This is a genomic window from Pseudomonas gozinkensis (assembly GCF_014863585.1).
GTDB lineage: Bacteria > Pseudomonadota > Gammaproteobacteria > Pseudomonadales > Pseudomonadaceae > Aquipseudomonas > Aquipseudomonas gozinkensis.
On sequence record NZ_CP062253.1, the window covers coordinates 1,512,580 to 1,567,416 of the forward strand.

Here is a 54,837-nt window from a genome sequence, read left to right on the forward strand (position 1 = left end):
GCTTCTTCTTTGAGCGGCTCGTTCTGCGCGGTCTGCGCATTCCAGCCACCGCCCAGGGCCTTGTACAGGTTGACCGCACTGGTCAGCTGCGCGAGGCGGTCGGTGATCAGCGATTGTTGCGCGCTGAACAGCTGACGCTGGGCATCGAGGAAGGTCAGGTTGCTGTCGACGCCGATGCGATAGCGACGCTCGGCCAGGCGGTAGTAGTCCTGGTTGGCGGCGACGAAATCACGCTGGGCCTGCAACTGCTCGGTGTAGGTCTGGCGGGCGGCCAGGCCGTCGGCGACTTCCTGGAAGGCTGTTTGAATGGACTTCTCGTAGTTCGCCACGCCGATGTCCTTCTGGATCTTGGCGTAGTCGAGGCTGGCGCGCAGGCTGCCGGCGTTGAAGATCGGCAGGTTGATCTGCGGCTGGAACAGCCACGTGCCCGAACCGCCCTTGAACAGGCCGGACAGGTCCGGGCTCAGGCTGCCCGCGTTGGCGGTCAGGCTGATGCTCGGGAAGAACGCTGCGCGGGCCGCGCCGATGTTGGCGTTGGCCGCCTTCAGGTTGTACTCGGCCTGAAGGATGTCCGGACGACGTTGCAGCAGATCCGACGGCAGGCCGGCCGGCACATCGGCCAGCAGGTCATCCGACAGCGGTTTGGCCGCTTGCAGATTGGCCGGCACGCCGGTGCCGAGCAGCAGGGTCAGGCTGTTTTCGTCCTGTGCGACCTGGCGGGTGTAACGCGCCAGTTGTGCACGAGCGTTCTCGACCGAGGTGCGCGACTGCGCCAGGTCCAGCGCCGAAGCCACACCGACTTCGTTGCTGCGGCTGGTCAGCTTGTAGCTTTCCTCGAAGGCACCGAGGGTGTCCTGCGTCAGCTTGAGCAGTTCCTTGTCGGCCTGCCAGGTCAGGTAGGCGTTGGCCACGCTGGCGACCAGGCTGATCTGGGTGCTGCGGCGCGCTTCTTCGGTGGCGAAGTATTGTTGCAGCGCTTGTTCGCTCAGGCTGCGAACCCGACCGAACAGGTCGAGCTCGTAGGCGCTGATGCCGACGGTGGCGGAGTAGGAACTGGTGATCGTCGAATCACCGGTCTGCGACGCACGGGCCGGAACCCGCTGACGGCTGCCGCTGGCATTGGCCGACACGGCCGGGAACAGGTCGGCGCGCTGGATGCGGTATTGAGCCGCATAGGCGTCGATGTTCAGCGCCGCGACACGCAGGTCGCGGTTGTTTTCCAGGGCGACCTGGATCAGCTGCTGCAGGGCAGGGTCATGGAAAAACTGCTTCCAGCCCTGTTCGGCAGCGGCCTGCGCCGGTGCCTGGGCCGGCGAGTACGCCGGGCCCTGCGGGAACTGCGCGGCCACCGGTGCTTCAGGCTGCTGATAATCCGGTATCAGCGAGCAACCACTTAGCACGAACGCGGCGACTGCGATGGAGAGTAGCGACTTGCTCATTGGCCAGCCTCTTTAGGAGTTTCTATGGCGTCATCCTTGCCGGCGTTTTTGCGCTGACCCATGGACGACACAGTGACGAAGAACAGTGGAACCCAGAAGATCGCCAGGATCGTTGCAGTGAGCATACCGCCAATCACGCCGGTACCGATCGCGTGTTGACTGCCCGAACCTGCGCCAGTGGAGATAGCCAACGGTACAACACCGAGGACGAACGCCAGCGACGTCATGATGATCGGTCGCAGACGCATACGGCAGGCTTCAATGGCCGCATCACGCAGGCTGCGCCCCTGCTCGTGCAGCTCCTTGGCGAACTCGACGATCAGAATGGCGTTTTTAGCCGCCAGACCAATGGTCGTCAACAGCCCCACCTGGAAGTACACGTCGTTCGACAGGCCGCGCAGGCTGGTGGCCATCAGCGCACCGATGATCCCCAGCGGTACCACGAGCATGACCGCGATCGGAATCGACCAGCTTTCATACAACGCCGCCAGACACAGGAACACCATCAGCAGCGACAGGGCGTACAGCGCCGGAGCCTGCGAGCCGGACAGTCGTTCTTCGTACGACAGACCGGTCCACGAGATACCGACACCGGCCGGCAGTTTCTTGGCAATCGCTTCGACTTCGGCCATCGCTTCACCGGTGGAGTAACCCGGCGCCGGAGAACCGAGGATCTCCATCGCTTCTACACCGTTGTAACGCGCCAGTTTCGGCGAACCGTAGATCCACTCGCCCTTGGCGAACGCGGAGAACGGAACCATGGTGCCGGCGCTGTTGCGCACGTACCACTTCTTCAGGTCTTCAGGGCTCATGCGAGCGCCGGCCTGACCTTGCACGTAAACCTTCTTCACACGACCGCGGTCGATGAAGTCGTTGACGTAGCTACTACCGAAGGAGATCGACAGGGTGCTGTTGATGTCGGAAAGGCTCAAGCCCAGGGCTCGGGCCTTCTCGTCGTCGATTTCCAGGTGGTATTGCGGCTCGTCGTTCAGACCGTTCGGACGTACCTGGTAGAGCACCTTGCTCTGCGCAGCCATGCCGAGGAACTGGTTACGGGCTTCCATCAACTTGTCGTGACCGATACCGGCGCGGTCCTGCAGGAACACGTCGAAACCGGTGGCGTTACCCAGCTCCAGAACTGCCGGCGGGGCGAAGGCAAACACCATCGCATCGCGGAAGCTGAAGAAGTGCTGCTGGGCGCGTTGAGCCAGGGCGAACACGCTGTTGCTCGCGTCACGCTCGTCCCATGGCTTGAGCATGATGAACGCCAGACCCGAACTCTGGCCGCGACCGGCGAAGTTGAAGCCGTTCACGGTGAACACCGAGGCTACCGAACTGGATTCTTTGTCCAGCAAGTAGGTACGCATTTCATCGATTACCACCTGCGTGCGCTCGGCACTGGAACCGGCCGGGGTCTGCACCTGGGCGAACAGTACGCCCTGGTCTTCTTCCGGCAGGAACGCCGTTGGAATGCGGGTGAACAGCCAGATCATGCCGACCACGATCAGCAGGTAGGCCAGCAGATACGGCGCCTTGCGCTGCAGGATGTTGCCGACACCGCGCTCGTAGCTGCGCACGCTGCGGTCGAAGTTGCGGTTGAACCAGCCGAAGAAGCCGCGTTTCGGTGTGCCGTGCTCGCCTTTCGGAATCGCCTTGAGCATGGTGGCGCAGAGCGCCGGGGTAAAGATCAGCGCGACCAGAACCGACAGGCCCATGGCCGACACGATGGTGATCGAGAACTGACGGTAGATCACACCGGTGGAGCCGCTGAAGAATGCCATCGGCAGCAATACCGCCGACAGAACGAGCGCGATACCGACCAGTGCGCCCTGGATCTGGCCCATGGACTTCTTGGTCGCTTCCTTCGGTGACAGGCCTTCTTCGGCCATCACCCGCTCGACGTTCTCCACCACGACGATGGCGTCGTCCACCAGCAAGCCGATGGCCAATACCATGCCGAACATGGTCAGGGTGTTGATGCTGAAACCGGCGGCCGCGAGGATGCCGAACGTACCGAGCAATACCACCGGCACGGTCATCGTGGTGATGACGGTGGCGCGGAAGTTCTGCAGGAACAGGAACATCACCAGGAACACCAGCACGATCGCTTCTACCAGGGTTTCAACCACACCCTTGATCGACTCGGTCACCACCGGGGTGGTGTCGTACGGGAACACTACTTCCATGCCTTGCGGGAAGAACGGCTTGAGGTCGTCAATCGTCTTGCGCAGGGCTTTTGCGGTGTCGAGGGCGTTGGCACCGTTGGCCAGTTTTACCGCCAGACCGGAAGCCGGCTTGCCGTTGAACTGCGCCGCGATACTGGAGTTTTCACCGCCCAGACCGACATCGGCGACGTCACCGATACGGACTTGCGAGCCATCCTGGTTGACCTTCAGCAGAATCGCCTTGAACTGCTCGGCCGTCTGCAGACGGGTCTTGCCGATGATCGTGGCGTTCAGTTGCTGACCTGGCAGCGCCGGCAGACCGCCGAGCTGACCGGAGGAGATCTGAACGTTCTGCGCCGAGATCGCGGCGCTGACATCGGCCGGGGTCAGGTTGTACTTGTTCAGTTTGGCCGGGTCGAGCCAGATGCGCATCGCGTACTGGGCACCGAAGACCTGGAAGTCACCGACACCGGCGGTCCGCGAGATCGGGTCCTGCATGTTCGACACGATGTAGTTGGACAGGTCGTCCTTGGTCATGCTGCCGTCACGCGATACCACGCCGATCACCAGCAGGAAGTTCTTCACTGCCTTGGTCACGCGGATACCTTGTTGCTGCACTTCCTGCGGCAACAGCGGGGTGGCCAGGTTCAGCTTGTTCTGGACCTGGACCTGCGCGGTGTCGGAGTTGGTGCCTTGCTCGAAGGTCGCGGTGATGGTCATGCTGCCGTCGGAGTTACTTTCCGAGGACACATAACGCAGGTTGTCGATACCGTTGAGCTGTTGCTCGATCACCTGGACCACGGTGTCCTGAACCGTCTGTGCCGAAGCACCCGGGTAGGTCACGGAAATTGCAATGGCCGGTGGCGCAATGCTCGGGTACTGGTTGATCGGCAACTTGAGGATCGATAGAGCCCCGACCAGCATGATCACCAGGGCAATTACCCAGGCGAAAATCGGACGGTCGATAAAAAATTTCGACATGAGTTACTCCCCTTTGCCGCCGTAGGCTTTGTCAGCTGCCTTGGCGGGTGCCGGGTTCTTGGCTACGTTGGTCGCTTCGGTCGGGTTGACCTGGACACCTGGACGCACGAATTGCAGCCCTTCGGTGATCAGGCGATCGCCGGCTTTCAGGCCGTCTTCGATCAGCCACTGGCTGCCGACGGTACGGCTGGCCTTGAGCTGACGCAGTTCGACCTTGTTGTCCGCACCGACCACCAGCGCGGTCGGTGTACCCTTGAGGTCACGGGTCACGCCCTGTTGCGGCGCCAGAATGGCGGCGGCGTTGACACCGGCCTGCAGCTGGGCGCGAACGAACATGCCCGGCAACAGGGTGTGATCCGGGTTCGGGAATACGGCGCGCAGGGTCACGGAACCAGTGGTCGGGTCGACCGACACTTCGGAGAATTCCAGCTTACCGTCGAGCTTGTATTGGCTGCCGTCTTCCAGGGTCAGCTTGACCGCAGCGGCGTTGTCGCCGGCCTTCTGCAGGCGGCCACTTTCCAGTTCGCGACGCAGCTCCAGCAATTCGACCGAAGACTGAGTGACGTCGACGTAGATCGGGTCCAGTTGCTGGATGGTCGCCATCGCATCGGCCTGGCCGCTGCTGACCAGCGCGCCTTCGGTCACCGAAGAGCGGCCGATACGACCGGAGATCGGTGCGTAGACCTTGGTGTAGCGCACGTTGATCTGTGCGGTCTGCAACGACGCTTCCGATTGCAGGCGGTTGGCCACGGCGGTGTCGTATTCCTGACGGCTGACGGCCTGCTCGTCCACCAACTGCTTGTAGCGGTCGGAGATCGATTTGGTCGAACGCAGGCTGGCTTCGGCGCTTTTCAGGGTCGCTTCATAGACCGACGGATCGATCTGATACAGCTGCTGGCCGGCTTTGACATCGCCGCCTTCCTTGAACAGACGCTTGAGAATGATGCCGTTGACCTGCGGGCGAACTTCAGCGATGCGGAACGCACTGGTGCGGCCCGGCAGTTCGGAAGTCAGGGTAAAGGCTTGTGGTTGCAGGGTGACGACGCCGACCTGAGGAGGTGGTGCGGCGGGAGCCGCCTCTTCCTTTTTACATCCGCTGAGCAGCGATGCCAGGGCGACGGCAGTGACCAGAGCGGTAACAGCTGGCTTGAATTGCATGAAGATCCTCGGGTCAGGCGCGCGAAAAGCGCACAAGAAGTGTGGAAGGGTAAAAAAAGGTTACCGGGTGGATAAGTAGCTTGCTAAGGAATATACTTACGTTCATGGTTGTTTGTAAACACCTTGGCGTCGTATCCACCCTGTTACAAAAGTCGTCGCAAGGTCTGAAATTGTAGGCCGGGGAGCCGATCCGCGAGAGATCAACCCTTTTTTATTCAGCGGATATTCAGCCATCCCTGAAACATCCTGTTTGAGGTTTTACTGCCATGGTTCGTCGTACCAAAGAGGAAGCTCAGGAAACGCGCAGCCAGATTCTCGAAGCGGCCGAGAAAGCCTTCTATGAGCGGGGCGTGGCCCGCACGACCCTGTCGGATATCGCCACCCTGGCCGGGGTGACGCGCGGTGCCATCTACTGGCACTTCAGCAACAAGGCCGACCTGTTGCAAGCGATGCTCGATACCCTGCATGAGCCGCTGGACGAACTGGCCAAGGCCAGCGAAAGCGAGGATGAACCCGATCCGCTTGGCTGCATGCGCCAATTGCTGATTCATTTGTTTCATCAAGTTGCACTGGACCCGAAGACCCGGCGTATCAACGAAATTCTGTTTCATAAGTGCGAGTTCACCGATGAAATGTGCGATCTGCGCCAGCAGCGCCGGACCGCCAGCCTCGATTGCAATGTGCGGATCGCGCTGACATTGAGTAATGCGGTCAATCGCGGGCAGTTGCCGGCAGACCTCGACACTGCCCGGGCAGCCATCAGCATTCACGCCTATATCGATGGCCTCCTTTATGGATGGCTCCTGGCGCCGGACAGCTTCGAGCTGTACGCAGAGGCCGAGCGCTGGGTCGATACCGGGCTGGATATGCTGCGCTGGAGCCCCAGCCTGCGCAAATGAAACAAAATTCGTTATTGGATCAGTTTGTGTCAATGACGGAGGAGGGTGAAGATCCCTCACTCGCCCCGCTGCAATGGGATGCTTTTATATACCTCTGCGGCGCGGGTTGAAACGTAGCGAGCTACGTATTTTGTAGGGATTTTGTGTCGAGCCTGTGAACGAATGTGAGCGGCTCGCCCACCCGGCGCCCAATAAAAAGCCCCCGACTCTCGCGAGTCGGGGGCTTTTGTATTTCTGCTGTGTGGCTTACAGCGTCGGGTAGTCGAGGTAGCCGACCGCGCCTTTGCCGTAGAAGGTTTCCGGGTGCGGTTCGTTCAGCGGCGCATCGGCCTTCAAACGGGCCGGCAGGTCCGGGTTGGCAATGAACGGGATGCCGAATGCCACGGCGTCAGCCTTGCCCTCGGCCAGCCACGCGTTGGCGCTGTCCTTGGTGAAGCGCTCGTTGGCGATGTACGCGCCGCCGAAGGCTTCTTTCAGTTGTGGGCCGAGGCTGTCGGCGCCTTCTTTCTCGCGGGAGCAGATGAAGGCGATGCCACGCTTGCCCAGTTCACGGGCGACGTAGGTGAAGGTTTCGGCCAGGTTGTCGTCGCCCATGTCATGGGAGTCGGCGCGCGGTGCCAGGTGCACACCGATACGACCGGCGCCCCAGACTTCGATCGCAGCGTCGGTCACTTCCAGCAGCAGACGGGCACGGTTTTCCAGGGAGCCGCCGTAGATGTCGGTGCGCTGGTTGGTGCTGCTTTGCAGGAACTGGTCGAGCAGGTAGCCGTTGGCGCCGTGGATTTCCACGCCGTCGAAACCGGCAGCCTTGGCGTTTTCCGCACCGACGCGGTAAGCGTCGACGATGTCGGCGATTTCAGCGGTTTCCAGTGCACGTGGCGTCGGATAGTCGGCCAGTGGGCGAACCAGGCTGACGTGACCTTTTGGCTGGATGGCGCTCGGTGCCACCGGCGCTTCGCCGTTCAGGTACGACGGGTGGGAGACCCGGCCGACGTGCCACAGTTGCAGGACGATCTTGCCACCAGCGGCGTGAACGGCCTTGGTCACGTTGGTCCAGCCGCGCACCTGGTCGTTGGACCAGATGCCGGGGGTGTCCGGGTAGCCGACGCCCATCGGGGTCACCGAGGTGGCTTCGCTGAGGATCAGGCCGGCCGAGGCGCGTTGTACGTAGTACTCGGCCATCAGCGCGTTCGGTACGCGGCCTTCGTCGGCGCGGCAGCGGGTCAGCGGCGCCATGATGATGCGGTTGGACAGCTCGAGGTCGCCCAGTTTGATCGGATCGAAAATTGTTGCCATGAGATACAACCCTCGTGAGGTAAGTGAGTGAATCAGTTAGCGGTGGCCAGCTCGGGATTGCCGTTCTGGCGGAATGTGATCAGGGTCACCAGCAGTGCGAGGACTGCCAGCGCAGCGGCAGCAAGAGGCACGCTGGTCAGGCCGTAGCCGTGGGCAATGACGCTGCCGCCGACCCAGGCGCCGAGGGCGTTGCCGACGTTGAAGGCGCCGATGTTCAGGGTCGACACCAGATTCGGTGCGGCCTGGCCGTAGGTCACGACGTTCACTTGCAGGGCAGGCACGGCGGCGAAACACGCGGTGGCCCAGAGGAACAGGGTGATTTCGGTGGGGATCAGCGCGATGCTGGTCCAGGTCAGTACGGTAGAGGTCACGGCCATGGCGATGAACACGCCGATCAGGGTCGCGGCCAGGCCCTTGTCGGCCAGTTTTCCGCCGAGGATGTTGCCGACGGTCAGGCCCAGGCCGATGAGCATCAGGGTCCAGGTCACGCCACGAGGCGAGACGCCGGTGACATCGCCCAGCAACGGTGCGACGTAAGTGAACAGGGTGAACACCGAGGCGGCGAACAGTGCGGTCATGCTCAGCGACAGCCAGATACCGGCGCCTTTGAGTGCGGCCAGTTCGGCACGCATGTCGAGTTTTTCTTCGTCACGCTTGGCCGGCAGGAAGCGGATCAGGCCGATCAGCGCGATCACACCGATCACGGTCACTGCCCAGAAGGTCGAACGCCAGCCGGCTTCCTGACCGAGGGCGGTGCCCAGCGGTACGCCGAGTACGTTGGCCAGGGTCAGGCCGGTGAACATCAGGGCTACGGCCGAGGCGCGTTTGTTCGGCGCCACCAGGTTGGCCGCGACCACCGAACCGATGCCGAAGAACGCGCCGTGGCAGAGGGCGGTGACGACGCGAGCGAACATCAGCACGTTGTAGTCACTGGCGATGGCACAGAGCAGGTTGCCGATAATGAAGATGCCCATCAGCGTTACCAGTGCAGCCTTGCGCGGCAGTTTTGCAGTGGCCATTGCCATGAACGGTGCACCAATCGCCACGCCCAGGGCGTAGCCGGTCACCAGCCAGCCGGCGCCGGGAATCGACACACCGAGGTCGGCCGCCACATTGGGCAGCAGGCCCATGATGACGAACTCGGTGGTGCCGATGGCGAAGGCGCTCAAGGCGAGTATGAGTAGCGAGAGGGGCATCGTTGGGTCCTTTTGGCTGGCTGACGTTAAGGGTCAGAGCTCTTTGCTGAGGGTGCTGAGGAACGCCTGGATCACGTCCTCGTTGCGTTTGAAAAAGTGCCACTGGCCGGCTTTCTGGCTGCTGATCAGCCCGGCCCGTTGCAGGGTGGCCAGGTGGGCGGAGACGGTCGATTGCGACAGGCCGCAGCGTTGATCGATCTGCCCGGCGCAGATGCCGTACTCGTGGTTGTGGATCTGTTCCGGAAACTGGGCTTTCGGGTCTTTCAGCCAGTTGAGGATGTCTCGCCGTACTGGGTGTGCCAGGGCTTTTATTATTTCGTCGAGGTCAATGTTCATGGCTGGGTGCTCGTGATGTGTGTAGCGCTATATCGCGATGAGGCGAACTTTATATCGGTACTTCGCGATACACCAATATGAATTTGATCTGACGACCGTATAAATCGGTATATCGGGTTATAACGATATGTGAGGTGTAAACAAACGCGGGCGCGGTGCTAAGCTGCGCCCATGAACTATCTCGCACATTTACACCTCGGTGGCCAGCGCCCCGGTCAACTGCTCGGCAGTCTGTATGGCGATTTCGTCAAAGGGCGGCTGCAAGGCCAGTTTGATCCGGAGATCGAAGCGGCGATTGCCCTGCATCGGCAGATCGACGTGTTCACTGATCGCCATCCATTGGTGGACGCCTCACTGGCGCGGTTTTCCACGACTCGCCGCCGTTACGCGGGCATCGTTCTCGACGTGTTTTTCGACCATTGCCTGGCCCGGGACTGGACGCTGTACGCCGACCGACCGCTCAACCAATTCACCACCGACGTTTACCGCGTACTGTCCAGCGAGCGGCAATTGCCCGAGCGTCTGGCGAAGATCGCCCCGCACATGGTGGCCAATGACTGGTTGGGTTCGTATCAGGAATTCGAAGTGCTGGACCAGGTGCTGCGGGGGATTTCCCGGCGCCTGACCCGACCTGAGGAATTGGCCGGGGCGATGCAGGAGTTGCGGCGTCTGTATGAGCCGCTCAGTGATGACTTTCGTTTGTTCTACCCACAACTCCAAGAGTTCTCCCGACGCTCTCAGGCAAACTGAATCCCTGTGGGAGCTGGCTTGCCAGCGATGGCTTCGGCCCTTCCAGCATTGATGCTGACTGGTCTATCGCTATCGCGGGCAAGCCCGCTTCCACAGGGGCACCGGGTGATTTCAGAAATTGCGTATCAGGCAGCGATTGCCGGGCGCATCGGGGCTTGATGTTTGTCGGGAATTGCGCCGAACAATGCTTTCTGCACTGCTTGCTGCGATTCGAATGCCAGTGCCGCGCGTTCCCGGCCCTGGCAGGCAATCGGCTTGAGCAGATGAATCTCGACATCGCCGCAGTCGTTGCTGAACAGGCGCATCAGGTGCGACAGCAGATCATCGTCACCAATGAACGGCGCCAGCGAATCGATCTTGCCGTCGCGCAGATAACGGATCGCCACCGGTTGCAGCTTCACCTCGGAATCGATTGCCGCCGACAGCAGGCGACCGTGAAAGGTGCGCAGCGAACGGCCATCGGTGGTGGTGCCTTCCGGGAACATCAGCAGCGGATGATCGGTTTGCAGGTGACGGGTCATCTGTTTGCGGATCAACTGGCTGTCGCCCGAGCCGCGACGGATGAACAGGCTGCCGGCCTTCGCCGCCAGCCAGCCGGCCACCGGCCAGGTGCGCACTTCGGCCTTGGACAGAAACGACAGCGGCGTGAGCATGCCGAGCAGCGGAATGTCGGTCCACGACACATGGTTGCTGACCCACAGCATCGGCTGTTTCGGCAGCTCGCCATGTACGGTCACGCGAAAGGGCAGGGCATTGCTCAGACGCGCCATGAAAAACCGCGACCAGCGCTGCCGACGCTCCATCGAATGGGCCAGCCCCAGACGTTCGAAAACCCCGAAGACACTGGCCATGCTCAGGCCCAGTGTCACCACCAGCAGCACTCGCGCAATTCGCGCGTACACCCGCAGCCGGCTCATTACACAGCCGCCTTGAAGTGCTTGGCGTAGCGCGGGCAGAGCTCGTCGCGCTTGAGCAGGATGAACACGTCGGCGACCTGGAAGTCTTCGTCCCAGCACGGCTCGCCGCAGATCTTCGCGCCCAGACGCATGTAGGCCTTGAGCAGCGGTGGCATTTCGGCGATCACGTTTGATGGAATGTCGAGGCTCGGCAGTGGATTCTTCGGTTCGGCGCGCAGGTGTTCGGTGCACAGATAACGTTCGCGCAGACGCTGCATGATCGCGTGGGCCTGTACGCCGCCGTCCTGCATCGGGATGCTCGCGCAGCCCATCAGGTAGCTATAGCCGCCCTGATTGAGGACTTCGGCCAGTTCGCCCCAGAGCACGGCGATGGTGCCGCCGTTGCGGTAGGCCGGGTCGACGCAGGTGCGACCGATTTCCAGGATCGGGCCTTGCAGGCCGGCGAGGCCGTGCAGGCTGAATTCTTCTTCGCTGTAGAACTTGCCCAGGCTGCTGGCGGCGGTGTGATCGAGCAAACGGGTGGTCGCCACCAGGCGGCCGGTGTTCAGGTCACGCACGCCGATGTGGCTGCAGTGAACATCATAGTCATCCATGTCCAGACCCAGCTCCGCGCCGTTCAGCTTGGCGTTGAACTCGCCGCTGAACACGTTGAAGCGCAAGGCCTGGGCTTGCTGCAAGGCCTCGGCGCCGATCAGGCGTTCGGCTTGCAGGCGGCGTTCATTGCCGGTGTCGCTGATGCGGGCGATCTGAGTCATGTGAATCTCCGTACGGGCCTTGAACCCGTCATGGGTTGCAGCCGATCGACTTTCTTTATGCAGCCGTGTTGTGCAAAGTCAGGCTATGTAGCCCCGGTGTCATCGCCATGAATGTTTGGTGATGCTTATATGACAGCCCACGAGGAGCCTCTGATGACCTGGTCGACCCTGCTTGAATGCCGCGAACGCCTGCCCGCTGTTGCCGATCTGGCGGAGGGCTTCGCCACGTTGCTGCATCAACTGGGCAGCGTGACGCCGTTCGAACTGGCGGTGGCGGGAGGGCGGCGGATGGCGACGCCGGGGCTGGCGTTTCTGGTGGGTTATCAGGCGGCGCTGCGCATGCTCTGGCCGAGCGCGCCGCCGAGCCTCGGCGCGTTGTGTGCGACCGAGCAGCGCAGCCTGCGCCCGGCGGACATGCAGACCCGGCTCACGGATCTGCGCCTCACCGGACAAAAGGATTTCGTCACCGCCGGCGATGCGGCGGACTGGCTGCTGATCGCCGCGCGCAGTGAACAACCCGGCGAATCACCGCGCCTGAGTCTGGCGGTGGTGTATCCCGGCGAGACCGGCGTGCGGGTGGAAAAACTCCCGGCGCTGCCGTTGATGCCGGACATCAGCCATGGCCGGCTGCATCTCGACGATGCGTTGTGTGAATTGCTCGCCGGGGACGGTTGGGATGCTTACGTCAAACCGTTCCGCACCCTTGAAGATGTCTATGTGCTCAGCGCAATGACGGCGTGGCTGTACGGCGTCAGTCAGGACAGCGGCTGGCCGCAGCCGCTGCAATTGCGCTTGCTGGCGCTGTTGGCCGGTTGCGCGGAAGTCAGTCGCCAGCCGCCGAACAATCCGGCCGGGCATGTGTTGCTCGGCGGATTGTTTGCGCAGTTCGACGGGCTTAAAGCCGAAGTTGATCAGGCGCTGCGCGACAGCAATCCTGAGTGGGCGGCGATGTGGCAGCGCGATCAATCGGTCATGCAACTGGCCGCAGGTGCGCGGGCCAAGCGTCTGGCCAAGGCCTTAGCGGTGAATTGACCGGCCCCATCGCGGGCAAGCCCGCTCCCACAGGGTTAGAGGATTGCCACAAGTTGTCAACATGCCACGGATCCTGTGGGAGCTGGCTTGCCAGCGATGGCGGTCTATTGGGCAGCCGAAATCTCAAATTTGTCATCAATCCTGACTACCCTCAGCAGGTTCATCCCCAGAGCCCTCACCATGTTCAAAGGCCTGTCCCTGTTTCTGCTGCTGATCAGCTTCACGGTTCAGGCCGAACAATGGCCGGGCGAGCAATGGCCGACCGGCCCGAAAATTACCGCTCCCGCCGTCGAAGCTTTGGAGACCTACGCCTTCCCGACCCGCGATGACAGCACCCGCAAAGGCATTCGCACCGACGCCTTGCTGGTGATCCGCGACGGCCAGGTCATCTACGAACGCTACGCCGCCGCGACCACCGCCGACACTCCGCACCTGACCTGGTCGATCAGCAAAAGCCTGATGGCCACGGTGTTCGGCGTGGCGTACGGCGAAGGCTTGTTCAAGCTCGATGACCCGGCCGCGCAATATTACCCGGCGCTGGAAAAACACCCGGCCATCACGATCAAGGATCTGCTGCACTGGGCGTCGGGCATCGACTGGCAGGAAGACTACGAATACGCCCCGTTGAAATCCTCGGTGGTGGCGATGCTCTACACCCGTGGTCACCGCGACATGGCCGCCTTCACCGCCGACCACGACAGTTACGCGCCAGCAGGCCAGGCGTTCCGCTACTCCAGCGGCGACAGCAATCTGTTGTCCGCGGCACTGAAAACCATCGTCGGCCCGCAACGTTATCCGGACTATCCGTGGACAGCGCTTTTCGATCCCCTGGGCATCCGCCATGCCACGTGGGAAACCGACGCCACGGGCACCTTCGTCGCCTCCTCCTACGCTTATATGACCGCCCGGGACCTGGCGCGAATCGGTCTGTTGATGGAACGGGACGGACGCTGGAACGACCGGCAGTTGCTGCCCAAAGATTGGGTCGCCTTCAATCGCCAACCCTTCGCCGGCTACAAGGCTAATCAGGACGAAGCCGTGCCCGGTGCCCAGTGGTGGCTCAATCGCCCGGCAGATGGCGCGCCTTCGCCGTGGCCCGACGCACCGCCCGACACCTTCGCCGCCCTCGGCCACTGGGGCCAGGCGCTGTACGTAATCCCGAGCGAAAAACTGGTGATCGTCCGCTACGCCGATGACCGCGACGGCAGCTATCGCCACAACGAATTGCTCAAGCGCGTGCTGGGGGCGTTGCGGCCATGAAACTGTTCAGACGAATCCTGCTGGTGCTGTTGGTCGTGCTGCTGGGCTGGGGCTGGCACGAACGCGAAAACCTGTGGGCCTTCCCGGACATCATCAGCGCCTACACCGCCAAGGAATATTGTTCGTGCCGCTATGTGATGAACAACGACGCCGAGTATTGCAGGGGCTACGTGAAGCAGTGGTTGCCCAGCGAACTGACCGATGACCGCACGCAAAAAATCGTCACCGCCAGCGGCCTGGGGCGCAGCAACAGCGCCCGGTGGCAAGGCGAACGCCAGGGCTGTCGCCTCAATCCATGATTCAGACCCGTTTTGCAAACCACTGAAAAACTCTGTGGGAGCGGGCTTGCCCGCGATGGCGGTGTATCAGGCGCCGAAAATGTCACTTCTGCCGGCGCAGTCGCTGGCAAGCCAGCTCCCACAGGATGGGTGTTGATCTCAAGAACTTCGCCTGACCCTAAAGCTTGCGGTTCCACCCTGTGGAACCACATTCGATTGTCCTCTCGCGTGTCTCGCGGTTATCTGGCGGTGAGCACGACCTGCCGTTCACGTGTCGTGAAACAACACCGAACAACAAGACCGGGAACACCCGCGCGAGGAGAACCGTCATGCCCCGACATCAGCACATTCTGGCCTGGCTCAACGATGTGGCCGCCGACCTGCACGCCACCCGCCAGGACATTCACGCTCACCCTGAACTCGGTTTCGAGGAAAGCCGCACCTCGGCGCTGGTCGCCAGGTCACTCGAAGCGTGGGGCTATGAAGTCCACACCGGCGTCGGCAAGACCGGCGTGGTCGGCGTACTGCGCAACGGCAGCAGCACACGCAGACTCGGGCTGCGCGCCGACATGGATGCACTGCCGATCATCGAGAACACCGGCGTCGCCTACAGCAGCCGCCATCAGGGCTGCATGCACGCCTGCGGTCATGACGGGCACACCGCGATGCTGCTCGGTGCGGCGCGTTATCTGGCCGCGACCCGCCAGTTCGACGGCACGCTGACGCTGATTTTCCAGCCCGCCGAAGAGGGGCAGGGCGGGGCTGAAGCGATGCTTGCCGACGGCCTGCTCGAACGCTTCCCGTGCGATGCGCTGTTCGGCATGCACAACATGCCGGGCCTGCCGGCGGGGCATCTTGGGTTTCGCGAAGGGCCGATGATGGCCTCGCAGGATCTGCTCACGGTGACCATCGAAGGCGTCGGCGGCCACGGCTCGATGCCGCATCTGGCGGTGGATCCGCTGGTCGCTGCTGCCAGTGTGGTGATGGCTTTGCAAACCGTGGTCGCGCGCAACATCGATGCGCAGCAGGCGGCGGTGGTGACGGTCGGCGCGTTGCAGGCCGGCGAGGCGGCCAACGTGATTCCGCAACAGGCGATCCTGCGCCTGAGCCTGCGTGCGCTGAATGCCGAGGTTCGCGAACAGACCCTGAACCGCGTGCGCTCGATCATCGAAGCCCAGGCCGAAAGCTTCGGCTGCACCTCAACCATCGAACACCGCCCGGCCTACCCGGTACTGGTCAACCACGCCGCCGAAACCGAGTTCGCCCGTCAGGTCGGCGTCGAACTGGTCGGTGCCGACGCCGTGGATGGCAACACACCGAAACTGATGGGCAGCGAAGACTTCGCCTGGATGCTCCAGCGCTGCCCCGGCGCCTACCTGTTCATCGGCAACGGCGTGACGCGGCCGATGGTGCATAACCCGGCCTACGACTTCAACGACGACATTCTGCTGACCGGCGCGGCGTATTGGGGCGCGCTCACCGAGAGCTGGCTCAAGCCGGCCTGATTTCTTCACTTTTTGCTGCCGCTGGAACGCAGGTGCGCACGCGCCTGCGTGGTCTACCAACAGCTTCTGGAGAATCCCCATGCAGACTTCCAACGCAGGCGTTTCGCGCACCCGGCAAGTGGTCGCCGCTGTCATCGGCAACGCCCTGGAATGGTACGACTTCATCGTTTACGGCTTTCTGGCGAGCATCATCGCCCGGCAATTTTTCCCGTCCGACGACGACTACGCCTCGCTGCTGATGGCGCTGGCGACCTTCGGCGTCGGCTTTTTCATGCGCCCGGTGGGCGGCATCCTGCTCGGCATCTACTCCGACCGCAAAGGTCGTAAAGCCGCGATGCAGATGATCATCCGCCTGATGACCGTGTCCATCGCCCTGATCGCGTTCGCGCCGAACTACGCCGCCATCGGCATGGGCGCGCCGCTGCTGATTGTGGTGGCGCGGATGCTTCAGGGCTTTGCCACGGGCGGTGAATATGCGAGCGCCACGGCGTTTCTGGTGGAGAGCGCGCCGGCCCATCGCAAGGGTTTGTACGGTTCGTGGCAACTGGTCGGGCAATGCCTGGCGGTGTTCAGCGGCGCAGCGATGGTAGCGCTGGTCACGCACCTGTTTTCTCCCGAAGCGCTGGACAGTTGGGGCTGGCGGATTCCGTTCGTGCTCGGCCTGTTGATCGGCCCGGTGGGGTTGTGGATCCGCAAGCACATGGAAGAGCCGGAGGAATTTCTCGAAGCGCGCAAGAAAGCCAAAGGCGCCGCGCCGGGCCTGTGGCAGGTACTGCGTGAACATCGCCGCAGTCTGCTGGTGTCGATGGGCCTGGCCTGCGGGGCGACAGTGTCGTTCTACGTGGTGCTGGTGAACATGCCGACCTTCGCCCACAAGAACCTTGGCCTGCCGCTGGATCAGGTGTTGCTGGTGCAGATGCTTGCGGTGGGGCTGATGACCGTGGTGATTCCGTTCTCCGGCGCACTGTCGGATCGCCTCGGCCGGCGGCCGGTGCTGATGGCCTTCACCCTGGCGTTTTTCGTCATGGTCTATCCGCTGTATGTGTGGGTCGCGGCGGCGCCGTCGATCGAGCGCCTGCTGGTGATGCAACTGCTGCTGTGCACGGCGATTGGCGGGTTCTTCGGCCCGGCCCCGACGGCTCTGGCTGAGCAGTTCCCGATAGAAGTGCGCTCCACCGGCGTGTCGGTGGCCTACAACGTGGCGGTGATGGTGTTCGGTGGTTTTGCGCCGCTGATCGTCACCTGGCTGAGTAAAGTTCTGAACACCCCGGTGGCGCCGTCGTTCTATGTCTTGTTCGCTTGCCTGCTGACCCTGCTCGGTACTTACTGTTTGCAGGAGGCACCACGCGCAAAGAAATCCGTTGCGCTCAACCTGGGAGTGAAACCGTGAGTCCGTTAGCCATTGATCCGATTGTCACCCTCGATGCCGATGCGCTGTCCCGGGCGATCCACGCTCGCAAGGTTTCGTGCCGCGAGGTGATGCAGGCGTACCTGACGCACATCGATCGCTTCAATCCGGCGGTCAACGCGCTGGTCTCGCTGCGCCCTCAGGACGTGCTGTTGCGCGAGGCCGATGAGTGTGACCGGCAACTGGATCGCGGCGAGTCCCGGGGCTGGATGCACGGCATGCCCCAGGCGATCAAGGACCTGGCGGCCACTGCCGGGTTGCGTACGACCCTCGGCTCGCCGCTGTTCGCCGAGCAAGTGCCGCCGCACGATGCGATCAGCGTGGCGCGGGTGCGCGACTGCGGCGCGATCATCATCGGCAAGAGCAACGTCCCGGAATTCGGCCTCGGCTCGCAGACCTACAACAGCGTGTTCGGCACCACCACCAACGCCTACGATCCGAGCCTGATTGCCGGCGGCAGCAGTGGCGGGGCGGCGGTTGCACTGGCCCTGCGCCTGCTGCCGGTGGCCGACGGCAGCGACATGATGGGCTCGCTGCGCAACCCGGCGGCGTTCAACAACGTGTTCGGCTTTCGCCCGTCCCAGGGCCGCGTGCCTCACGGGCCGATGCCGGAAGTGTTCGTCCAGCAACTGGCCACCGAAGGGCCGATGGGCCGCACGGTCACCGACGTCGCGCGATTGCTCTCGACCCAGGCCGGTTACGATCCGCGCGTGCCGCTGTCGCTGGCTGATGAGCCACGGGATTTCGGGCTGGATCTGCAACAGGATTGCAGCGGTCTGCGCCTCGGCTGGCTCGGCGATTACAACGGCTATCTGCCGATGGACGACGGCGTGTTGAGCCTGTGCGAATCGGCGCTGGCGGATTTCAGTGCGCTGGGCTGTCAGGTCGAGGCCTGTCAGCCGGACTTTTCCATGGAACGCCTGTGGCAGACCTGGCTCACGCACCGGCATTTCCTCATTCAGGGCAGCCTCGGCGCGGCGTATGCCGACCCGGAGAAACGGGCGCTGCTCAAACCTGAAGCACAGTGGGAAATCGAGGGCGGTCTGCGTCTGACCGCTGCCGAGGTCTATCAGGCATCGGTGGCGCGCAGCGAGTGGTATCGCGCGTTGAGCGAGTTGTTCGAGCGTTACGATTTCCTGCTGTTGCCCACCGCCCAGGTGTTCCCTTTTGATGCACAGCAACCGTGGCCGCGAGTCGTCGGCGGGCAGACCATGGACACCTATCACCGCTGGATGGAAGTGGTGATCGGCCCGACCCTGGCGGGGCTGCCGAGCATCAGCGTGCCGGTGGGTTTCAACCCGGCCGGGTTGCCGATGGGCCTGCAAATCATCGGCCCGGCCCAGGCGGATCGGGCGGTGCTGCAACTGGCCTATGCCCATGAACAACTGACCCGCTGGGTCGAACGGCGACCGCCGGCATGTCTGCAATCGGCCTGAACGGCCCGCATCTTGCTGCACGAAGTGATCTTTCATCCGCATCCATGGAGGTCGAACACATGGGCAGCAAGGCAGACACCGGCAGCGTGCGCTCGGTCGAACGGGCGCTGGCCATCGTTGAATTGCTCGGCGAGCATCAGGCGTTGGGGCTGGAAGAATTGCACTACCTGACGACCCTGCCCAAGGCCACGGTGTCGCGGATGCTCGCGACCTTGCAGGAGCAGGGCTGGATCTATCGCGGCCTCAGCGACCGCCGCTACCGGTTGTGCGCCAAACGGCTGTTCGGTGATCGTCAGCAACGCTTCAAGCGTCATCTGGTAGAAAGCGCCGCGCCGATGCTGCTGGAACTCAGCGAGCGCACCGGGTTGGTAGCGGATCTGTCGTGCTTCGACGGCGAACGGGTCGAAGTGATGGAAAGCGCGATCCCGCAGGTGTTGCGCAAACGCTATCCGAACAACTGTCAGATCGTCGGCCATCACGCCAGCCTGTTTCATTCGGCGATGGGCCGCGCGTGCCTCGGCGAACTCGACAGCCAGGACGTAAAGCGTCTGGCCGAGCGCGAACAGTTGGCCGATGACGGTGTATTGCAGGCCACCGAGCAAGCCTTGCATCAGGGCTTCGGCCAGCGCACCGAAGGCTATTGGGAATACCCGGTGCGCCTGCCGTTCCTGATCCGGGCGGTGGCGTTGCCGATTCGTGCGCAAGGGCGGCTGGTCGGTAGCATGGCGCTGCACTGGCCGATGGATCAGGCGCCGGTGGAGCGGGTGCTGAGCCTGCACCTCAACAGCCTCGCGTCGACCATCGGCGAGGTGCAGCAGGCACTGGCCTGAGCGTTTGCAGAGACTGACAGTTTGCAATAACGCCACGGCCAGTTAAGGTTCGTGCAGGTTTATCGGCCCCACGAGTCTTCAATGTTCAACCGTTCTCTGTGCAACGCCTTCGCCGGCCTGCTGCTGGGCGCCGCTGCGCTGCCGGCCCAGGCCAACTGGTATCTGGACGGCGAGTCGTCGCGGCTGTCGTTCGTCAGCACGAAAAACGCCAACGTGTCCGAAGTGCAGCGCTTTCTGGTGCTGCACGGCAAGGTCGATCCCGATGGCCGCGCCGAGGTCGAAGTGGAGCTGGACTCGATCAACAGCGGCATCCCGCTGCGTGACGAGCGCATGCGCAAGGAGCTGTTCCAGATCGAGCGATTCCCCGAGGCGACCATCACTACCCAGATCGACCTGCGCCCGATCAACGATCTGGCCCCCGGCGCGCAGCTTGAATTGCGCCTGCCGCTGACCGTCAACCTGCACGGCAAACAACACGAATACCCCGCCGAACTGCTCGCCACGCGTCTGGACGACCGGCGCTTTCAAGTGGTGACGCTGGAGCCGCTGGTGATCAGCGCCGAGGATTTCGATCTGCTGCCGGGCCTGGAAAGCCTGCGCAACATGGCTGGCCTGTCGGCCATCAGTCTGTCGGTGCCGGTGGGTGCGGTACTGATCTTCACGGCGCGCTGACATGCGCGGCGCGGTGTTTCCGTGGCGTGATGGCAACCGCTTCGAGTTGTTGATCGACGGCCCGCAATTCTTCCCGCGCATGCTCGACGAGATCGCCCGCGCCCGTGAGCAGATCGAACTGGAGCTGTATCTGGTGGAGGCCGGCGCCTGTGCCGAAACCATCGTGCAGGCGCTGGTGCTGGCGGCGGAGCGGGGCGTGCGGGTGCGTTGCCTGTTCGATGATTACGGCAGCCTCGCCTTCACCCTCACGTTGCGCCGGCGGCTGACCGGGGCCGGGGTCGAGCTGCGTTTTTACAACCGGCTGAACTGGCGGCGCTGGGTCGGCAATTTCTATCGCGATCATCGCAAGCTGTTGCTGGTCGACCAGCGTCTGGCAGTGGTCGGCGGCACCGGGGTCACCGACGAATTCTGGACGCCGGGCCACGACACCAGCGAATGGCACGAGGTCATGGTGGAAATCACCGGCCCGCTGGTGCTCGACTGGCAATTGCTGTTCGATCGCCAATGGATCGCCAACCGCCATCGCCGGGCCTGGCGGCCCAACGCGCATTTCGGCCTGCCACGGCTGCCGCGCGTGCCGGACACGGGCGAGGGCATGGGCCGCGTGGCCTACGCCGACGCCCGGCAGCATCGGGACATTCTGCAATCGCTGTTTCGCGCACTGAACAGCGGCCAGCAGCGGATCTGGCTGGCCACGCCGTACTTCCTGCCGACCTGGAAAATCCGCCGCTCCCTGCGCAAGGCCGCCGCCCGCGGTCTCGACGTGCGCCTGCTGCTGACCGGGCCGCGCACCGATCACCCGTCGGTGCGTTATGCCGGCCACCGCTACTACCCGCGCCTGCTCAAGGCCGGGGTGAAAATCTACGAGTACCAGCCGTGCTTCCTTCACCTGAAAATGGTGCTGGTGGACGATTGGGTCAGCATCGGTTCGTGCAATTTCGATCACTGGAATCTGCGCTTCAATCTTGAAGCGAATCTGGAAGCGCTGGACCCGTCATTGACGGCAGCGGTGGCGGCGAGCTTCGAGAAGGACTTTGGCCTGAGTCAGCAGGTGAGTCTGGAGGAATGGCAGCGCCGACCGTTGTGGCGGCGGGTGAAGCAGAGGGTGTGGGGCTGGGTGGATCGGGTGGTGGTCAACTTGCTGGATAGACGCGGCTAGTCGCAGGTGATCGTTCCCACGCTCTGCGTGGGAATGCCTCAATGGACGCTCTGCGTCCGCTTTGGGACGCGGAGCGTCCCGGGCTGCGTTCCCACGCAGAGCGTGGGAACGATCAGGGCGCGGGATTACAGCAATTCAAAGCTCTGCTGCGTCACGTCCTGGGAGTCCAGGCCGATCTGCACGTTGAACTTGCCAGGCTCGGCCGCGTACTTGAGCTGGGCGTTGTAGAACTTCAGGTCATCTTCGGTGATGGTGAAGTGCACGACTTTCTGCTCGCCCGCCTTGAGCATGATTTTCTGGAAGTTCTTCAGTTCCTTGACCGGACGGATCATCGAGCCGGTGACGTCCTGGATGTACAGCTGCACCACGGTTTCGCCGTCGCGCTTGCCGGTGTTCTTGACCATGACGCTGGCGTCGAGCTTGCCGGTGGCATTCAGGGTGGTCGAGGACAGCGCCATGTCGCTCAGGCTGAAGCTGGTGTAGCTGAGGCCGTAACCGAACGGGAACAGGGGACCTGTGGTGTCATCGAAATACTGCGAGGTGTAGTTGCCCGGTTTGCCCGGCGTGAATGGCCGGCCAATGCTCAGGTGGTTGTAGTAGGTCGGGATCTGGCCCACGGAGCGCGGGAAGGTCACCGGCAGTTTGCCCGACGGGTTGTAGTCGCCGAACAGCACGTCGGCGATGGCGTTGCCGCCCTCGGTGCCGCTGAACCAGGTTTCCAGAATCGCGTCGGCCTGCTCTTTCTCTTCGAGGATCGTCAGCGGACGGCCGTTCATCAGCACCAGTACCAACGGCTTGCCGGTGGCTTTCAGGGCACGGATCAGTTCACGCTGGTTTTCCGGGATGTTCAGGTCGGTGCGGCTCGACGATTCGTGGGACATGCCTCGGGATTCACCCACCGCTGCAACCACAATGTCGGCGTCCTTGGCGGCTTTCACCGCTTCATCGATCAACACGTTGGCCGGGCGCGGATCATCGACCACTTCCGGCGCATCGAAGTTGAGGAAGTTCAGGTAGTCGAGGATCTTCTTGTCGCTGGTGATGTTGGCGCCACGGGCGTAGATCAGGTTCGCCTTGTCGCCGATCACATTGCTCATGCCGTCGAACAGGGTCACCGATTGCGCCGGACGACCGGCAGCAGCCCAACTGCCCATCATGTCGATCGGGGCCTTGGCCAGCGGGCCGACCAGCGCGACTTTGGCGGTTTTCTTCAGCGGCAGGGTTTCGTTCTGGTTCTTCAGCAGCACCAGGCTGCGACGCGCCACTTCACGGGCGTCGGCACGGTGCAGACGGCTGTCGGCGTAGGTGTCGGCCGGATCGTCTTCAGCCTTGCCGATGCGCAGGTACGGGTCCTTGAACAGGCCCATGTCGTACTTGGCCGCGAGGACTTCACGCACCGCGTTGTCGATGTCTTTCTGTTCGATCTCGCCGGACTTGAGCAGCCCCGGCAGCTCTTTGCCGTACAGGGTGTCGTTCATGCTCATGTCGATGCCGGCCTTGATCGCCAGCTTCGCCGCTTCACGACCGTCGCGGGCCACGCCGTGCTTGATCAGTTCGAAGATCGCGCCGTGGTCGCTGACTGCCAGGCCCTTGAAGCCCCAGTCCTTGCGCAGCAGGTCGTTCATCAGCCAGGTGTTGGCGGTGGCCGGAATGCCGTTGATCGAGTTCAACGCCACCATCACGCCGCCGGCGCCGGCATCAATCGCCGCGCGGTACGGTGGCAGGTAGTCCTGGTACATCTTCACCGGGCTCATGTCGACGGTGTTGTAGTCGCGACCGCCTTCGACCGCGCCGTACAGGGCGAAGTGCTTGACGCTGGCCATGATGCTGTCGGCCGCGCTCGGGGTCTCGCCCTGATAGGCCTTGACCATGACTTTGGCGATGCGCGAGGTCAGGTAGGTGTCTTCACCGAAACCTTCGGAGCTGCGGCCCCAGCGCGGGTCGCGGGAGATGTCGACCATCGGCGCGAAGGTGATGTCGAGGCTGTCGGCGGCGGCTTCCCTGGCGGCAACGCGCCCGGACTGGCCGATGGCGTCCATGTCCCAGCTCGATGCCAGGGCCAGCGGAATCGGGAAAATCGTACGGTGACCGTGGATCACGTCGTACGCAAAAAACATCGGGATCTTAAGACGGCTGCGCATGGCAGCGTCCTGCATCGGACGGTTTTCCGGGCGGGTGATCGAGTTGAAGGTGCCGCCGATGTTGCCGGCGGCGATCTCTTTGCGGATCAACTCGCGGGGCATTTCCGGGCCGATGCTGATCAGGCGCAACTGGCCGATCTTCTCGTCGAGGGTCATTTGCTTCATCAGATTGCTGATGAACGCGTCCTTGTTTTCCAGGGGTACCGGGGTCGTGGCGGCCAGTACTTGATGACTGGCCAGGCTGACGAACAGGCCCAGCAAACACAGCTTCTTCATGAATAGTTTTCTCAAGGGCCTAAACGGCGTTGCAATGCCGGCCAGCCAAAATTTAGGGAGCGACTATTGTTGTTCGGGTGCTGATTCAGAAAACGACAGCCGAATGTACGTCGAAAGTTTCGGCGACGTGATCGCGCAGGGCCTCTTTTTAGCCCATCGGCCCGCTGCAATCCAGTGGCGCGGGCGATTATGCCCCAACCGCCGGCTGAGAATGTTTCGCGATTCATTATTCATGAAATGTGCAAGGGAGCACCCGTCCGATGAATGTCAGTCCTGTCTACCGCTCGCGTTTGCAGGTCGCCACCTTGCTGGTGCTGGCCACGTTGTTGACCGCCTGCGGCATCAACAACATCCCGACCCTCGACGAGCAGGCCAAGGCCGCTTGGGGCCAGGTGCAGAACCAGTACCAGCGCCGCGCCGACCTGATCCCCAATCTGGTGGAAACCGTGAAGGGTTACGCCAGGCACGAGGAAGAAACCCTGACCGCCGTGATCGAGGCCCGGGCCAAGGCGACGTCGATCCAGGTCGATGCCAGCACCCTCGACAACCCGGAAAAACTCAAACAGTTCCAACAGGCCCAGGATCAACTGACCGGCGCCTTGAGCCGGTTGATGGTGGTGTCCGAACGTTATCCGGACCTGAAGGCCAACCAGAACTTCCTCGCCCTGCAATCGCAACTTGAAGGCACCGAAAACCGCATCGCCGTGGCCCGCCGGGATTTCATCCTGGCGGTGCAGAAATACAACACCGAGATCCGCACCTTTCCCGGTCGCCTGTGGCACAGCGTGATGTACAGCGACTTGCCGATCCGCGAGACCTTCGAAGCCACCAGCCCCGGCGCGGACAAGGCCCCGGAAGTGAAGTTCTGAGCCGGGGATGCCCATGCGTGTGTTGAAGATGGGCCTGGTGCTGATGCTGTGGCTGTTCGCCGTCAGCGCCCGGGCCGAGTTGACCTTCCCGGCGCTGACCGGGCGGGTGGTGGACGACGCGCAAATGATCGAACCGTCGGTGCGCGCGCAACTGAGCCAGCAGTTGCAGGCTCACGAGCAGGCAACCGGCGAGCAGTTGGTGGTGGTGACGTTGCCGAATCTGCAAGGCTCGACCATCGAGGACTACGGCGTCGAACTGGGCCGGCACTGGGGCATCGGCCAGAAGGACAAGAACAACGGCGCCCTGTTGATCGTCGCCCGGGACGAGCGCAAATTGCGCATCGAGGTCGGCTACGGGCTGGAGGATCGCCTGACCGATGCCCAGAGTTCGGTGATCATCCATCAGGTCATCACGCCGTCGTTCAAGGCCGGTAATTTCAGCAAGGGCATCAGCGACGGTGTGGCAGCGATGCTGGTGGTGCTGGGCGGCAATCCGCTGGATGAACCGTCCACCGTGTATGAATCGGCCGGCGATCCCGCGGATGATTTCGTCTCGCGGTACCCGGCGTTGTTCGTATTTCTGGTGATGTTGTTCATCCTGACTGTTTTTGTTTGCCAGATGCTCGGTATCCTTCCCGCCGGCCGGGGTGGCTCCGGAGGAGGGGGCGGCTTTGGTGGCGGAGGTTTTGGCGGCGGCGGTGGAGGCGGGGGCTTCAGCGGCGGCGGTGGCAGTTTCGGCGGGGGCGGGTCCTCCGGCGGCTGGTGATAACAATAATGAGCAGGCACTTCACGACATGGCATTACTGACTGAACACGAACAACGCAAGGTCGCCGAGGCCATCGCCCGGGTCGAACGCGACACCGACGCCGAACTGGTGACGGTGCTCGCGGCCCGTGCCGACGACTATGCGTACATCCCGCTGCTGTGGGCCAGCCTGCTGGCGCTGGTGGTGCCGGGGATCGTGCATTACCTGACCGGTTGGCTGACGATGCACAGCCTGCTGCTGGTGCAGTGGGTCAGTTTTGTCGTGCTGTGCCTGGTGTTTCGTCTGCCCAAGGTCACCACTCATCTGATCCCGCGCCACGTCCGCCACTGGCGCGCCTCGAACCTGGCGCGGCGGCAGTTTCTCGAACAGAACCTGCACCACACGGTGGGCAGCACCGGCATGCTGATTTTTGTCTGCGAGGCGGAGCGGTATGTGGAAATCCTGGTGGATGAAGGGATTTCCAAGAAGCTGGATAACAAGAGTTGGGATTCGATTGTTGCGGCGTTTACCGAGCAGGTAAGGCAGGGGCAGACGTTGCAGGGCTTCGTCACGTGTATCGAGGCGTGCGGCGAGTTGCTCAAGGTGCATGTGCCGGTGACGCAGGTGCGCAATGAGTTGCCCAATCGCCTGGTGGTGCTGGGATAAGCCGTTCGGGAAATTAGCCGTGCCCTCGGACGCCATCCCCCCTAAACTAGCGGCCATTCCCGTTTTGCCCGTCCGAGGCCGCTTTTTCCCATGTCCGTTACCGCTCCCTCCGCACCTGCCAAACCGGCGCCCGATCACCACGCCCGGTTCATCGAGCTGTTGCAAACCAGCCTCGAACAGAACGGCTTCATCAAACTGGTGCTGGCCAAGTACGTCGGCGAAGAAGCGGATCTGCAGCGGATCATCATCAAGCCGGTGACGGTCAAGGCGCAGCCGTGCCTGTCGTTCGTTTATCGCTACAAGACCCGCGACATCACCAAGAATCTGCCGCTGGACGAAGCGGTTGGGACGATTGCCGGATTGCTTCCGGCGGCGTTCAAAAATGCGCATTTGCTGGCGCTGACCGACGAAGCCCAGCTCGAATACAGCAAAAAGGGCAAGAGCTCGCTGTTCATGAGCAAACCCCAGCAATTGCGCGAAGTGCCATCCGCCGAGCATAACCGCGAGAAGAACCGCTTCCTCGATCTGAACCGGCCGTTCCTCAAGGACCTGGGCGTGACCAACGCCCAGCACGAGTTGATCCCGGCGATGTCGCGCAAGTGGAAGCAGATCAACAAGTTCATCGAAGTGTTCAGCCACGCGCTGACCTCGTCGCCGCTGGCTCTGGACAAGCCGGTGCGGGTGGCGGATTTCGGTTCGGGCAAGGGTTACCTGACGTTTGCCATCCATGACTATCTGCGCAACACGTTGAAGGCCGAGGGCGAAGTCACCGGCGTCGAGCTGCGTGAAGAGATGGTCAACCTGTGCAACACCGCCGCCGCGAAGCTGGAACACCCGGGGCTGGTGTTCAAATGTGGTGATGTGCGCAGCGTGGCGCCGAGCGAGCTGGACGTGATGATCGCCCTGCATGCCTGCGACATCGCCACCGACTACGCGATCCACACCGGTATCCGCTCTGGCGCCTCGATCATCATGTGCTCGCCGTGCTGCCACAAACAGATCCGCTTGCAGATCCAGAGCCCGGCGCTGCTCAAGCCGATGCTGCAATACGGCCTGCACCTGGGCCAGCAGGCGGAAATGGTCACCGACAGCTTGCGTGCGCTGTTCCTCGAAGCCTGCGGTTACGAGACCAAGGTGTTCGAGTTCATCTCGCTGGACCACACCAACAAGAACAAGATGATCCTCGCCGTGAAGCGCGCCGAGCCGGTGGACCCGGCTCAGCTGCTGGTGAAGATCCAGGAATTGAAGGCGTTCTACCAGATCAGCGAGCACTGCCTCGAAACCCTGCTGCTCGCCGATGGCCTGCTGAAGCTCAAGGCTTGAGCTCAACCCCGGCCGGTAACGTGCCCGGTTGAGCCGGGCGCACCGCGGTCTTGCGCCCGAGCATCACCGTCGCGATCACGCCACAGGCGAACAGCCAGGTGATCGGCTCCACGTGTTCGCCGAAGAACAGTGCGGAAAACGCGATGGTGAAGAAGATCTGCAACAACTGGATCTGACTGACCCGTGCAATGCCGCCCATGGCCAGCCCGGCGTACCAGGCGAAGAAGCCCAGAAACTGCGAAAACAGCGCGACGTAACCGAAGGCCCACCAGGTTTTCGCCGACACCGCGCCCTGATGCTGCAACGCCAGGTACAACACCGGGCCGATCAGCAGCGGCGTCGACAGCACCAGCGCCCAGCAGATCACCTGCCAGCCGCCCATCTCCCGGGCCAGACGCCCGCCCTCGGCATAACCCAGACCGCCTACCGCAATCGCACCCAACATCAACAAATCCCCGGCCTGAATGCTGCCGGCACCGGTGTACAACGCATAACCCAGCACCAGCGCACTGCCCAACGCGGCGCAGGCCCAAAAGGCTTTCGACGGACGCTCATGGGACAGCCACGCGGCGTACAGTGCCACGCACAGCGGCTGCAAACCGTTGACCAGCGCACCGTGGGACGCCGGCAAGGTCTGCATGGCCCACGCCGATAGCACCGGGAAACCCAGAATCACCCCGGCGATCACCAGACTCAGGCCTTTGACCTGCTTCCAGGTCGGCCACTTTTCCCGTCGCCACAACAACAGCGCCGCTGCCGGAATCGCCGCGAACAACGCGCGGCCGAGGCCATTGAGCAGCGGGTGCAGTTCCTGCACCACGATGCGGGTGAAGGGCAGGGTAAGGCTGAAAATCACCACGCCGAGCAGGCCGAGGGCCATGCCGGTGTTTTCGCGCGAAGACATGAGGGCAACCAGATTCGAAGGTGGCAGGGAGGTGGCTTCATCTAGCCACAAACCACGGCAATCGGGCTGTTACAGCTGAGCGCAGAGTTATCCATACAGTTTGCGAACGCCATCGCGGTCCTTGGGCTACTGTGAATATTCCTGCGCATTCACCAGAGGAGCCCTGCCCATGGCCGCGAAAAAGATTCTGATGCTGGTCGGCGATTACGTCGAAGACTACGAAGTGATGGTGCCGTTCCAGGCCCTGCAGATGGTCGGTCATACCGTCCACGCCGTATGCCCGGATAAAGCGGCTGGCAAGACCGTGCGCACCGCGATCCATGATTTCGAAGGCGATCAGACCTACAGTGAGAAACCCGGTCATCAGTTCGCCCTGAACTTCGATTTCGCCAAGGTTGATGCCAAGGATTACGACGCGCTGCTGGTGCCGGGCGGTCGTGCGCCGGAATACCTGCGGCTGAACGAAAAGGTCCTGGAGCTGGTGCGTGCTTTCGACAAGGCCGGCAAGCCGATCGCCGCTGTCTGTCACGGCGCGCAACTGCTGGCGGCGGCGGGGATTCTCGAAGGTCGCGAGTGCAGCGCCTATCCGGCCTGTGCCCCGGAAGTGCGGCTGGCGGGTGGCACCTACATCGACATCCCGGTCACGGACGGCCATGTCCAGGGCAACCTGGCCACCGCGCCCGCCTGGCCGGCGCACCCGAACTGGCTGGCCGGTTTCCTGGGGTTGCTTGGAACCAAAATCACCCTGTGACACATCGATAAGGAGAAACAACATGTCCGGATGGTATGAGTTGAGCAAAAGCAGCAACGGCCAGTTCAGGTTCGTGCTGAAAGCGGCGAATGCCGAAACCATTCTGACCAGCGAGCTGTACACCACCCGCACCGCCGCCGAAAACGGCATTGCCTCGGTGCAGACCAACAGCCCGCTGGACGAACGCTACGAGAAAAAATCGACGAAGGACGGCCATCCCTACTTCAACCTCAAGGCGGCCAATCACCAGATCATCGGCAGCAGCGAATCCTATTCCTCCGACGCGGCGTGTGCCAAAGGCATCGAAAGCGTCAAGGCCAACGGGCCGACCAAGTTGATCAAGGACAAAACCCTGCCGGTGCTTTGAATCCTTCATGACGTTCAGTCGCCAAATCCTTGGCGACTGAATTCTGGCTATGTGCCATCATTTCGCTTATCCTCCGCCGCCAATCCACGGAAGGAGGCGCACAGAAGGCTCTTTCGCGGATTTTTTGAACAACTGCCGCCAGAGTTTTTCCGTCGATGATCCGTTTTTTTACCGTACTGACCCTACTGCTCGGCTTGAGCGGCTGCTACAGCCTGTCCCCGACACAGATCGATGATGAACTCGCACCGAGTGCCGACTCCGGCACGGCGTATCTGGTGGGTGTGGTCGGCATCTGGCCCAAAGCGGCCTATGCGGCCCAGGAACAGATGCTGCTGATCCGCAAGCGCGGCAGTGACGAGTTCGCCAGCGCGCGGCTGCACAACGAGTTCTATGCCCGCACGGCGCGGGACGTGCGCGAGACCGGTCATGGTATCGGCACGTTGTTCGTGATGCCGCTCAAACCCGGCCGCTACGAGATCTACAACGTGCGATTCGACCGTGGCAGATCGGTGTCCTGGAGCCGTGAAGACTTCACCATCGGCATGCAGCTTGAAGCGGGCAAGGCCTATTACATTGGCGATTTCCGCGCCGGTTGCCTGACTCCCGGCGATACCAGCTGCCTGTTCCTGCACAGCGATCACCTTGAACGCGACGCGGCGCTGGTACGGGCCAGGTATCCGCAAATACCCGGCCTGCAACGGCTGGACCTGCCGAACCTGTACACCGCCACGCCGTTCATTCGCGAAGAAAACGGCAGCAGCGCCTCCCTCTACAAAGCCATGCTCTCGGGAAAACTCTAATGCCCATCAAACGTCTGCTTCTTGGTTTGCTTCTGTTTCTCGGCGGTTGCCAGGCCACCCATTCGCTGAAGGCGCCAGACGTCGATTACAGCAGCCAGCAATTGCCGGCCATCAATGTCAGTGTGATCGGCATGCCGAGCTGGATGCTGCGTGACGAGCTGCGTCGGCGTGGCACCTTTGAAGAAGTGAAGGCCGGTCGCAGCGACGACGGCTACAACGTACTGGTGATCGCCAACAGTGATGTCGGCGGGATTCAGCCGCAGATGCTTCTGAGCGCCTTCACCCTGTTTCTGGTGCCGGTGCCAGTGAGTTTCGACAGCACCGTGGTGTTCAGCCTCAGCCATGGCAAGCAGATGCTGGGCATCTACACCGTGAAAAACCACACCGAATCCTGGCGCGGTGCATTCAACGCCTCGGGCGGTCAGTTCGAACACATGCGCTTGATCAGCGACACGTTCATCGCGCAGATTCTCAAGGATCAGCCGTTCCACCGCGAAGCCATGAAACGCGCCGCCAGCCTCTGATCGACGGCCACAAAAAATCCCGCCCGGCATGACCCGGGCGGGATTTTTTTGTTCAGCGCAAGGTGTTCAACAAGGCCTGCAATTGCGTACGCCCGGCCTCCGCCAGCGGGAACACCGGCAAGCGCGGATCACCGACTTCCAGATCGGTCAGTCGCAGACCGGCCTTGATCGTCGCCGGCAACCCGCCCTTGAGGATGAAGTCCAGCAGCGGCAACTGGCGGTAGAACAGCTCTCGCGCCTTGCCCAGATCCCCCGCCAGTGTGGCTTCGTACAAATCCAGATTGAGTTGCGGGATCAGGTTCGGCGCTGCCGTGCACCAGCCTTTGGCCCCGGCGGCGAACGCCTCCAGCGCCAGCGGATTGCAGCCGTTGTAGAACGGCACCCGGCCTTCGCCGAGCAGTTGCAGCTTGTGCATGCGCTGGATGTCGCCGGTGCTCTCCTTGACCATGGTCACGTTTTCAACGCCGTTGACGATGCGCAGGATCAGTTCCACCGACATGTCGGTGCCGCTGGTGGCCGGGTTGTTGTAGAGCATGATCGGCACGCCGATGCTGTCGCCGATGGCGCGGTAGTGGGCGAGGATTTCCGCTTCGGTCAGCTTCCAGTAGGACGTCGGCAGCACCATCACCACGTCGGCGCCGTGGGCTTCGGCGAAGCGTGCGCGACGCACCGCTTTGGCGGTGGTCAGGTCGGACACGCTGACCACGGTCGGCACGCGTTTGGCCACGTGCTTGATGCTGAACTCGGCGACTTGGTCCCACTCCGCATCGCTCAGGTAGGCGCCTTCGCCGGTGCTGCCCAGTGGTGCGATGGCGTGGACGCCACCGGCGATCAGGCGGTCGATGGAGCGGCCGAGGGCCGGCAGGTCAACGCCTTCGCCGTTGGCGCCGAACGGGGTGATGGTGTAGCCGATGATGCCGTGAATGTTGGACATGAGAGTGCTCCGCAAGGATGAGGTGTTCAGTTCAGGCAATCGGCGTGCTGACGCAGGTTCTGCCGGGCGTAGTAGTTGAAGGCCGCGGCGTGGCGTTTTGGTTTCGAGACCCAGTCATGCGCCTCGCGACCCAGCTCGGGGATGATCGGCTTGATCGTCCCGGCGGCCATCGCCAGCAATTGCAGCTTGGCGGCGCGCTCGATCAGTTGCGCGATGACACAGGCTTCCTCGATGGTCGTGCCGGTGGACAACTGACCGTGATGGGAAAGCAGGATCGCCCGTTTGTCGCCCAACGCCCCGGCAATCAACTCGCCTTCTTCGTTGCCCACCGGCACACCCGGCCAGCCTTCAAGGAACGCGCAATCGTCGTACAGCGGGCACAGGTCCATGTGGGAAATCTGCAGCGGCACTTCCAGCATCGACAGCGCGGCAATGTGCGTCGGGTGAGTGTGGATGATGCAGTTCACGTCCGGCCGGGCGCGGTACACCCAGCTGTGGAAACGGTTGGCCGGGTTGGCCATGCCGTGGCCTTCGAGCACCTCCAGGTCTTCGTTGACCAGCAGCAGATTGCTCGCGGTGATTTCATCGAAACCCAGACCCAGTTGCTGAGTGTAGTAAGTGCCCGGCTGCGGGCCACGGGCGGTGATCTGTCCGGCGAGGCCCGAATCGTGGCCGTTCTCGAACAGAATCCGGCAGGTCAGGGCCAGCTTCTGCCGGTCTGTCCACGTATTATCCGCCAGGCTTTTTTGCATCTGGGTCAGCGCTTGCTTGACCAGTTCGTCTTTGGGTAGTGCTAATGTCTTCGCCATATCCGTGTCCTGTGGTGGTTGCCATGGATGACACTTAAGAGGCTATATGACACTTTGTGTCATTGGCAAGGACAAATCGTCTTTCCTTTGCTGGATTAATCGCTTCGCATGTCTATCCGTTTGAAATTATTGAGAAAAAAACTTGGCGTAACCCTTGAGGCGCTGGCCGAGAAATCCGGCATGACCAAGAGTTACCTGTCGAAGGTCGAGCGCGGATTGAACACGCCGTCGATTGCCGCCGCGCTGAAACTGGCCAAGGCGCTGAACGTGAAAGTCGAGGAGCTGTTCTCCGAAGACAACGTCAGCCTCGACAGCTACAGCCTGGTGCGCAGCCACGAACGCCAGTCGCTGGCGGCCAACGATCACAGTCCCGGTTATGCGGTGCTGGCCCATCAAGTCAGCGAACGCAGCCTGCTGCCGTTCATCATTTACCCGCCGAGCGAATTCACCGACAAGACCTTCAAGGAACACTTGGGCGAGGAGTTTCTGTTCGTCCACGAAGGTCAGGTCGAAGTGGACTTCGTGAGCGAACGGGTGCTGCTGGAGCGGGGCGATGCGCTGCACTTCAATGCGCAGAAACCCCATCGCATCCGCTCAGTGGGCGAGGTGCAGGCGCAGTTGCTGGTGGTGGTGCACAGCAGCGAGGAATGAGTGGATTGGACGGACGCCATCGCTAGCAAGCTAGCTCCCACAGTTGGAATGCACTTTCTTGTGGGAGCTAGCTTGCTAGCGATGACGCCAGAAGCGTCGCCACTAGACCTCGACCGGCACCGACAATTTTGGATTGCCCAGCGCATGGCTCTTGGAATCAAAGAACCGCAACTCGACGCCCGTGCCTTCGAACAACTTGGCGTAGTGGCGCTTCTGATGCTGGATGAACGCCGCGCTGCGTGGATAGATCGAGATCGCCACGGTCTTCGGTTTCGCCAGACGCAGGGCGCGCACGAGGTGGCTGTCCTGTTCGCCCAGAGCGTGGCCGAAGATGCACAGGTTGTCGCCGTGACCAAGTAACTGGTCGTAGCAGAACGACAGGTAGTCGGAACTGCGGATGGTCTTGAGCTTGTCCGCGCTCGGCCCTTCGTTGACGAACAGCGGCACGTCGTCGAGCGTCTTGATCGTGTTGTTGATCGCGAAACTGCCGAGCAGTGTGCCCTCGGTGGCGGTCAGTTTGCGGGCGGTGCCGTCCTGGTTGCGCACCAGATGCAGGCCGCCATGCAGGTACAGCAGACGCGGTTTTTCAGTGCTGCTTTCGAACAGATCGAAACTGGCGTCGGGGCCGTTGAACAGGTCGTCGATGGCTTCGCCCTGATGTTGCAGGGCCCAGTAATTGAGCAAATCGTAATTGGTGGTGAACACCGTGCGATAACGCGCCAGTTCACTGTTCAGGGTCGCCAGGGTCGAGACTTCGATCAGCCGCCACGGGATGTGTACCGCGTGCACGGTGTTGATCAGCGCTTCCTTGATCGCGTAGTAGCGGTTGCGCGGCGCGGCCGAACTGACGGCCAAGGCCTTGTTGACCCGACTGGTGATCTTCAGCGCGCCGAGCACCTGCTCGAAGCTGCGCGTCTGCAGCGCGTCGAACACGCTCAGTTCCGAAGGGCTCAGGGGCTTTTCTTCCACTGTGCGGGCGTTTTCGAACAGCGAGTCGTAGCCGAAGTCGTCCCACACCGCACGACTGGCGCCGTTGCCCAGCAACAGACCGCTGAAGTCGGTGGTGGCGCGCAACGCGTTCCAGTCTTCGAGTGTGGCGTCGACATCCAGAAAATCGGTCATTGCAGGGCACGTCTCAAAACAAAGGGCAGATGGGCGGCGACTTTATCACGAGCGGGCATTGAGCCAGATCAACATCCGCCGTGACCGATCGGTCGATCCTGTGTGCATCCGCCGGATCGCAGGAGTCGATTCGGCCCCAGTCAGGAGACGCGCCATGAGCAGCACCTTTTTCATTCCCGCCGTAAACATCATGGGCAGCGGCTGCCTCGACGACGCCATGAACGCGATCCGCAACTACGGTTTTCGCAAGGCGCTGATCGTCACCGACGCCGGTCTGGCCAAGGCCGGCGTGGCGACGATGATCGCCGAGAAACTGGCGATGCAGGATATCGATTCGGTGATCTTCGACGGCGCCAAACCCAACCCGAGCATCGCCAACGTCGAAGCCGGGCTGGCGCTGCTCAAGGACAGTCGCTGTGATTTTGTGGTGTCCCTCGGCGGCGGCTCGCCCCACGACTGCGCCAAGGGCATTGCGTTGTGCGCCACCAACGGCGGACAGATCCGCGACTACGAAGGCGTCGATCAATCGGCCAAGCCGCAACTGCCGCTGATCGCCATCAACACCACCGCCGGCACGGCCAGCGAGATGACCCGGTTCTGCATCATCACTGACGAAACCCGCCATGTGAAAATGGCCATCGTCGACCGCAACGTCACGCCGCTGCTGTCGGTCAACGACCCGGCGCTGATGGTCGCCATGCCGAAAGGCCTGACCGCCGCCACCGGCATGGACGCACTGACCCACGCGATCGAAGCCTACGTTTCCACTGCCGCCAACCCGATCACCGACGCCTGCGCGCTGAAGGCCATGACCCTGATCAGCAACAACCTGCGCCTGGCAGTGCGCGACGGCAGCGATCTGGCCGCGCGGGAAAACATGGCCTACGCGCAGTTCCTCGCGGGCATGGCGTTCAACAACGCCTCCCTCGGTTACGTGCATGCGATGGCGCACCAGTTGGGCGGTTTCTACGATCTGCCTCACGGGGTGTGTAATGCGGTGTTGTTGCCGCATGTTCAGACGTTCAACGCGCTGGTCTGTGCCGATCGCCTGACCGATGTGGCCCACGCCATGGGCGCCGACATTCGCGGTTTCAGTCCGGAGGAGGGCGCGCAAGCCGCGATTGCCGCGATCCGTTGCCTGGCCAGAGATGTCGAAATTCCCGGGGGGCTGCGCGATCTGGGCGCCAAATGCACCGACATCCCGGTACTCGCCGCCAACGCCCTGAAAGACGCCTGCGGTTTCACCAACCCACGGGCGGCGGATCAGCGGCAGATCGAGGAGATTTTCCGCAGCGCGTTTTGAGGTGTGAGGCGTGGGCGAACAGTTTCAGACGTTCGCCTGCCTTTACTTCGAGACACGAACTGAAAATGTCCGAAGCAGTGCCCAGTCGGAAACATCGCCTGCGACGCGATGGAGCGCCGAGATTCGATGCTCTCCCACCGGCAACGGTTGCAAGGCCTGGGTACGCCAACTCCCGTCGGGCAGGACGGATGCCGAGACCAGCAATTGATTGGCGTTCATATCAAAAAGGTCTACGGCGCCGCCGTTCTGGTAGGCCTTTCCTGAAAAAACCGGTGAAGCATCCGTTTGTTCACCCTCTTGCGGTTGGGCAATCTCTGGCGCCTCGATCTTCATCGGCACGACAACAGTGAAAGAGCGCGGAGCCGACCATGCTGACGTTTCATTGTTTAGTGTTTGGCGGGTCTGTATCTGATAATTCCCGGGCAACATTACTGATTTGGCACTGAAGACCCATCGTGCATTTTTGTTGACATACCCTTCTCCATACGACTGCTGTTGCTTGCTATCGCGCACCTCAATGAAAGCTGTCGGTGCACCTGTGCCCATGAAAATTGTTCGGGAGCCCACTATGGCTTGATCAGCGGGCAAAGTGTTGACTGGGGCAGGTATGGGCTGCTGATTGGCACTTGACGGATTACTCATGTGAGCTTCTCGATTCAGGTAGGAACGAAGCGAGAGACTGCCATGGTTCCATCGCTGTTAAACCTGTAGGAACTAACAGTTCTTTAGGTTTTTTTGCCTTATGGATAATTCTGATTTTGTATAAACAACTGTCATTTGTGACAGTTGTTCCTCGCAGCTGCTTCAGGCCGAATAACCCGGGAAAGGGATCGCCTCCGATCTCGCGTGGAGTATGCAGGCATGAAAAAAAACAGTGTATTGATCGCAGGGGCGGCGGGGGATCTGGATCCTTCATTTGTCGCACCAGCATTGCAGTTTCCCGGTGCGCAAAAGACCGTAGGCCACGGAGTGGGGATCATTCCTACGGGGAAGATCATGGTCAGTGCGACCGTTACCACAATGTCGGGAGAAACCTGCTACGGCTTGGCACGTCTGCACGCGGATGGGCCCATCGACTCGACTTTCGGCAGGGGTGGCTATGTGGTCGAGCAATACAAGAGCGGTCTGTCATCACAGGGTGGGCCATTGCTTATTGATGAGGCTGGCAGGATCTATGTGTGCGGCTTGATTCCTGGGCTATCTACCCCGTTCCAACAGGTTATCGCGCGTTTCTTGCCCGATGGGTCGCTTGATGCGGATTTTGGTAGCAGTCGAAGCGGATATGTCGTCGTTCCCATGCGCACGCCTACGCTCGCCGGGGCCTTTGCCGGAAGCCTGATACTGGCGCGATCCGACCCGGAGCAGGCAGTGCCGGACCGGTTGCTTTTCACCACCTCGAAAGGGGGCAGCGGTCTTCTGACCCGACTCTTCCTTGATGGCACAGAGGACACCGCGTTTGCTTCGAAAGGCTGGCTCGTCATTACGCTTGCCGGTCTCGGTATCACGTTGATCGGAATCACGCAGCTGCCAAATGGCGGGATTCTTGTGTATGGCGGGACAAGCGGCGTCAGCCAGGGTTTGGTCATGGCGTTCGACAGCAACGGGCAGGTTGATCCAGCGTTCGGCGTTGGCGGAATGCTTCTGCTCGACGTTCGTGAAGGTTCCGATGTGCTCGAAAATTCGATTACCGACCTTGTCATTCAGCCGCCACAGCGGTTGCTGTTAATGGGGGATGCCTCCAGGCATTCTGGCGGTGAGAGACATCAATATGCATTCGTGGCTGCAATCGACCTTCAAGGTAACAATGATCGATCGTTCAATAACGGCGATACGGTGTTGATCCCTCCGGTGGACTCCAAAGATCTCAAGCGCTTCAGCAAAGGGTTTGCGCTGGATGATCGTCACGGTCAGCGGATTGTTGCGGTGGGTCAGATGTCCGGGGCAACAGGTCACCTGTTGGCGAGAGGTTTCACGCGGGACGGTATGGTGGATCCGCAGTTTAATGAACGTGGGACACATGGGATTGGATGGGCCCCCGACGATGCCTGCCTTCAGGGCTCTTCGGTATTGATGGGGGGAACAGATGACGGGAACGTTTACCTGACTCGAATGCTGACAGCATCTGGCATCTAGCGTTTTGACCGTCAAGCGACGGCCTCCCGATTGAGGTCTGCCTGCGCGATGACTTTGCGGTAATGAGTGACGTTGTCGGCGGATTCCGGCAGGTGGTTCTCAGGCAGCTCTCCTGGGCCGTCATCCAACGGCAGCGGTGCTCTTATCGATCACCGGAGAAAACTGAATCAACACCACCCCCGCCATCAACAACACCGCACCGAACAGGCGCGGCAACGTCAGATGCTTCTCCACCAGCCCGAACAGGCCGAAATGGTCCAGCACGATTGACGTGATCATTTGCCCGGCCAGGGCCAGTGCCAGAAATCCCGAAGCCCCCAACTTCGGCAGCAACACCACTGCCAAGGCGACGAAGCACACCCCGAACGCGCCGCCGGTCCACATCCACAGCGGCACCTTGCTGGCGAGGGCCAGCGACGGCAACGGCAGGCGCAGGGCAACAATCACCGGCAGCAGCACCAGCACGCTCACCACCAGCGAGGTGAACGTCGCCCACAGCGGATGCCCCAACCCCCGCGCCAGATTGATGTTGATCGCACTCTGAAACGGCACCACCGCCCCGGCGAATACCGCCAACAGCAGCAAACCGACCCATTGCATCGTTCCCATGATCGTTCTCCGGCAAGGTTTTGCTGGACTCTAGGGTATTCGTCGCGCAGATTTAAATTCTGTTTTGGTATTCGGAACATGCATCGAATGAATGATCTGCGCCGCATCGATCTCAACCTGCTGGTGATACTCGACGCCTTGCTGAGCGAGCAACACGTGACCCGCGCCGCCGAGCGCCTGCACCTGAGTCAACCGGCGGTCAGCCACGCGTTGGCGCGTCTGCGCGACTTGGTCGGTGATCCGTTGCTGGTGCGGGCCGGTTCGGGGCTGGTGCCCACCGCGCGGGCGCTGGAGCTGGCGGCGCCCCTGGCTGAAACCCTGGCTCAGGTGCAATCGCTGCTGGCGCCGAACACTTTCGATCCGGCCAGCGCCCGTCGGACCTTTCGCCTCGCAATGTCGGACTACGGCGCGGCGATCATCCTGCCCGGGCTGATTCGCACCTTGCGCGCGGAAGCGCCTGGCATCGACCTGCAAATCAGCCACGCCAGCCGCGAAGGCATGGTCGAAGGCCTGCTCAACGGCGACATCGACCTCGCCGCCGGCGTACTCCCCGAGTTGCCCGGCGAACTGCGCAGCGCGCCGCTGTTCGAGGAACGCTACGTGTGCTTGCTTGATCGCTACAGCTTGCCGGCCGACGGTCAGCTCGATCTGCCGACCTACCTGTCACGCCCGCATGTGCTGCTGGAAATGCGCGGCAGCGGCACCCCGGAAATCGAACGCACCCTGACCGCCCTGCGCGAACGCCGCCGCGTCGCCATCAGCCTGCCGCACTGGAGCGTTGCGCCGCAGTTCATCAGCGGCACGGATCTGATTTTGACCGTCGCTTCGCGGGCGTTGAATGAGGTTGATGACGAGTCGCTGATCGTCGTGCCACCACCGTTTGAAATTGCGCCGTTCACCTTCGTGTCGGCGTGGCACAAGCGGCGGGGCGGGGATCAGGCGTTGAACTGGTTGAATCGGCGGATTGAGCAGGGGATAGTGCGCGGCTGAAAAACATCAAGGAGCGGGGCGTGACAGTGAAGTCTGGGGTGGTTGGTTGGCTGGCGCTGTGTGGGGCGTTGATGGCGGGGCAGGTGTTGGCTGATTGTGTGCCTGCGCCTGTGACGGGTGATCTGGATTTCTCCGTGTGCAAGGAGTGGCCGGCGTATCCGGGGTTGAACATCAGCGCGAACGCGAAATTTGAACGCAGCTCCGTGCCCGGTGGCACCGACACGAGCGGCACCTATGATTTCAATTTATCTGTCTTGAAAAGCGACCAAACGGAACCGGTTGCCACTTATCACCAAGCCTCCGCTTTTTTCTCGGGAGGGGTGGCATTGCGAGATCTCTCGCTCGATACCGCGCGCTACAAAATAACCCCAGAGTTACGGGCGTTTGGCGTTCGCGTGCAATTCACCAATGCCTCTCGCCTCAACCCGCTTGAGGAAACGCACCTCTCTCTTTATGTGAAAGAGGGCGATAAGTTACGTCCTGTGCTCAGTCAATTAGTGGTTTATGAGTACGGCGGCGAATGGGACGGTGATTGCGCAGGCGAGCGATATGAGACAACCAGAACGGTAGAAATTGCCAAGACCAGCTCCCATGGTTATGCCGATCTGATCATCAAAACCAGGACGACAGGGACGACCAATGTCGTCGAAGGCAATACCTGTGAAGACAAAATCAGTGTCAGCAGTCCTGAACTGACAACCCTTCACTACGACGGAAAATCCTACGTCTTGCCTAAAGGTTTCAAAGCCATCGAGTGATACAGAACCAACGCGACTTATTTCAAGGAAGAACAATGCTCACCCCAACCCGACTTTTCATTGCCCTCGGCTTTCTGGCCATCACCACTCAGGCCCACGCCGCCTGTGAGATAAAGAAATTCGACGGTCACTCCCTGTCACGCTGCAAGGTGTGGCCGGCCTTCCCGGACAAGGCGATCTCGGCAAAATCCACATTCGTGTCCGACTCCGAAGGTGATCACGACGGCGTGTTCGATCTGGAGTTGTCGCTCCTCAACGCCGCGAATGCCAAGCCGTTGGCGACATACCTCAAGCCTGGGGCCTACAACTCCGATGCCATCCGTTTCGAAGACCTGACCATCGACACGGCTCGCTACCGCCTGGCGTCCGACGTTCGCGCATTTGGCGTGCGTTCGAAGTTTGCCGATCAGCTTTCCCGGGCCAACCCCTACGCAAAAACCGATCTGGCGCTTTACGTTCGCGAAGGCAGCAAGTTGCGCCCGGTGCTGGAAGGTCTGGTCATTCGGAAGGAGTTTGGCGAGGGCACTGGTGAGTGCGAAACCAAGGACACGAAAATCCTCAGAACTTTGGAAATCGGCCCGTCCAGCCACAATGGCTTCGCTGATCTGATCGTTTCCTCAAGTGGTGTGGTGTACACCTCGACCCAGTCAGGCAAAGAGTGCGTTTCCAAAACCACCGACCTGACCAAAACCCAAATCACCCTGACTTACGACGGCAAGCAATACACCATCCCCGAAGACCTCAGAGGTTACTGACCCGATGTTCACCGGCCTTAACCACCTGACCCTCGCCGTCACCGACCTGGACCGCAGCCTAGCGTTCTACCGCGACGTGTTGAAGCTGCGGGTCGAGGCCACCTGGGACGCCGGTGCCTATCTGTCGCTCCCCGGCCTGTGGTTGTGCCTGTCCCTCGACCCGAAGCGCCATCCCGAGCCCGCCGCCGACTACACCCACTACGCCTTCAGCCTCGGCGCGGCGGATTTTCCGCTGTTCGTGCAACAGCTTCGCGCCGCCAACGTGCAGGAATGGCGTGACAACCGCAGCGAAGGCGCGTCGTTCTACTTCCTCGACCCGGACGGGCACAAACTCGAAGCCCACGTCGGTGATCTGGCCTCGCGACTGGCCGCGTGTCGGCAAAAGCCCTATGCGGGGATGCGTTTTTTCAACGAGTCGTGAATATTCACAAACCGCTGGGATAGACTGGCGGCCACGTTTTCCGGGACTTGCAGGTTTTCCATGACTCCATCGTTGCTAATGGCCGTGCTGGCCTCGGGTTTCATCTACGGCATCACGCCGGGGCCGGGTGTGCTGGCGGTATTCGGTATCGGCGCGGCACGTGGGCGGCGGGCCGGGGCGGGGTTCTTGTGCGGGCATCTGCTGGGCGATGTGATCTGGTGCAGCACCGCGCTGATCGCGATTGTCGGCGCCCGGGAAATCGGCAGCACGGCGTTCGATGTACTCGGCGTACTCAGCGGTCTGTACCTGTTCTGGCTCGGCTGGCGCGCTGTGCGGGCCAAGCGCAGCAACGGCGAACAGCCCCAGGGCGCGGCGCGGCAGCCGTTCTGGCACGGCATCCTGTTCGGCCTGACCAACCCCAAGGCCTACCCGGTGGCGGTGGCGACGTTCACTGCGCTGCTGTCGAGCCGCGCCGAACTGCTCAACTGGTCGATGCTGCCGATGCTGATCGCCCTGAGTTTCCTCGGCGGATTGCTCGCCTACGCTATCCTCATTGGCATCGTCGGCGCGCGGCAGGTGCGCACGCTGTACCAGCGCCATGAGCTGGCGATCACTCGGTTGTGCGGGGTCATGTTCATCGGTTTTGCCATCAACGCGCTGGTGCATGCGCTGCCGGGGCTGATGCCGAACAAGGCTTGAAATCAATCGCAGGATGCGAGGTTGGAGTCAGGGACGGTAGATCAGTGCTGCATTGTCCGGATACCTTTTCTGAACCATGGAAAGCCGAAATTCCGCGCCGCTGGCGAGTTACATCGATCTGTTGCTGGACGCCGTTTGCGCGGTCGACAGGCAGGGTCGTTTCGTTTTTGTCAGCGCGGCCTGCGAGCGGATTCTCGGCTATACGCCTGACGAACTGATTGGCCAGTCGATGATCGATTACGTCTACCCGGCGGATCGTGAGCGCACCCTGGCTGCCGCCAGCGACATCATGGGCGGCGAGCCCAAGCACAACTTCGAAAACCGCTACTTGCGCAAGGACGGCAGCGTCGTGCACATCCTGTGGTCGGCGCGTTGGTCGGAAGTCGATCAACTGCGCATCGCCGTGGCCCGGGACATCACCGAGCGCAAACTTGCCGAATCCCGTCAGGCGGCGCTGTACGCGATCTCCGAAGCGGCCCATGCGGCGGAGGATCTGCTGGCGCTGTTCAAGCGCATCCACCTGATTATTGGCGAGTGGCTGCCGGCGCTGAATTTTTCCGTGGCGTTGTACGACGAACATTGCGCGCAGCTGAATTTTCCCTATCACGTCGACGATGACGAGTTGCAACCGGAGCAACCCGGCACCGTCACCGGACGCCTGTGTGCGGAAGTGATTCGCAGCGGCCAGCCAATCCTGCTGACCCCGGATTGCCCTCACGCGCCGCCGGAGTTCGCCGCGCTGGTAGCCGGGCAGCAATCGCCGTGCTGGCTCGGCGTACCGCTGAGTTCGAAAGACCGCACCATCGGCGCGCTGATCGTCAAAAGCCTGCCTGGCGGCGAGCGCTACACCGAGCGCGACAAAGAACTGCTGCAATACGTCTGCGCCCAGGTCGCCACCGCCATCGAACGCCAGCAACTGCACGCCCGTCTGCGGCGCATGGCGCAATACGATCAACTGACCCAGTTGCCCAACCGCGAACTGCTGCGCGACCGGCTCAAGGCTGCGCTGAGCCATGCCCGGGAACAGTCCGGGCACATGGCGTTGCTTTACGTCGATCTGGATCGCTTCAAGCAGGTCAACGACACCTTCGGACACACGGTCGGCGACATGCTGTTGCAGGCAGTGGCCAACCGGCTCAAGGGCTGTGTTCGCGAGACCGACACCGTGGCGCGGATCGGTGGCGACGAGTTCGTGGTGCTGCTGCACAGCGTCCACGCTGCCGACGATGCCGACAGCGTGGCGGAAAAGATCCGACAGGTACTGGTGCAACCCATGCGCCTGGACGGACACAACCTGTACATCGAACCGAGCATCGGCGTGGCCCGTTATCCCGAACATGGCGATGAGGAACAGCAACTGTTCCGTCACGCCGACCAGGCCATGTACACCGCCAAACGCCTGAATCATCGGGCACTCGACAGCTGATCGGCGGATCACCGTTCGTCGCGGCGCCGGCAACTTTTCTAAACCTTTGGCAGTCAGGAAATTCTCAATCTAGGCGGGCACCTGCTCGCCGCGATCAAATACCAAGGGGTAGAGAATCATGCCTAATTCAAGAAACTCGAACTCGGGAAACTTCGCCAACGATAAGACCAAGGCGTCTGAAGCCGGTCGCAAAGGTGGGAAAACCACCACCACGACAGTCGACAAAGAGCCAAAAACCGAGATGGGCCGCAAGCCTGCTCAAAAGTCGAAATAGTCGGTGAAGGTTGTTTTGATTGAGAGGCGGGGGCGCAAGCTCCCGCTTGAATTTGCCGAGAAGGAGGGCGCGACCATGAGCCGGATGGCCACCCGAGTACGCCACATCAGTTTTGTCAGCCTGCTGGGGTTGTTTGCCAGCAGCGCGTTTGCCCAGTCGCCCGCCGACTTCATCAACGAAGCCTCGGCCAAAGGCATGGCCGACATCGAGGCCAGTCGTCTGGCGCACAGCAAGGCCGAGTCCAAAGAGGTCAAGGATTACACCATCGTCGTCATCAACGACCGCACCACCGCCAACCAGCATCTGGCGAAAATCGCCAAGAAACTGGACCTGCCGGTGGCACCCCGCGAAGAAGTCGCGGACAAGGCGAAGGCGTTGATGCCGGAAGTCAAAGAAGGCGCGAGTTTCGATCAGGCCTACGCCGCCAGCCAGGTCAAGGCCACGGAAGAAGCCATCGAACAGATCCAGCAGGAAGCCCAGACCACCGACGTGCCGGAGATCAAGGCGTTTGCCGACGAGACCCTGCCGAAATTGCAGAGTCATCTGGAAATGGCTCGGGCACTTCAGGCCAGTCGCTGAATCCGCAGTAATAAAAACGGCGCTCATGGCGCCGTTTTTGTTTGCTTCAGCAGTCGTTCAAATCCTGTTTTGGCTTGCTCTTGTCCCCCAGACCTTCCAGGTCAAACACCTCATTCTCGCCCATCGCCCGGTAATGCCGGCGCAGTGCTTCCAGCTGCTTGAGATCCAGCGACTCCAGCCCAAGCATCGCGTTCTGTGCCTCCTTGTTCACTCGCAGCAACTCATCGAGTTTCAAATGAAGGATATCGGTGTCGCGGTTCTGGGTGTTCTGGATCAGGAACACCATCAGGAACGTGATGATCGTGGTCGAGGTATTGATGATCAGTTGCCAGGTGTCGTTGAAATGAAAAATCGGCCCGCTCAACCCCCAGAGCCCGATCAGAATCAAAGCCCCCATGAACGTCTTGGGGCTGCCGGCCCAGAGTGCGAGCGTCTGTGAAACCTTTGCGAATTTCATGGCCGTGTTCCTTGTTGGGGGGAGCTTGAAATTCTGACATCGGAGGGGAGCGGAAAATTCTACTTACAGTTTTCTGAGTACCCGTGGGCACGGCGGAGACAGCGCTCCCGGCGATATCGGACGTACGTAGGGGAAGGCAGATAAACACGATCGCTGTATCGTGACGGCAGCTGCTTTTCCACGTTTCGCCAAAACGTCCAAGACAGGAGAACGCAATGACCTGGTCCGCCAAACAATACGTCACTTTTGAAGATGAACGCACCCGCCCGGCCCGCGACCTGCTGGCGGCGATTCCTACGCCCGAGGCGCGTTCCGTGGTCGATATCGGGTGTGGCCCCGGCAACTCGACGGAGTTGTTGGTGGAGCGTTTTCCGGGGGCGAAAGTGCAGGGGCTCGACAGTTCGCCGGACATGATCGACGCCGCGCGCAAGCGTCTGCCGCAGTTGCAGTTCGAGGTGGCGGACATCGATAAATGGGCCGATGAAGGGCCGTTCGATGTGATTTTCGCCAACGCCGTTTTGCAGTGGGTGCCGGATCACGCGACGTTGCTGCCGGCGCTGGCGGGCAAGCTGGCGCAGGGCGGTAGCCTGGCGATTCAGATGCCGGACAACCTCAACGAGCCGTCCCATCGGTTGATGCGTGAAGTGGCTGCCCACGGGCCTTGGGCCAGCAAACTGGCGGGGGCGGCGGGGCAGCGGACGGAAATGGCGGATGCCAGTGCCTATTTCTCGATGCTGCGGCCGCATTGCGCGCGGGTCGATGTGTGGCGCACCACGTATCACCATCAGTTGGCGGGCGGCGCCTCGGGTGTTGTCGAGTGGTTCAAGGGCAGTGGTCTGATTCCGTTCCTCAGTCCGTTGACGGAAGCGGAGCGGGCGGAATACTTGGCGCATTATCTGGCAGAGGTCGCGAAGGCCTATCCGGCGCTGGCGGATGGTTCGGTGTTGTTGCCGTTTCCGCGGTTGTTCATTGTCGCCACACGTTGAAATGAAAAATGGCCGATTAGATCGGCCCTTTCTTTCGGAGTCAGCGCTGTACTGCGACCAGCATCATCATTGGTCGCTCACGCTCTTCAGCGAGGGCCGGTTGCGCGGCCACTTCGGCATCGCTCGGGCCCCATTCATTGAGGTGTTGAATCGTGAAACCTGCGTTGATCAACGCGTTGAGCAGCGTGCCGATCGTGCGATGCTGCTTGATCACACCGTCGGCCAGCCAGTTGGTCACCCGCTCGCCTTCCATCTGATAACTGTCCAGCGGCCAGCGCTTGTTGCCCTCGCTGTCGATAAGCCAGCCCGGATTGCGCGGTGCCATGAAGATCGGATGCTCGATGGAAAACACAAAATGCGCACCGGGTTTAAGCGCCGCGTGCAGCTTGGCGAACAGCCCCGAAAGATCCTTGATGTAGTGCAGTGCCAGTGAGCTGTAGGCCAGATCGTAGGTGCATGCAGGCAAGTCGAGGTATTCCAGGTCGGCACGTTCGTAGCGGATGTTCGCGGCCGAGGTGGTTTCCTTCGCCCGTTCGAGCATTTTCTCCGAGACATCCAGCCCCAACACTTCAGCAGCGCCGTGTTCGCTGGCCCAGCGACAGAACCAGCCGTAGCCGCAGCCCAGATCCACCACCTGCAAACTGTGCAGGGAGGGCAACAAGGCTTTCAACGCGGGCCATTCCGGCGCGGCATCGAGGCCGCCGATGGAGCGGTTCATCTGGCTGTAGCCCTGGAAAAATTCGGGATCGTCGTAGATGTTCTGGGTCATGGGTTTGCTGCTCTTTTGAATTTGATTTGGGTGGCACGCAGGCCACGGTTTTGAATCCCTCGAAACGTGATGGCGCGTATTCGTCGATGGCCGAGCAGGGGGAGGGTGGTGGGCGATGGGGAAATGCTAGCGGGTCGTGGCGAGTGTGAGAACCGGCGGAGTGTTGGGGATCTGTAAACGCGGTTTTTCGATTCGGGATGTTTAAAGAGTGGGTTCCGTTTACTGAACCTTCCCACAAGGTTTTCAGGTTGTCCGTCGGAAGTGCGGGCTCTAGCCTGTGTGGGTCGCTGATGAATCGGCGATCGGGATTGGAACCCCGAGGAGAGTTGGAACGCACAATCGTTATTCATGACGTATGCTGCGCACCTTGAATGTGTGCACTCTGTTATGGCGGCTGTGCGCGGGAGACCTTCGGGTCTGCCGGGTTGTCTCTCCCCGGGTTCCAACCTGCGTACAGCTGCCTCCTCTCGCGTGGAACCGAATGGGTCAGCTCCAACCTGTTTTTGGAGAGATGAAATCATGTTCAAGCCAACCCCGAATCCCCCCGAAGTCGAAACCGACCCAACATCCCCCTACACCTCAGTCGACTCCAGAAAACTCAACGACGCCGCCAACCGTGCCCTCGATCACTACCTCTGCCCCGGCGCCCATGTCATGGGCACGACCAACCAGCCCGACCCGATGTACTTCGCCAACCCGGCCTACGACACCGAATCCCTGCTGGCCAACGCCAGCGAATCACTGGGTTCGGCATCCGAGATGCTCAACAACTTCGCCGCCACCCTCGACCCCACCCACCGCAGAACCGCGATAGGCATTGCGCAGTTGGTGATGCTGGGGGAATTGGCGGTGAATCAGGCGCTGGATCATGTTGAGTTGAAGAGTTAACTGCGTTGATGCAATGTTTCAGAAGGCATAAAAAAACCGGCTCATTGAGCCGGTTTTACTTTACGAAGGTTTTCTCCTTCAAGGTGCGCAGGGCTCCAGCTGATCGACATCAGTGCCACTGCCAGCGCTACGGTCAACCTCGCCATTGCTCCCGATATGAATTTTAGTCGTGGGCCATTTCGGGGTGATCCTGATGCAATGGTTTTGCCCGGCATTACGCCAATCAAACTCCATAAAAAAGTCATCATCGGCAAACAGATGCCCTGGTCCGCCCGTAGACTCTCCGGGGGCAAGGTTTCCGCGAAAGATCTCATTTTGCGTATTCAGCACAAACCTCAAATCACCTGTGCCTTCTTTCGAGAAATCAATCTCGACGCGTGGCACTGCGACGTACCAAACCAGATACGTCAACACCACCAGAATGAGTAACCGCATAACGATATAGAGCGGGCGTCGCTTACTTGCATTCGTGGACACGGACTACATCTCCCCATGTCCTGGCAACGGGTAAACGTGTTTATCACCCAAGCGTGCGGAAGAAAGCATGAGTCGTCCTTGTTGAGTACGTCCGTTAACCCCAAGCGTCCTCTTGGGCGTGCGAATGCTAGCGGAGTCTCAAGGACTGGTCGCTGGGAAACGTCTGAAAACATGGCGAGCATCACGCCATATTTGTGTGCGGCGATTCCTACAGGATTACTGGTCGTTCGTTCGGATGTCGTTCTTTTCAGTGGGCATCGGGTAGTGCTTCTTCTCATATTGCTCGATAAGCACTGCGAGGTTTTCCAGTTCATTTCCATCGGATGATCCGGGTTCAGCCCCCCAGAGCTTTTCCATCCGAGCAAATGCAATGTTCAGGTCTTTTCGGTTACGGATGGTTTCGCTGTTCATTGCAGATTTTCCGTGCAGATCAGATCCATCGGGGTCGAGATTATTCACGAACTCAACATACGCAACGCAGCCGAAGCCAAAAAAGCGGAACGACTCTTTTCCTCCGGATGCTGGCTGACGTGAAGGTCTATGCGGCTCAACAAGTAGCCTGGAAGTGTGATGTTGACCTTTTGCGTATTACCCAGGCACTGACTGATGTCCACATCCACCAGCGCCCATACGCAGTTTGCAAACCTCGGATCGGAAACATGGTTACTGACCTTGCTGGCGGCAGGTATCACGGCACCGCTCTCAGCGAGAATCGCGATGTGGGTTTCTATCGCTTCTTTGGCCATTTCCAACGCATGGTCCTGATCGTTTCCGGCGGAGAAACAACCGGGGAGGTCTGGTACTTCAACACCCCATGTTGAGTTGCCTTCGCTGGTAGATATTGCGATTGGATAAAGCATGCGGATCATTTCCCTTGGGGCCGAACGCTTCGACATAGGAGCGCTCACGACATGAGTGGTTGACTGTCAGGAGCGTAAGCGTAGACGGGGGGAATTCAATCAACGTGTTGTTTCTGAATGGTTCAAAACTAGATTGCGTGCCACTAGACATCAGGCCCCAAAACGGCCATTTACACCGGTTTATTGAGTTTCTCCCCTGTAATGATCCGCGCGCGACTCGCGTATTCTTTTCGTCCAAAAACTTGAGAAGTATGCCAACGGTAGAATGAAAAAGCCCGGCACTTGGCCGGGCAATTTTGGAGGCCAGTAACGTGATCAGGCTTGCTTTACACGTGTCACCAGCATCATTTCATTCTGTTTTTTGATGGCTTCAGTCAGCACTTCACTGTAAACGCGTTTTTTCTCTTCCGCTTTCGCATTACGAATGAAGTCTGCGAATGGACTCGTGTACTCCTTTGGGCATCCGAGTTTCATGGAAAACATGGGGTAGCTCCGTCATTTATCTCAAGCATGGCCATCACATTTTAGAAACTTCAGCGTAGCGGGCCTTGCAAACGTTCACGTTCCTCCTCAGATAGAAGCTCGCGAGCTTGAATCTCAAGTGACACATAAACCAGTGCATGCATCGCTCCGCAAAGGTAGGCGAGACTGCCATTCAATGTTGTATCTCCAGAGGCGGTGACCAACGCATCTCGGCAATTATCGGATTTGGCCTGATCTGGCTCTAATTCGTGAGCCATCAGATTTCTCAGCTTGTTCAGCTGGTTCACCATTACCCAATAATGTTCGGTCGCCGAATTAACGGGCATAAACGACCTGGCCAATCCGACTATTTGCTGAAAGGTGAGTCGCAATCCGCGTAAGTGGTCGGGATTTCGAACTGATTGGTAGCAAAAATCCCGAATTACTCCCTCGATCAACAAGTGAGCTTTCAAGACTGCGGATTGCTCATCCAGTTTTGAAGAGAAATGTTTGCTGAAAAGGTCCCCGTGTGTTTTGAGGAACTGCGGACCTTCAAAATTCTCATCGGTAGGAGTGGCGGACATCGGAACGGCCCCCAAAACGGCGGCGAAGGATCTCAGCTAAGCTGAAACTCTTGAAATGATTGGAGCGGGTGAAGGGAATCGAACCCTCGTTATCAGCTTGGGAAGCTGGAGTAATGCCATTATACGACACCCGCTCAGAGCGGCTGACTTTGTACCAGACTCGGCCACGGATTTGAAGTTTTCTTTGCACGCGAACAACGGAAAGTCCTGAAACAGAGCCGAAATCGGTCAATCGCGGGCAAGCACTGCGGGCTGGAGGACGGCTGAATCTCAGCCTCGCAGGCTTGCTCGCGACGACACTGTTTCAAATGGCCAATGCATGGTGATCCTGGACGAGCTGGTAACGCGTTCGGCTGGCCTGTTGCGCCGGTTTCAGGAAACCGAGCAGGGCGTTCTGGCTGTCCCGGCAGGCGGATTTGTGTTCCATGTCGAGGAAATGCCCGGTGGCCTGCAGAGTGGTGAAGGTGCTTTGCGCCACATGGCTGCCGAACAGGCGCGCATCTTCGGCGGCGGTGTATTCGTCCCATTCGCCGTTCATGAACAGCACCGGCACGTTGATTTTCTTCGCCGCGTTCAGATAGCACTGACGGTCGCTGTGCAGCACGTCGCTGATGTGGAAGTGCATCTGCCCGTATTCGTGCTCGGCGAGGCTGCTGACGTGGCGATAGTTGAAGCGCTTGAACAAAGACGGCAGGTGTTTGCCGATGGTGTTGTTGACGAGGTGGCCGACCCGGTCGCCATCACGTTGGCCGAGGCATTCGACGCCGCGTTCGAGGTAATCAAGCATGTGCGCGTTGATCACCGGAGAGAACGAGCTGATCACGGCTTTTTCGATTCTCCGAGGCTGACGGGCGAGGGCGACCATGGTCGCGGCGCCACCCCAGGAGAACGACAAAACGTGTTCGGCCGCGAAGTGATCGATCAGCTCCAGCAGGATCAGACCTTCGACTTCTTTTGTCAGATGTTTCTCGTGGCGATTGTGGACTTTCGACTTGCCCGCGTAGGGCTGGTCGTAGCAGACCACATTGAATTGCGGGTGCAGATTTTTCACGGTTTGTGCAAACGACGCAGTCGTGGCCATCGAGCCGTTGACCAGGATGATGGTCTTTTCTGCGGCGTCTGCGCGATAGAACTCCGTGTAAACCCGATACTGACCCTGTATATCCAGCACAGCGATTTCTGGCCTCATGTCATAAGACTCCTGGCAAGCAAGCGGGTATGCGCGCAAATAGAGATTGCACGAGCTTTGTGACAGGTAGGCATACGCCTGGAATTTTGGAGCCCATGTCGATCCGGAACGGCAGGTCGACGGGTATTGTTATTGGCGGGCAATCTGCCGGCTGAGGCGCAGCCCTGAGGGCTGTCTACCGGCAAAAGGTTTCTTAGAAGTTATGTGTGACTCATCGGTCACAATTTGGCCGACGTCCTGATTCAAGCAGGGGGATCCGGATCGCGCAAGTGCCGTTGGTAAATTGTTCGACAACTTCTGCTGAGCGGTCGGGTGCTTAGAACAAATGAATCTCTTCGGTGCGCAAGGGGCGGTACTCGCCCGGTTTTAGCGCGTGATCCAGCGGCAGCGGCCCCATGGATTCGCGGTGCAGGCGCAGCACTTTGTTGTTGAAGTGGCCGAACATGCGCTTCACCTGATGGTAACGACCCTCGACGATGCTCAGCCGCGCCGTTCGCGGGCCGAGCACTTCCAGATGCGCCGGTTGGGTGGTCAGGTCTTCGAAGGCGAAGTAGATCCCCTCGGCGAACTTGATCGCATATTCCGGGCCGATTTCCTGTTCGGTCTCGACGTAATAGACCTTCGGCAGTTTGGTCTGCGGCTGGGTCAGGCGCCGCGACCAGCTGCCGTCGTTGGTGATCAGCATCAGCCCGGTGGTGTTGAAGTCGAGGCGTCCGGCGATGTGCAGGTCGTCTTTGTCTGGCTCGTGGATCAGGTCGAGGACGGTCGGGTGCTCGGGATCGCGGGTGGCGCTGACGCAACCCTCTGGTTTGTACAGCATGAAGTAGCGCGCCGGTTTGCCGCTTTGCAGCACTTCGTCGTCGACTTCGACGCGGCTGAATTCCAGGACTTCGCTGTGAGGGTCGCTGACGACTTTTCCGTCAATGCGCACGCGCTTTTCCACCAGCAACAGGCGAACCTGTTTGCGGTTGTAGCGGGGCAGGTTACTGAGGAAACGGTCGACACGCATGATCAGGAATCGGCAGGTAGCGGGCCGCGCATCTTACGGGATCGGCGGCTTGGCCGCTTGCAGTTGCGCCTCGACCTGGGCGCAACGCGGGCACAGGCAGGACTTGTCACGCAGTTCCGGCGGCAGGGCTTCGAGCACTGCCGGGTCAATGGAAACGCCGTAGCACCAGCAGGCACGGTCGGCGGTGCGCGGGTCGGCCAGGGTGCAGTCGTTGCGCGCGCCGCAGGCCGGGCAGAGGTCAGGTGTGTTCATGAGTGTCAGGCATAGGTCGAGTGAGGCATTTCCACGCAGGTGCGGTTACGGCCGGTCTGTTTGGCCCGGTACATCGCATGATCGGCCCGGGACAGCAGGCTGTGCAAGGTGTCATCCGGTTGCAGAGTGGTGGCGCCGATGCTGACGGTCAGATTCAAGGTGTGACCGTTGTAGGCATATTCATGCTGTTCGACGTGCTGGCGGATCTTCTCGGCAATCTTCTGGCCGGTTTCGCCATCGGTGTCCTTCAACAGAACAATAAATTCCTCACCGCCCCAACGGCAGACGATGTCGGAGTGGCGCAGGCAACTTTGCAGGTCCCGGGCGAACCCGATCAGCACCTGATCGCCGGCCATGTGTCCGTAGGTGTCATTCAAGACTTTGAAGTGGTCCAGATCCAGCAGCAGCGCGGTCAGCGGTTTCGGCTCGCGGTGCGCTTCGTGCAGCGCTTGCACGGCGAGCAGGTCGAAGCCGCGACGGTTGGGCAGTTCGGTGAGGCTGTCGAGGGTGGCCTGGGCGTGGATTTTTTCCTGATAGCGGCGGATCAAGCGGTTGACCAGGGCCAGCACGATCAACGTCACCAGCAGGCAGATCAGCAAATTGAGGTACAGCGACTGGCGGATTTCACTCAGCGCGCCGTCTTCGCGTTTATCGACGAACAGGTACCAGTTCAACTCCGGAATGAACCGCACGTTGAGGAAATGTCCCTGACCGTGGGCGGAATATTCGTAGCTGCCGCTGTGGGGTTTGGGCAACTGGCTGACCAGGCCTTTCATGCTGTCGAGGTCGTTCAGGCTTTTCCCGACTGGTGCCCCTTCCGGCCCGCCCTCGGCGCCGGTCAAGACCAGTCGGCCGAAGGTGTCGACGAAGTAAACGCTGCGTTGATAACGCTGCTGGTACTTGTCGATCAGCTTGATCACCGCGTCCACCGTGAGTCCCACGCCGGCGGCGCCGATGAAGCGATCGTTGTAGTCGTAGACCTTGTAGTTGATGAAGAAGGTCATGTTGTCTTTGTTGGCCAGGTCCGGGTCGACGTTGATCTCGTACGGATCCTTCATGTCGCGTACGCGGAAGTACCAGGCGTCGCGCGGCTCGTCGATCTTCACCTGCTTGAGCACGCCCTTGGCGTGGTAGTAGGTGTGGGTGCTGTTGGAGACGAAAAATGCGGTGTAGGCGCCGTAGTGGGTCATGACCTCGTCGAGGTAGCGGGTCATCTGATCGCTGTCTTTCTCGCCGTTCACCACCCAGTCGCGCATGAAGGTGTCGCGGGACATCATCGAGGAAATCAGGATCGGTCTGACGAGGTCTTTCTGGATTTCCGAATACACCGTGTCGGAGGTCAGCGGCAGTTCGGTGTTGACGATGTTGTCGCGGATCGACGCCCGCGAGGCGTAGTAGCTGAGCAGCGAGGTGGCGAGGAAACCTGCGCCGAGGAGGGCGACCAGAGTCAGTACCAGCGAACGTTGGGAGTAAAACGCAGATCTGAGCGGCATTGGCAGTTCCGTTGACAGTGACCCGATGAGCAGCATTCTAGTGGCACGGCGGGGAAAAGACTGCGGGATTTGTGCCTGAAATGCGGGGGGATCAGCCGGGCAGGGTGTCTGGAGAATGGCTTGCTCATCCAGCCCCCTCCCGGAAGGAGAGGGGGCGGCTTTCGTCTCAGTTTCTGGTTTGCAGATACGCTCGCCACCCGCCCGGATGGCTGATGTCGACCGCACCTTCCAGGCCGTAGGGTTCACAGATGAAACCGCTTTCCCAACGGCCGTCCGCCAGTTGTACCTTGCCCAGGCCCAGCGGTGCCGGGATGCCGGTCAGGAACGAGCCCAGCTCACTGCTCGGCAACTCCCAGACTTCCACCGCAATCGCCACGCCACCCTCCGCCACGCGCAGCATCCCCGGACGCGACGGCGGGCCGCCGGCCAGTGCATAGAGTTTGTAGTCCTTCGAACTGTAAGTGGCCTCGATCAGGCGTGCGCCGCGTTGCCGCAACTGCCAGTTCAGGGCCAACCCGTCCAGGTGCGCGCCGCAGACCACCAATCGCGCACGGTCATGGCGCGCCGGGTTGTCCGGCGTCGGCAGCGCGGGATCCTGCTGGCGCTGCAAGGCATCCGCCACACCCAGCAAATACTGATCGGTGAACGCCCGACCAAACAGCGTTACACCCCACGGCAGACCGTTGTCCATGAAACCGCTGGGCACGGCGACGGCGGCGTAATCGAGCAGGTTCATGAAGTTGGTGTAGTAGCCCAGTTCGGAGTTGCGCAGCACCGGTTCCGCGTCGAGTTCCGCCAGCGTCACCGGACGACCGATGGTGGGCGTGAGCACGCAGTCGAGTCCTTCCAGTGCTTTATCGCAAACGGCTTTCAGCGCTTGCAGGCGATATTGCGCGCGGAACGTCTGCACGCCGCTGACGGCCGGTGCTTTGGCCAGCACCGCGCGGATCACCGGCAGCACCGCTGCAGGATTTTCTTCCATCAACTCACCGGCCACGCTGTAGCGCTCGGCCACCCACGGCCCTTCATAGAGCAACCGCGCCGCTTCGAGGAACGGCGAAAGGTCCAGCTCGACCGCCTCACCGCCCGCAGCCTTGAGGCGGTCGATG

General features: G+C 61.0%; 60 protein-coding genes and 1 tRNA gene (3 of these 61 running past the window's edge). 33 read left to right on the plus strand and 28 right to left on the minus strand.

The genetic code is table 11. The features are described from left to right. Positions 1-13: the final stretch of a hypothetical protein gene (locus IHQ43_RS06740; RefSeq protein ID WP_192563802.1), read on the plus strand. The gene continues 311 nt to the left of window position 1, outside the view; only the last 13 of its 324 coding nucleotides appear in the window; its start codon lies off the left edge, out of view; it ends in the stop codon at positions 11-13. Here IHQ43_RS06740 and emhC read toward each other — a convergent pair. The 3 genes in view from emhC to emhA are tightly spaced (at most 3 nt apart) and all read right to left on the minus strand, a layout consistent with a single transcriptional unit that may run on beyond the window. Then, on the minus strand, positions 1-1,439 hold the 5' portion of the coding sequence (gene emhC / locus IHQ43_RS06745; RefSeq protein WP_192563803.1) for an efflux RND transporter outer membrane subunit EmhC. 22 nt of this gene lie to the left of the window's left edge; the window shows 1,439 of its 1,461 coding nt (coding positions 1-1,439); the start codon lies at positions 1,437-1,439; its stop codon lies off the left edge, out of view. The two genes, IHQ43_RS06740 and emhC, sit on opposite strands and share 35 nt — an antisense overlap. After that, on the minus strand, positions 1,436-4,585 hold the full coding sequence (emhB, locus tag IHQ43_RS06750) for an efflux RND transporter permease subunit EmhB (RefSeq protein ID WP_192563804.1): 3,150 nt from the start codon (positions 4,583-4,585) through the stop codon (positions 1,436-1,438). The genes emhC and emhB overlap by 4 nt, the downstream gene beginning before the upstream one ends. 3 nt (positions 4,586-4,588) lie before the next feature. Further along, positions 4,589-5,743 (minus strand): efflux RND transporter periplasmic adaptor subunit EmhA, encoded by a 1,155-nt coding sequence (gene emhA, locus IHQ43_RS06755; protein WP_192563805.1) that lies wholly within the window; start codon positions 5,741-5,743, stop codon positions 4,589-4,591. A 266-nt stretch (positions 5,744-6,009) separates the two neighbouring features. Between emhA and IHQ43_RS06760 the strand changes: the two genes are divergently transcribed. Continuing rightward, positions 6,010-6,642 (plus strand): TetR family transcriptional regulator, encoded by a 633-nt coding sequence (locus IHQ43_RS06760; protein ID WP_192563806.1) that lies wholly within the window; start codon positions 6,010-6,012, stop codon positions 6,640-6,642. A 246-nt stretch (positions 6,643-6,888) separates the two neighbouring features. On the opposite strand, the gene IHQ43_RS06765 is transcribed toward IHQ43_RS06760, so the two are convergent. The 3 genes from IHQ43_RS06765 to IHQ43_RS06775 are packed head-to-tail and all read right to left on the minus strand — an operon-like array spanning position 6,889 to position 9,470. Beyond that, positions 6,889-7,938, minus strand: a complete 1,050-nt coding sequence (locus IHQ43_RS06765) for an alkene reductase (protein WP_192563807.1) — start codon at positions 7,936-7,938, stop codon at positions 6,889-6,891. 32 nt (positions 7,939-7,970) lie between these two features. Continuing rightward, positions 7,971-9,134: an MFS transporter gene (locus IHQ43_RS06770; RefSeq protein ID WP_192563808.1), complete on the minus strand. Its 1,164-nt coding sequence runs from the start codon at positions 9,132-9,134 to the stop codon at positions 7,971-7,973. A gap of 33 nt (positions 9,135-9,167) precedes the next feature. Next, entirely contained in the window at positions 9,168-9,470 is a 303-nt protein-coding gene (locus tag IHQ43_RS06775) for an ArsR/SmtB family transcription factor (RefSeq protein WP_007957866.1), read from the minus strand. Between the two features lie 171 nt (positions 9,471-9,641). Here IHQ43_RS06775 and IHQ43_RS06780 point away from each other — a divergent pair, with 171 nt between their 5' ends. Then, entirely contained in the window at positions 9,642-10,220 is a 579-nt protein-coding gene (locus tag IHQ43_RS06780; protein WP_192563809.1) for an acyl carrier protein phosphodiesterase, read from the plus strand. Positions 10,221-10,345: 125 nt separating this feature from the next. On the opposite strand, the gene IHQ43_RS06785 is transcribed toward IHQ43_RS06780, so the two are convergent. Together IHQ43_RS06785 and olsB are read right to left on the minus strand one after the other, a co-directional pair. Beyond that, a complete protein-coding gene (locus IHQ43_RS06785) occupies positions 10,346-11,137 on the minus strand; it encodes a lysophospholipid acyltransferase family protein (RefSeq protein WP_192563810.1) in 792 nt (263 codons plus the stop codon). Beyond that, on the minus strand, positions 11,137-11,892 hold the full coding sequence (gene olsB / locus IHQ43_RS06790) for an L-ornithine N(alpha)-acyltransferase (protein ID WP_007957877.1): 756 nt from the start codon (positions 11,890-11,892) through the stop codon (positions 11,137-11,139). The genes IHQ43_RS06785 and olsB overlap by 1 nt, the downstream gene beginning before the upstream one ends. Before the next feature lie 153 nt (positions 11,893-12,045). Between olsB and IHQ43_RS06795 the strand changes: the two genes are divergently transcribed. From IHQ43_RS06795 to IHQ43_RS06835, 9 genes are all read left to right on the plus strand, one after another. Further along, positions 12,046-12,924, plus strand: coding sequence for an acyl-CoA dehydrogenase middle domain-containing protein (locus IHQ43_RS06795; protein ID WP_192563811.1), 879 nt, complete (start codon positions 12,046-12,048; stop codon positions 12,922-12,924). Between the two features lie 180 nt (positions 12,925-13,104). Continuing rightward, positions 13,105-14,184: a serine hydrolase domain-containing protein gene (locus IHQ43_RS06800; protein WP_192563812.1), complete on the plus strand. Its 1,080-nt coding sequence runs from the start codon at positions 13,105-13,107 to the stop codon at positions 14,182-14,184. Continuing rightward, positions 14,181-14,483 carry an amidase gene (locus tag IHQ43_RS06805; protein ID WP_192563813.1) on the plus strand — a complete coding sequence of 101 codons (303 nt, stop codon included), beginning with the start codon at positions 14,181-14,183 and terminating at the stop codon, positions 14,481-14,483. Before IHQ43_RS06800 ends, IHQ43_RS06805 begins: the two co-directional genes overlap by 4 nt. 308 nt (positions 14,484-14,791) lie before the next feature. Continuing rightward, complete coding sequence (locus tag IHQ43_RS06810; protein WP_192563814.1) at positions 14,792-15,967, plus strand: M20 aminoacylase family protein; 1,176 nt, start codon at positions 14,792-14,794, stop codon at positions 15,965-15,967. A gap of 79 nt (positions 15,968-16,046) precedes the next feature. Continuing rightward, complete coding sequence (locus tag IHQ43_RS06815; RefSeq protein WP_192563815.1) at positions 16,047-17,357, plus strand: citrate-proton symporter; 1,311 nt, start codon at positions 16,047-16,049, stop codon at positions 17,355-17,357. Beyond that, on the plus strand, positions 17,354-18,811 hold the full coding sequence (locus IHQ43_RS06820) for an amidase (protein ID WP_192563816.1): 1,458 nt from the start codon (positions 17,354-17,356) through the stop codon (positions 18,809-18,811). The genes IHQ43_RS06815 and IHQ43_RS06820 overlap by 4 nt, the downstream gene beginning before the upstream one ends. A 59-nt stretch (positions 18,812-18,870) precedes the next feature. Next, positions 18,871-19,641: an IclR family transcriptional regulator gene (locus IHQ43_RS06825; RefSeq protein WP_085748215.1), complete on the plus strand. Its 771-nt coding sequence runs from the start codon at positions 18,871-18,873 to the stop codon at positions 19,639-19,641. Between the two features lie 81 nt (positions 19,642-19,722). Continuing rightward, on the plus strand, positions 19,723-20,313 hold the full coding sequence (locus IHQ43_RS06830) for a YceI family protein (protein WP_192563817.1): 591 nt from the start codon (positions 19,723-19,725) through the stop codon (positions 20,311-20,313). Between the two features lies 1 nt (position 20,314). Beyond that, a complete protein-coding gene (locus tag IHQ43_RS06835; RefSeq protein WP_192563818.1) occupies positions 20,315-21,472 on the plus strand; it encodes a phospholipase D-like domain-containing protein in 1,158 nt (385 codons plus the stop codon). Between the two features lie 125 nt (positions 21,473-21,597). Here the strand turns inward: IHQ43_RS06835 and bglX are convergent, their stop codons facing one another. After that, positions 21,598-23,889, minus strand: a complete 2,292-nt coding sequence (bglX, locus tag IHQ43_RS06840) for a beta-glucosidase BglX (RefSeq protein ID WP_192563819.1) — start codon at positions 23,887-23,889, stop codon at positions 21,598-21,600. A gap of 260 nt (positions 23,890-24,149) precedes the next feature. On the opposite strand from bglX, the gene IHQ43_RS06845 reads away from it, so the two are divergent. From IHQ43_RS06845 to IHQ43_RS06860, 4 genes are all read left to right on the plus strand, one after another. After that, positions 24,150-24,758 (plus strand): LemA family protein, encoded by a 609-nt coding sequence (locus tag IHQ43_RS06845; protein WP_192563820.1) that lies wholly within the window; start codon positions 24,150-24,152, stop codon positions 24,756-24,758. 13 nt (positions 24,759-24,771) lie between these two features. After that, complete coding sequence (locus tag IHQ43_RS06850) at positions 24,772-25,524, plus strand: TPM domain-containing protein (protein WP_192563821.1); 753 nt, start codon at positions 24,772-24,774, stop codon at positions 25,522-25,524. Positions 25,525-25,552: 28 nt separating this feature from the next. Then, on the plus strand, positions 25,553-26,170 hold the full coding sequence (locus tag IHQ43_RS06855) for a TPM domain-containing protein (protein WP_085605448.1): 618 nt from the start codon (positions 25,553-25,555) through the stop codon (positions 26,168-26,170). 90 nt (positions 26,171-26,260) lie between these two features. Then, complete coding sequence (locus tag IHQ43_RS06860; RefSeq protein ID WP_192563822.1) at positions 26,261-27,493, plus strand: class I SAM-dependent methyltransferase; 1,233 nt, start codon at positions 26,261-26,263, stop codon at positions 27,491-27,493. Here the strand turns inward: IHQ43_RS06860 and IHQ43_RS06865 are convergent. Continuing rightward, positions 27,483-28,397 (minus strand): DMT family transporter, encoded by a 915-nt coding sequence (locus IHQ43_RS06865; RefSeq protein WP_192563823.1) that lies wholly within the window; start codon positions 28,395-28,397, stop codon positions 27,483-27,485. The two genes, IHQ43_RS06860 and IHQ43_RS06865, sit on opposite strands and share 11 nt — an antisense overlap. 169 nt (positions 28,398-28,566) lie before the next feature. On the opposite strand from IHQ43_RS06865, the gene IHQ43_RS06870 reads away from it, so the two are divergent. The 4 genes from IHQ43_RS06870 (at position 28,567) to IHQ43_RS06885 (ending at position 30,839) form a co-directional block, all read left to right on the plus strand. Further along, positions 28,567-29,148, plus strand: coding sequence for a DJ-1/PfpI family protein (locus IHQ43_RS06870; protein WP_085605454.1), 582 nt, complete (start codon positions 28,567-28,569; stop codon positions 29,146-29,148). A gap of 22 nt (positions 29,149-29,170) precedes the next feature. Then, positions 29,171-29,515, plus strand: a complete 345-nt coding sequence (locus IHQ43_RS06875) for a YegP family protein (protein WP_192563824.1) — start codon at positions 29,171-29,173, stop codon at positions 29,513-29,515. A gap of 155 nt (positions 29,516-29,670) precedes the next feature. After that, positions 29,671-30,315, plus strand: a complete 645-nt coding sequence (locus IHQ43_RS06880) for a hypothetical protein (RefSeq protein WP_192563825.1) — start codon at positions 29,671-29,673, stop codon at positions 30,313-30,315. Then, positions 30,315-30,839, plus strand: a complete 525-nt coding sequence (locus tag IHQ43_RS06885; RefSeq protein ID WP_192563826.1) for a hypothetical protein — start codon at positions 30,315-30,317, stop codon at positions 30,837-30,839. The genes IHQ43_RS06880 and IHQ43_RS06885 overlap by 1 nt, the downstream gene beginning before the upstream one ends. 52 nt (positions 30,840-30,891) lie before the next feature. Here the strand turns inward: IHQ43_RS06885 and IHQ43_RS06890 are convergent, their stop codons facing one another. Together IHQ43_RS06890 and IHQ43_RS06895 are read right to left on the minus strand one after the other, a co-directional pair. Next, positions 30,892-31,773, minus strand: coding sequence for a dihydrodipicolinate synthase family protein (locus tag IHQ43_RS06890; RefSeq protein ID WP_108559973.1), 882 nt, complete (start codon positions 31,771-31,773; stop codon positions 30,892-30,894). Positions 31,774-31,799: 26 nt separating this feature from the next. Beyond that, entirely contained in the window at positions 31,800-32,582 is a 783-nt protein-coding gene (locus IHQ43_RS06895; protein WP_007957912.1) for an aldolase, read from the minus strand. A 108-nt stretch (positions 32,583-32,690) separates the two neighbouring features. Here IHQ43_RS06895 and IHQ43_RS06900 point away from each other — a divergent pair, with 108 nt between their 5' ends. Beyond that, complete coding sequence (locus IHQ43_RS06900; protein WP_192563827.1) at positions 32,691-33,233, plus strand: helix-turn-helix domain-containing protein; 543 nt, start codon at positions 32,691-32,693, stop codon at positions 33,231-33,233. Positions 33,234-33,335: 102 nt separating this feature from the next. Here IHQ43_RS06900 and IHQ43_RS06905 read toward each other — a convergent pair whose 3' ends face one another. Continuing rightward, the gene (locus IHQ43_RS06905) at positions 33,336-34,355 is read right to left on the minus strand and encodes a DUF4917 family protein (protein ID WP_192563828.1); all 1,020 of its coding nucleotides are present in this window, start codon (positions 34,353-34,355) and stop codon (positions 33,336-33,338) included. 154 nt (positions 34,356-34,509) lie between these two features. On the opposite strand from IHQ43_RS06905, the gene yiaY reads away from it, so the two are divergent. Then, complete coding sequence (yiaY, locus tag IHQ43_RS06910) at positions 34,510-35,658, plus strand: L-threonine dehydrogenase (protein ID WP_192563829.1); 1,149 nt, start codon at positions 34,510-34,512, stop codon at positions 35,656-35,658. A 42-nt stretch (positions 35,659-35,700) separates the two neighbouring features. Here yiaY and IHQ43_RS06915 read toward each other — a convergent pair whose 3' ends face one another. After that, positions 35,701-36,300, minus strand: a complete 600-nt coding sequence (locus IHQ43_RS06915; protein ID WP_192563830.1) for a hypothetical protein — start codon at positions 36,298-36,300, stop codon at positions 35,701-35,703. A gap of 219 nt (positions 36,301-36,519) precedes the next feature. Here IHQ43_RS06915 and IHQ43_RS06920 point away from each other — a divergent pair, with 219 nt between their 5' ends. Continuing rightward, a complete protein-coding gene (locus IHQ43_RS06920; RefSeq protein WP_192563831.1) occupies positions 36,520-37,791 on the plus strand; it encodes an NHL repeat-containing protein in 1,272 nt (423 codons plus the stop codon). Positions 37,792-37,911: 120 nt separating this feature from the next. Here the strand turns inward: IHQ43_RS06920 and IHQ43_RS06925 are convergent, their stop codons facing one another. Then, complete coding sequence (locus tag IHQ43_RS06925) at positions 37,912-38,400, minus strand: DMT family transporter (RefSeq protein ID WP_192563832.1); 489 nt, start codon at positions 38,398-38,400, stop codon at positions 37,912-37,914. 78 nt (positions 38,401-38,478) lie between these two features. Between IHQ43_RS06925 and IHQ43_RS06930 the strand changes: the two genes are divergently transcribed. From IHQ43_RS06930 to IHQ43_RS06965, 8 genes are all read left to right on the plus strand, one after another. Continuing rightward, positions 38,479-39,390, plus strand: coding sequence for a LysR substrate-binding domain-containing protein (locus IHQ43_RS06930; RefSeq protein ID WP_192563833.1), 912 nt, complete (start codon positions 38,479-38,481; stop codon positions 39,388-39,390). Between the two features lie 20 nt (positions 39,391-39,410). Further along, complete coding sequence (locus tag IHQ43_RS06935) at positions 39,411-40,148, plus strand: PA3715 family protein (RefSeq protein WP_192563834.1); 738 nt, start codon at positions 39,411-39,413, stop codon at positions 40,146-40,148. 35 nt (positions 40,149-40,183) lie between these two features. Further along, complete coding sequence (locus tag IHQ43_RS06940; protein ID WP_192563835.1) at positions 40,184-40,903, plus strand: PA3715 family protein; 720 nt, start codon at positions 40,184-40,186, stop codon at positions 40,901-40,903. Positions 40,904-40,907: 4 nt separating this feature from the next. Then, positions 40,908-41,324, plus strand: coding sequence for a fosfomycin resistance glutathione transferase (gene fos / locus IHQ43_RS06945; RefSeq protein WP_192563836.1), 417 nt, complete (start codon positions 40,908-40,910; stop codon positions 41,322-41,324). A 60-nt stretch (positions 41,325-41,384) separates the two neighbouring features. Further along, entirely contained in the window at positions 41,385-42,023 is a 639-nt protein-coding gene (locus IHQ43_RS06950; RefSeq protein WP_192563837.1) for a LysE family translocator, read from the plus strand. A gap of 76 nt (positions 42,024-42,099) precedes the next feature. Further along, entirely contained in the window at positions 42,100-43,449 is a 1,350-nt protein-coding gene (locus IHQ43_RS06955) for a sensor domain-containing protein (protein ID WP_192563838.1), read from the plus strand. A 118-nt stretch (positions 43,450-43,567) separates the two neighbouring features. After that, positions 43,568-43,723, plus strand: a complete 156-nt coding sequence (locus IHQ43_RS06960) for a KGG domain-containing protein (protein WP_074691067.1) — start codon at positions 43,568-43,570, stop codon at positions 43,721-43,723. Between the two features lie 75 nt (positions 43,724-43,798). Beyond that, positions 43,799-44,302 (plus strand): DUF4142 domain-containing protein, encoded by a 504-nt coding sequence (locus IHQ43_RS06965; RefSeq protein WP_039772728.1) that lies wholly within the window; start codon positions 43,799-43,801, stop codon positions 44,300-44,302. A gap of 46 nt (positions 44,303-44,348) precedes the next feature. On the opposite strand, the gene IHQ43_RS06970 is transcribed toward IHQ43_RS06965, so the two are convergent. Next, positions 44,349-44,759: a low affinity iron permease family protein gene (locus IHQ43_RS06970; RefSeq protein ID WP_192563839.1), complete on the minus strand. Its 411-nt coding sequence runs from the start codon at positions 44,757-44,759 to the stop codon at positions 44,349-44,351. Positions 44,760-44,974: 215 nt separating this feature from the next. On the opposite strand from IHQ43_RS06970, the gene tam reads away from it, so the two are divergent. Continuing rightward, positions 44,975-45,745, plus strand: a complete 771-nt coding sequence (tam, locus tag IHQ43_RS06975; protein WP_192563840.1) for a trans-aconitate 2-methyltransferase — start codon at positions 44,975-44,977, stop codon at positions 45,743-45,745. Between the two features lie 40 nt (positions 45,746-45,785). Here tam and IHQ43_RS06980 read toward each other — a convergent pair whose 3' ends face one another. Beyond that, positions 45,786-46,514 (minus strand): class I SAM-dependent methyltransferase, encoded by a 729-nt coding sequence (locus IHQ43_RS06980; protein ID WP_192563841.1) that lies wholly within the window; start codon positions 46,512-46,514, stop codon positions 45,786-45,788. A gap of 519 nt (positions 46,515-47,033) precedes the next feature. Here IHQ43_RS06980 and IHQ43_RS06985 point away from each other — a divergent pair. Further along, entirely contained in the window at positions 47,034-47,402 is a 369-nt protein-coding gene (locus IHQ43_RS06985; RefSeq protein WP_192563842.1) for a DUF6124 family protein, read from the plus strand. A 78-nt stretch (positions 47,403-47,480) separates the two neighbouring features. Here the strand turns inward: IHQ43_RS06985 and IHQ43_RS06990 are convergent, their stop codons facing one another. The 11 genes from IHQ43_RS06990 to atzF all read right to left on the minus strand — a co-directional run. Then, positions 47,481-47,879, minus strand: a complete 399-nt coding sequence (locus IHQ43_RS06990) for a hypothetical protein (protein WP_244142247.1) — start codon at positions 47,877-47,879, stop codon at positions 47,481-47,483. Between the two features lie 216 nt (positions 47,880-48,095). After that, entirely contained in the window at positions 48,096-48,290 is a 195-nt protein-coding gene (locus tag IHQ43_RS06995; RefSeq protein WP_192563843.1) for a hypothetical protein, read from the minus strand. A 44-nt stretch (positions 48,291-48,334) separates the two neighbouring features. Further along, entirely contained in the window at positions 48,335-48,739 is a 405-nt protein-coding gene (locus tag IHQ43_RS07000; protein ID WP_192563844.1) for a type II toxin-antitoxin system HicB family antitoxin, read from the minus strand. A 315-nt stretch (positions 48,740-49,054) separates the two neighbouring features. Further along, complete coding sequence (locus IHQ43_RS07005; protein ID WP_192563845.1) at positions 49,055-49,222, minus strand: hypothetical protein; 168 nt, start codon at positions 49,220-49,222, stop codon at positions 49,055-49,057. Positions 49,223-49,272: 50 nt separating this feature from the next. Then, positions 49,273-49,785: a hypothetical protein gene (locus tag IHQ43_RS07010; RefSeq protein ID WP_192563846.1), complete on the minus strand. Its 513-nt coding sequence runs from the start codon at positions 49,783-49,785 to the stop codon at positions 49,273-49,275. A 60-nt stretch (positions 49,786-49,845) separates the two neighbouring features. Then, a tRNA-Gly gene (locus tag IHQ43_RS07015) sits at positions 49,846-49,919 on the minus strand. 170 nt (positions 49,920-50,089) lie between these two features. Next, a complete protein-coding gene (locus tag IHQ43_RS07020) occupies positions 50,090-50,974 on the minus strand; it encodes an alpha/beta fold hydrolase (RefSeq protein WP_192563847.1) in 885 nt (294 codons plus the stop codon). A gap of 316 nt (positions 50,975-51,290) precedes the next feature. Beyond that, positions 51,291-51,983, minus strand: a complete 693-nt coding sequence (locus IHQ43_RS07025; RefSeq protein ID WP_192563848.1) for a pseudouridine synthase — start codon at positions 51,981-51,983, stop codon at positions 51,291-51,293. Positions 51,984-52,016: 33 nt separating this feature from the next. Further along, positions 52,017-52,235 carry a cysteine-rich CWC family protein gene (locus tag IHQ43_RS07030; protein WP_192563849.1) on the minus strand — a complete coding sequence of 73 codons (219 nt, stop codon included), beginning with the start codon at positions 52,233-52,235 and terminating at the stop codon, positions 52,017-52,019. 5 nt (positions 52,236-52,240) lie between these two features. Beyond that, positions 52,241-53,728, minus strand: a complete 1,488-nt coding sequence (locus tag IHQ43_RS07035; RefSeq protein WP_192563850.1) for a sensor domain-containing diguanylate cyclase — start codon at positions 53,726-53,728, stop codon at positions 52,241-52,243. Positions 53,729-53,894: 166 nt separating this feature from the next. Continuing rightward, a protein-coding gene (atzF, locus tag IHQ43_RS07040; protein WP_192563851.1) for an allophanate hydrolase crosses the window boundary here: on the minus strand, positions 53,895-54,837 show its 3' portion. 830 nt of this gene lie beyond the right edge of the window; 943 of the gene's 1,773 nt are visible here — the last part of the coding sequence; its start codon lies beyond the right edge, outside the window; its stop codon occupies positions 53,895-53,897.

Excerpts from the sequence above, each read along its gene's own strand:
- emhB (WP_192563804.1), bottom strand. The coding sequence starts at position 4,585 with ATGTCGAAATTTTTTATCGACCGTCCGATTTTCGCCTGGGTAATTGCC.
- emhA (WP_192563805.1), bottom strand. The coding sequence starts at position 5,743 with ATGCAATTCAAGCCAGCTGTTACCGCTCTGGTCACTGCCGTCGCCCTG.
- IHQ43_RS06760 (WP_192563806.1), top strand. The coding sequence starts at position 6,010 with ATGGTTCGTCGTACCAAAGAGGAAGCTCAGGAAACGCGCAGCCAGATT.
- IHQ43_RS06765 (WP_192563807.1), bottom strand. The coding sequence starts at position 7,938 with ATGGCAACAATTTTCGATCCGATCAAACTGGGCGACCTCGAGCTGTCC.
- IHQ43_RS06770 (WP_192563808.1), bottom strand. The coding sequence starts at position 9,134 with ATGCCCCTCTCGCTACTCATACTCGCCTTGAGCGCCTTCGCCATCGGC.
- IHQ43_RS06775 (WP_007957866.1), bottom strand. The coding sequence starts at position 9,470 with ATGAACATTGACCTCGACGAAATAATAAAAGCCCTGGCACACCCAGTA.
- IHQ43_RS06780 (WP_192563809.1), top strand. The coding sequence starts at position 9,642 with ATGAACTATCTCGCACATTTACACCTCGGTGGCCAGCGCCCCGGTCAA.
- IHQ43_RS06785 (WP_192563810.1), bottom strand. The coding sequence starts at position 11,137 with ATGAGCCGGCTGCGGGTGTACGCGCGAATTGCGCGAGTGCTGCTGGTG.
- olsB (WP_007957877.1), bottom strand. The coding sequence starts at position 11,892 with ATGACTCAGATCGCCCGCATCAGCGACACCGGCAATGAACGCCGCCTG.
- IHQ43_RS06795 (WP_192563811.1), top strand. The coding sequence starts at position 12,046 with ATGACCTGGTCGACCCTGCTTGAATGCCGCGAACGCCTGCCCGCTGTT.
- IHQ43_RS06800 (WP_192563812.1), top strand. The coding sequence starts at position 13,105 with ATGTTCAAAGGCCTGTCCCTGTTTCTGCTGCTGATCAGCTTCACGGTT.
- IHQ43_RS06805 (WP_192563813.1), top strand. The coding sequence starts at position 14,181 with ATGAAACTGTTCAGACGAATCCTGCTGGTGCTGTTGGTCGTGCTGCTG.
- IHQ43_RS06810 (WP_192563814.1), top strand. The coding sequence starts at position 14,792 with ATGCCCCGACATCAGCACATTCTGGCCTGGCTCAACGATGTGGCCGCC.
- IHQ43_RS06815 (WP_192563815.1), top strand. The coding sequence starts at position 16,047 with ATGCAGACTTCCAACGCAGGCGTTTCGCGCACCCGGCAAGTGGTCGCC.
- IHQ43_RS06825 (WP_085748215.1), top strand. The coding sequence starts at position 18,871 with ATGGGCAGCAAGGCAGACACCGGCAGCGTGCGCTCGGTCGAACGGGCG.
- IHQ43_RS06830 (WP_192563817.1), top strand. The coding sequence starts at position 19,723 with ATGTTCAACCGTTCTCTGTGCAACGCCTTCGCCGGCCTGCTGCTGGGC.
- IHQ43_RS06835 (WP_192563818.1), top strand. The coding sequence starts at position 20,315 with ATGCGCGGCGCGGTGTTTCCGTGGCGTGATGGCAACCGCTTCGAGTTG.
- bglX (WP_192563819.1), bottom strand. The coding sequence starts at position 23,889 with ATGAAGAAGCTGTGTTTGCTGGGCCTGTTCGTCAGCCTGGCCAGTCAT.
- IHQ43_RS06845 (WP_192563820.1), top strand. The coding sequence starts at position 24,150 with ATGAATGTCAGTCCTGTCTACCGCTCGCGTTTGCAGGTCGCCACCTTG.
- IHQ43_RS06850 (WP_192563821.1), top strand. The coding sequence starts at position 24,772 with ATGCGTGTGTTGAAGATGGGCCTGGTGCTGATGCTGTGGCTGTTCGCC.
- IHQ43_RS06855 (WP_085605448.1), top strand. The coding sequence starts at position 25,553 with ATGGCATTACTGACTGAACACGAACAACGCAAGGTCGCCGAGGCCATC.
- IHQ43_RS06860 (WP_192563822.1), top strand. The coding sequence starts at position 26,261 with ATGTCCGTTACCGCTCCCTCCGCACCTGCCAAACCGGCGCCCGATCAC.
- IHQ43_RS06865 (WP_192563823.1), bottom strand. The coding sequence starts at position 28,397 with ATGTCTTCGCGCGAAAACACCGGCATGGCCCTCGGCCTGCTCGGCGTG.
- IHQ43_RS06870 (WP_085605454.1), top strand. The coding sequence starts at position 28,567 with ATGGCCGCGAAAAAGATTCTGATGCTGGTCGGCGATTACGTCGAAGAC.
- IHQ43_RS06875 (WP_192563824.1), top strand. The coding sequence starts at position 29,171 with ATGTCCGGATGGTATGAGTTGAGCAAAAGCAGCAACGGCCAGTTCAGG.
- IHQ43_RS06880 (WP_192563825.1), top strand. The coding sequence starts at position 29,671 with ATGATCCGTTTTTTTACCGTACTGACCCTACTGCTCGGCTTGAGCGGC.
- IHQ43_RS06885 (WP_192563826.1), top strand. The coding sequence starts at position 30,315 with ATGCCCATCAAACGTCTGCTTCTTGGTTTGCTTCTGTTTCTCGGCGGT.
- IHQ43_RS06890 (WP_108559973.1), bottom strand. The coding sequence starts at position 31,773 with ATGTCCAACATTCACGGCATCATCGGCTACACCATCACCCCGTTCGGC.
- IHQ43_RS06895 (WP_007957912.1), bottom strand. The coding sequence starts at position 32,582 with ATGGCGAAGACATTAGCACTACCCAAAGACGAACTGGTCAAGCAAGCG.
- IHQ43_RS06900 (WP_192563827.1), top strand. The coding sequence starts at position 32,691 with ATGTCTATCCGTTTGAAATTATTGAGAAAAAAACTTGGCGTAACCCTT.
- IHQ43_RS06905 (WP_192563828.1), bottom strand. The coding sequence starts at position 34,355 with ATGACCGATTTTCTGGATGTCGACGCCACACTCGAAGACTGGAACGCG.
- yiaY (WP_192563829.1), top strand. The coding sequence starts at position 34,510 with ATGAGCAGCACCTTTTTCATTCCCGCCGTAAACATCATGGGCAGCGGC.
- IHQ43_RS06915 (WP_192563830.1), bottom strand. The coding sequence starts at position 36,300 with ATGAGTAATCCGTCAAGTGCCAATCAGCAGCCCATACCTGCCCCAGTC.
- IHQ43_RS06920 (WP_192563831.1), top strand. The coding sequence starts at position 36,520 with ATGAAAAAAAACAGTGTATTGATCGCAGGGGCGGCGGGGGATCTGGAT.
- IHQ43_RS06925 (WP_192563832.1), bottom strand. The coding sequence starts at position 38,400 with ATGGGAACGATGCAATGGGTCGGTTTGCTGCTGTTGGCGGTATTCGCC.
- IHQ43_RS06930 (WP_192563833.1), top strand. The coding sequence starts at position 38,479 with ATGCATCGAATGAATGATCTGCGCCGCATCGATCTCAACCTGCTGGTG.
- IHQ43_RS06940 (WP_192563835.1), top strand. The coding sequence starts at position 40,184 with ATGCTCACCCCAACCCGACTTTTCATTGCCCTCGGCTTTCTGGCCATC.
- fos (WP_192563836.1), top strand. The coding sequence starts at position 40,908 with ATGTTCACCGGCCTTAACCACCTGACCCTCGCCGTCACCGACCTGGAC.
- IHQ43_RS06950 (WP_192563837.1), top strand. The coding sequence starts at position 41,385 with ATGACTCCATCGTTGCTAATGGCCGTGCTGGCCTCGGGTTTCATCTAC.
- IHQ43_RS06955 (WP_192563838.1), top strand. The coding sequence starts at position 42,100 with ATGGAAAGCCGAAATTCCGCGCCGCTGGCGAGTTACATCGATCTGTTG.
- IHQ43_RS06960 (WP_074691067.1), top strand. The coding sequence starts at position 43,568 with ATGCCTAATTCAAGAAACTCGAACTCGGGAAACTTCGCCAACGATAAG.
- IHQ43_RS06965 (WP_039772728.1), top strand. The coding sequence starts at position 43,799 with ATGAGCCGGATGGCCACCCGAGTACGCCACATCAGTTTTGTCAGCCTG.
- IHQ43_RS06970 (WP_192563839.1), bottom strand. The coding sequence starts at position 44,759 with ATGAAATTCGCAAAGGTTTCACAGACGCTCGCACTCTGGGCCGGCAGC.
- tam (WP_192563840.1), top strand. The coding sequence starts at position 44,975 with ATGACCTGGTCCGCCAAACAATACGTCACTTTTGAAGATGAACGCACC.
- IHQ43_RS06980 (WP_192563841.1), bottom strand. The coding sequence starts at position 46,514 with ATGACCCAGAACATCTACGACGATCCCGAATTTTTCCAGGGCTACAGC.
- IHQ43_RS06985 (WP_192563842.1), top strand. The coding sequence starts at position 47,034 with ATGTTCAAGCCAACCCCGAATCCCCCCGAAGTCGAAACCGACCCAACA.
- IHQ43_RS06995 (WP_192563843.1), bottom strand. The coding sequence starts at position 48,290 with ATGAACAGCGAAACCATCCGTAACCGAAAAGACCTGAACATTGCATTT.
- IHQ43_RS07000 (WP_192563844.1), bottom strand. The coding sequence starts at position 48,739 with ATGCTTTATCCAATCGCAATATCTACCAGCGAAGGCAACTCAACATGG.
- IHQ43_RS07005 (WP_192563845.1), bottom strand. The coding sequence starts at position 49,222 with ATGTTTTCCATGAAACTCGGATGCCCAAAGGAGTACACGAGTCCATTC.
- IHQ43_RS07010 (WP_192563846.1), bottom strand. The coding sequence starts at position 49,785 with ATGTCCGCCACTCCTACCGATGAGAATTTTGAAGGTCCGCAGTTCCTC.
- IHQ43_RS07020 (WP_192563847.1), bottom strand. The coding sequence starts at position 50,974 with ATGAGGCCAGAAATCGCTGTGCTGGATATACAGGGTCAGTATCGGGTT.
- IHQ43_RS07025 (WP_192563848.1), bottom strand. The coding sequence starts at position 51,983 with ATGCGTGTCGACCGTTTCCTCAGTAACCTGCCCCGCTACAACCGCAAA.
- IHQ43_RS07030 (WP_192563849.1), bottom strand. The coding sequence starts at position 52,235 with ATGAACACACCTGACCTCTGCCCGGCCTGCGGCGCGCGCAACGACTGC.
- IHQ43_RS07035 (WP_192563850.1), bottom strand. The coding sequence starts at position 53,728 with ATGCCGCTCAGATCTGCGTTTTACTCCCAACGTTCGCTGGTACTGACT.